The 44,706-nt window shown below is 67.2% G+C and carries 42 protein-coding genes and 2 pseudogenes; 31 read left to right on the top strand and 13 right to left on the bottom strand.

What is annotated here, in order from left to right; all coding sequences use genetic code 11:
• The 8 genes from KVT45_RS48255 to KVT45_RS48220 all read left to right on the top strand — a co-directional run.
• A partial coding sequence (locus KVT45_RS48255; protein ID WP_217558908.1) for a thioester reductase domain-containing protein occupies positions 1-1,928 on the top strand: 1,928 nt, incomplete at its 5' end.
• 83 nt (positions 1,929-2,011) lie between these two features.
• A complete protein-coding gene (locus KVT45_RS48250; RefSeq protein WP_217558900.1) occupies positions 2,012-2,233 on the top strand; it encodes an acyl carrier protein in 222 nt (73 codons plus the stop codon).
• 37 nt (positions 2,234-2,270) lie between these two features.
• Positions 2,271-3,548: an MFS transporter gene (locus KVT45_RS48245; protein ID WP_217558944.1), complete on the top strand. Its 1,278-nt coding sequence runs from the start codon at positions 2,271-2,273 to the stop codon at positions 3,546-3,548.
• 25 nt (positions 3,549-3,573) lie between these two features.
• Positions 3,574-4,935: a lysine N(6)-hydroxylase/L-ornithine N(5)-oxygenase family protein gene (locus KVT45_RS48240; RefSeq protein WP_217558885.1), complete on the top strand. Its 1,362-nt coding sequence runs from the start codon at positions 3,574-3,576 to the stop codon at positions 4,933-4,935.
• Positions 4,853-5,653, top strand: coding sequence for an FMN-binding negative transcriptional regulator (locus tag KVT45_RS48235; protein WP_308311100.1), 801 nt, complete (start codon positions 4,853-4,855; stop codon positions 5,651-5,653). Before KVT45_RS48240 ends, KVT45_RS48235 begins: the two co-directional genes overlap by 83 nt.
• Positions 5,654-5,696: 43 nt before the next feature.
• Positions 5,697-7,304: an AMP-binding protein gene (locus KVT45_RS48230; protein WP_217558869.1), complete on the top strand. Its 1,608-nt coding sequence runs from the start codon at positions 5,697-5,699 to the stop codon at positions 7,302-7,304.
• A 17-nt stretch (positions 7,305-7,321) separates the two neighbouring features.
• On the top strand, positions 7,322-8,641 hold the full coding sequence (gene ccrA / locus KVT45_RS48225; protein WP_217558942.1) for a crotonyl-CoA carboxylase/reductase: 1,320 nt from the start codon (positions 7,322-7,324) through the stop codon (positions 8,639-8,641).
• A gap of 43 nt (positions 8,642-8,684) precedes the next feature.
• Complete coding sequence (locus KVT45_RS48220; protein ID WP_217558861.1) at positions 8,685-10,112, top strand: methylmalonyl-CoA mutase family protein; 1,428 nt, start codon at positions 8,685-8,687, stop codon at positions 10,110-10,112.
• Positions 10,113-10,233: 121 nt separating this feature from the next.
• Here the strand turns inward: KVT45_RS48220 and KVT45_RS48215 are convergent, their stop codons facing one another.
• Positions 10,234-12,846 (bottom strand): condensation domain-containing protein, encoded by a 2,613-nt coding sequence (locus tag KVT45_RS48215; protein WP_217558859.1) that lies wholly within the window; start codon positions 12,844-12,846, stop codon positions 10,234-10,236.
• Between the two features lie 424 nt (positions 12,847-13,270).
• Positions 13,271-13,870 carry a helix-turn-helix transcriptional regulator gene (locus KVT45_RS48210; RefSeq protein WP_217558850.1) on the bottom strand — a complete coding sequence of 200 codons (600 nt, stop codon included), beginning with the start codon at positions 13,868-13,870 and terminating at the stop codon, positions 13,271-13,273.
• 147 nt (positions 13,871-14,017) lie between these two features.
• Here KVT45_RS48210 and def point away from each other — a divergent pair, with 147 nt between their 5' ends.
• The gene (def, locus tag KVT45_RS48205) at positions 14,018-14,632 is read left to right on the top strand and encodes a peptide deformylase (protein ID WP_217558933.1); all 615 of its coding nucleotides are present in this window, start codon (positions 14,018-14,020) and stop codon (positions 14,630-14,632) included.
• Between the two features lie 835 nt (positions 14,633-15,467).
• On the opposite strand, the gene KVT45_RS48200 is transcribed toward def, so the two are convergent.
• Positions 15,468-16,559, bottom strand: coding sequence for a site-specific integrase (locus KVT45_RS48200; RefSeq protein ID WP_308311099.1), 1,092 nt, complete (start codon positions 16,557-16,559; stop codon positions 15,468-15,470).
• A gap of 448 nt (positions 16,560-17,007) precedes the next feature.
• Between KVT45_RS48200 and KVT45_RS48195 the strand changes: the two genes are divergently transcribed.
• From KVT45_RS48195 to KVT45_RS48160, 8 genes are all read left to right on the top strand, one after another.
• Complete coding sequence (locus tag KVT45_RS48195) at positions 17,008-17,235, top strand: helix-turn-helix domain-containing protein (RefSeq protein ID WP_254648426.1); 228 nt, start codon at positions 17,008-17,010, stop codon at positions 17,233-17,235.
• A gap of 410 nt (positions 17,236-17,645) precedes the next feature.
• Positions 17,646-18,560, top strand: a complete 915-nt coding sequence (locus KVT45_RS48190; protein WP_217558848.1) for an ATP-dependent endonuclease — start codon at positions 17,646-17,648, stop codon at positions 18,558-18,560.
• The gene (locus KVT45_RS48185) at positions 18,506-19,525 is read left to right on the top strand and encodes an ATP-dependent endonuclease (RefSeq protein ID WP_217558838.1); all 1,020 of its coding nucleotides are present in this window, start codon (positions 18,506-18,508) and stop codon (positions 19,523-19,525) included. The genes KVT45_RS48190 and KVT45_RS48185 overlap by 55 nt, the downstream gene beginning before the upstream one ends.
• A gap of 3 nt (positions 19,526-19,528) precedes the next feature.
• Positions 19,529-19,912 (top strand): UvrD-helicase domain-containing protein, encoded by a 384-nt coding sequence (locus KVT45_RS48180; protein ID WP_217558829.1) that lies wholly within the window; start codon positions 19,529-19,531, stop codon positions 19,910-19,912.
• 136 nt (positions 19,913-20,048) lie between these two features.
• The gene (locus KVT45_RS48175) at positions 20,049-21,452 is read left to right on the top strand and encodes a UvrD-helicase domain-containing protein (RefSeq protein WP_217558820.1); all 1,404 of its coding nucleotides are present in this window, start codon (positions 20,049-20,051) and stop codon (positions 21,450-21,452) included.
• A gap of 448 nt (positions 21,453-21,900) precedes the next feature.
• Positions 21,901-22,338, top strand: a complete 438-nt coding sequence (locus KVT45_RS48170; protein ID WP_217558812.1) for a hypothetical protein — start codon at positions 21,901-21,903, stop codon at positions 22,336-22,338.
• 1 nt (position 22,339) lies between these two features.
• Positions 22,340-24,388 (top strand): hypothetical protein, encoded by a 2,049-nt coding sequence (locus KVT45_RS48165; protein ID WP_217558810.1) that lies wholly within the window; start codon positions 22,340-22,342, stop codon positions 24,386-24,388.
• Positions 24,389-24,453: 65 nt separating this feature from the next.
• Complete coding sequence (locus KVT45_RS48160; RefSeq protein WP_217558800.1) at positions 24,454-25,155, top strand: hypothetical protein; 702 nt, start codon at positions 24,454-24,456, stop codon at positions 25,153-25,155.
• A gap of 412 nt (positions 25,156-25,567) precedes the next feature.
• Here KVT45_RS48160 and KVT45_RS48155 read toward each other — a convergent pair whose 3' ends face one another.
• The 6 genes from KVT45_RS48155 to KVT45_RS48130 form a co-directional block, all read right to left on the bottom strand.
• On the bottom strand, positions 25,568-26,113 hold the full coding sequence (locus KVT45_RS48155) for a hypothetical protein (protein ID WP_308311098.1): 546 nt from the start codon (positions 26,111-26,113) through the stop codon (positions 25,568-25,570).
• A gap of 231 nt (positions 26,114-26,344) precedes the next feature.
• On the bottom strand, positions 26,345-26,656 hold the full coding sequence (locus KVT45_RS48150) for a hypothetical protein (protein ID WP_217558783.1): 312 nt from the start codon (positions 26,654-26,656) through the stop codon (positions 26,345-26,347).
• A 122-nt stretch (positions 26,657-26,778) separates the two neighbouring features.
• Positions 26,779-27,396 (bottom strand): hypothetical protein, encoded by a 618-nt coding sequence (locus tag KVT45_RS48145; RefSeq protein WP_217558774.1) that lies wholly within the window; start codon positions 27,394-27,396, stop codon positions 26,779-26,781.
• Positions 27,397-27,638: 242 nt separating this feature from the next.
• Positions 27,639-28,355 carry a ParA family protein gene (locus KVT45_RS48140; RefSeq protein ID WP_217558766.1) on the bottom strand — a complete coding sequence of 239 codons (717 nt, stop codon included), beginning with the start codon at positions 28,353-28,355 and terminating at the stop codon, positions 27,639-27,641.
• 167 nt (positions 28,356-28,522) lie between these two features.
• The gene (locus KVT45_RS48135; RefSeq protein WP_254648425.1) at positions 28,523-29,095 is read right to left on the bottom strand and encodes a helix-turn-helix domain containing protein; all 573 of its coding nucleotides are present in this window, start codon (positions 29,093-29,095) and stop codon (positions 28,523-28,525) included.
• Positions 29,092-30,423, bottom strand: a complete 1,332-nt coding sequence (locus KVT45_RS48130; protein WP_217558749.1) for a helix-turn-helix domain-containing protein — start codon at positions 30,421-30,423, stop codon at positions 29,092-29,094. Before KVT45_RS48130 ends, KVT45_RS48135 begins: the two co-directional genes overlap by 4 nt.
• Before the next feature lie 798 nt (positions 30,424-31,221).
• Between KVT45_RS48130 and KVT45_RS48125 the strand changes: the two genes are divergently transcribed.
• Positions 31,222-31,362, top strand: a complete 141-nt coding sequence (locus KVT45_RS48125; RefSeq protein ID WP_217558741.1) for a hypothetical protein — start codon at positions 31,222-31,224, stop codon at positions 31,360-31,362.
• 390 nt (positions 31,363-31,752) lie between these two features.
• Here KVT45_RS48125 and KVT45_RS48120 read toward each other — a convergent pair whose 3' ends face one another.
• Entirely contained in the window at positions 31,753-32,352 is a 600-nt protein-coding gene (locus tag KVT45_RS48120) for a flavodoxin family protein (RefSeq protein ID WP_217558914.1), read from the bottom strand.
• Positions 32,353-32,501: 149 nt separating this feature from the next.
• On the bottom strand, positions 32,502-32,909 hold the full coding sequence (locus KVT45_RS48115) for a carboxymuconolactone decarboxylase family protein (RefSeq protein ID WP_217558739.1): 408 nt from the start codon (positions 32,907-32,909) through the stop codon (positions 32,502-32,504).
• A gap of 206 nt (positions 32,910-33,115) precedes the next feature.
• On the opposite strand from KVT45_RS48115, the pseudogene KVT45_RS57110 reads away from it, so the two are divergent.
• From KVT45_RS57110 to KVT45_RS48100, 5 genes and pseudogenes are all read left to right on the top strand, one after another.
• Positions 33,116-33,217, top strand: a pseudogene (locus KVT45_RS57110) (LysR family transcriptional regulator); the annotation flags it as partial.
• Positions 33,218-33,272: 55 nt separating this feature from the next.
• Complete coding sequence (locus KVT45_RS57105; protein WP_254648424.1) at positions 33,273-33,512, top strand: hypothetical protein; 240 nt, start codon at positions 33,273-33,275, stop codon at positions 33,510-33,512.
• Between the two features lie 26 nt (positions 33,513-33,538).
• Positions 33,539-33,721, top strand: a complete 183-nt coding sequence (locus KVT45_RS57100; RefSeq protein ID WP_254648423.1) for a hypothetical protein — start codon at positions 33,539-33,541, stop codon at positions 33,719-33,721.
• A 453-nt stretch (positions 33,722-34,174) separates the two neighbouring features.
• Positions 34,175-35,086 carry an FAD-dependent oxidoreductase gene (locus tag KVT45_RS48105; protein ID WP_217558716.1) on the top strand — a complete coding sequence of 304 codons (912 nt, stop codon included), beginning with the start codon at positions 34,175-34,177 and terminating at the stop codon, positions 35,084-35,086.
• A gap of 39 nt (positions 35,087-35,125) precedes the next feature.
• Positions 35,126-36,094, top strand: coding sequence for a hypothetical protein (locus KVT45_RS48100; RefSeq protein ID WP_217558707.1), 969 nt, complete (start codon positions 35,126-35,128; stop codon positions 36,092-36,094).
• Positions 36,095-36,130: 36 nt separating this feature from the next.
• Here KVT45_RS48100 and KVT45_RS48095 read toward each other — a convergent pair whose 3' ends face one another.
• Positions 36,131-36,292, bottom strand: a complete 162-nt coding sequence (locus KVT45_RS48095; protein WP_217558698.1) for a hypothetical protein — start codon at positions 36,290-36,292, stop codon at positions 36,131-36,133.
• A gap of 32 nt (positions 36,293-36,324) precedes the next feature.
• On the opposite strand from KVT45_RS48095, the pseudogene KVT45_RS48090 reads away from it, so the two are divergent.
• Positions 36,325-36,750 (top strand): annotated as a pseudogene (locus tag KVT45_RS48090) (carboxylesterase/lipase family protein); the annotation flags it as partial.
• A 117-nt stretch (positions 36,751-36,867) separates the two neighbouring features.
• Here KVT45_RS48090 and KVT45_RS48085 read toward each other — a convergent pair.
• The gene (locus tag KVT45_RS48085) at positions 36,868-37,536 is read right to left on the bottom strand and encodes a TetR/AcrR family transcriptional regulator (protein WP_308311097.1); all 669 of its coding nucleotides are present in this window, start codon (positions 37,534-37,536) and stop codon (positions 36,868-36,870) included.
• A 249-nt stretch (positions 37,537-37,785) separates the two neighbouring features.
• Between KVT45_RS48085 and KVT45_RS48080 the strand changes: the two genes are divergently transcribed.
• The 7 genes from KVT45_RS48080 to KVT45_RS48050 all read left to right on the top strand — a co-directional run.
• Positions 37,786-39,327, top strand: coding sequence for an MFS transporter (locus KVT45_RS48080; protein WP_217558679.1), 1,542 nt, complete (start codon positions 37,786-37,788; stop codon positions 39,325-39,327).
• Positions 39,328-39,588 carry a hypothetical protein gene (locus KVT45_RS48075; protein ID WP_217558665.1) on the top strand — a complete coding sequence of 87 codons (261 nt, stop codon included), beginning with the start codon at positions 39,328-39,330 and terminating at the stop codon, positions 39,586-39,588. It abuts the gene before it with no gap.
• Positions 39,585-40,835 (top strand): flavin-dependent oxidoreductase, encoded by a 1,251-nt coding sequence (locus KVT45_RS48070; RefSeq protein WP_217558657.1) that lies wholly within the window; start codon positions 39,585-39,587, stop codon positions 40,833-40,835. Before KVT45_RS48075 ends, KVT45_RS48070 begins: the two co-directional genes overlap by 4 nt.
• On the top strand, positions 40,832-42,145 hold the full coding sequence (locus tag KVT45_RS57095; RefSeq protein WP_254648422.1) for a Rid family hydrolase: 1,314 nt from the start codon (positions 40,832-40,834) through the stop codon (positions 42,143-42,145). Before KVT45_RS48070 ends, KVT45_RS57095 begins: the two co-directional genes overlap by 4 nt.
• Complete coding sequence (locus KVT45_RS48060; protein WP_217558655.1) at positions 42,145-42,861, top strand: dimethylmenaquinone methyltransferase; 717 nt, start codon at positions 42,145-42,147, stop codon at positions 42,859-42,861. The genes KVT45_RS57095 and KVT45_RS48060 overlap by 1 nt, the downstream gene beginning before the upstream one ends.
• A 10-nt stretch (positions 42,862-42,871) precedes the next feature.
• Positions 42,872-43,282 carry a cupin domain-containing protein gene (locus KVT45_RS48055; RefSeq protein WP_217558652.1) on the top strand — a complete coding sequence of 137 codons (411 nt, stop codon included), beginning with the start codon at positions 42,872-42,874 and terminating at the stop codon, positions 43,280-43,282.
• 10 nt (positions 43,283-43,292) lie between these two features.
• Positions 43,293-44,706 (top strand): aldehyde dehydrogenase family protein (locus tag KVT45_RS48050; RefSeq protein ID WP_217558638.1); only part of this gene is annotated, 1,414 nt, incomplete at its 3' end.

Genomic DNA, 44,706 nt, shown 5'->3' with positions numbered 1-44,706 from the left:
TGGTGTTCGGGTCGTACTGGAACAACCCGGCCGCGACCGCCGAAGTGCTGCCGGACGACGGCTGGTTCGAGACCGGCAGCCTGGCGCGCTGGCTCCCGGACGGGAATCTGGAGATCGTTGGACGGACCGACGACCAGGTGAAGATCCGCGGTTTCCGTATCGAGCCCGCTGAGGTAGAGGCTGAGTTGCTCAGCCACGACGGCGTTACCCACGCGGCGGTGGTCACGCGGGAGAGTCGTCTCGGTGAGCTGTACCTGGTGGCCTACGTAGCCGGTGCAGGCATCGCCGCGCAGAGTGCCAAGGACGCGAGGGCACGTGAGATGCGGGCCTGGCTGGCACAGCGGCTACCCAGACATATGGTCCCGGACAAGCTGGTCGTATTGGACGCGCTCCCGCTCAACGAGAACGGCAAGGTGGCGCGCAATGCACTGCCTACGCCGGCGGAACCTCAGTCGTTGCGCGCCGCGGCTCCGCTCACCCCCCAGGAGCAGGTGCTGTGTGGGCTGTTCAGTGCTGCGCTTGGTCGGCCGGTCGGAGTCGAGGATGACTTCTTCGATCTGGGTGGTCATTCCCTTATGGTCATCCAACTCATCAGCCGTATCCGGGCGGAGCTTGGCATCGAAATTCCACCGCGCCAGTTCTTCCGCACTCCGACGGTTGCTGGCCTGGTCGAGGTCATGACGATCGGTCCGTCGTCCGTCCCGGCCGAGGCTGTTGACTTGCAGGCAGATGTGGTTCTGCCCCCGGACGTCGCGGCTCGCTCGGACCAGAACGTCAATCAACGGACAATCGCGGCCCCGTCCGCTGTTCTCCTCACCGGCGCGACCGGATTCCTGGGATCGTTCCTTCTGCACGAGCTGCTGGTCCGTACGGACGCGCAGATCCACTGCTTGGTGCGGGCGGCCAGCACGGCACAGGCAACCGATCGGCTGCGATCGGCGTTGACGCGCTTCGGGCTATGGGACTCCACTGTTTCTGACAGGGTAATCGCCATACCAGGCAACCTTGAGCAGCCACTCCTCGGGTGGGACATGGGGTTTTTCCGCAATCTCGCCGAGCAGGTCGATTTCATTATCCACAATGGGGCCCGAGTCAACCATCTCGATCCGTATGAGCGGCTGCGCGCCGCGAATGTCCATGGCACTCGGGAGATCTTGCGGTTTGCGGCGACTGGGAGGCTCAAGCCGGTCCATTACGTGTCGACCCTTGGCACGACGTACGCGCCCGGCGACAGTCCCGCGGTGATCACCGAGGAGCACGAGATCAGCGCAGGTCAGGTGGCACGTAACGGCTATATCGCCTCCAAGTGGGTTGCCGAACAGCTCATTCGGCTGGCTGCGGAACGAGGCATACCCGCCGCCGTGTATCGACCGAGCCGCGTCGTCGGGCACAGCGTCACCGGCGCGTGCGGTACCGACGACGCGCTATGGCATTTCGTACATGCGATGGTGACAACAGGTGCCTCACCCCGGCTGGGCGGCGAAAGCACCAGTCCCGTACTCGACCTTGTCCCCGTCGACTATGTGGCCTCGGCGATCACCCATATCGCACTCGACCCCGACTCGTGTGGACGCACCTATCATCTGAACCACGCCACCCCCATGCGGTTCGACCTACTTCCTCAGATGCTGCGCGAACTCGGTTTTGCCATGGAACCGATAAGCCTTTCAGAATGGCGGAAACGGCTGTCGGAAACGATAGAGAGAGCGGCTGCCGGCGGCGACAACTCGCTGTCCGCAGTCGGCTTGCTCAGCGATAGCCTTCCCGTCCGCTCGGCGGCCAGTATCCGCTACGACCAACAGCACACCAGGCTGGCCCTGGCCGATTCGGATATCGACTGCCCACCCCTCGACCGCCAGCTGATCAGGACTTGTATCGGTTACCTGACCGGGGTGCGGTTTCTACCTGCGCCGGCGGCAGCCGACTGAGCGACCAACGCCCCTCTATGAAAGACTCCGAAGGAAGGTAGATAATGCAGAGAAGTAATCAGACCGACTTGACTTCTAAGCCGGTGACGGACGTCGTAATCGAGGCCGTCAGGCGAGTGCTAGGGCAACCAGACATCACCCTCGACGATAATCTCCTCGAACTAGGCGTCGACTCACTCATCGGAACCCGAATCGTCGTGGCGATCGGCGAGAAACTCGATATAGAAGTTTCTCTGGAAACACTGCTCGAAAATCCAGTCATCAGCGATTTTTCTGATGCCGTGATCGAAATAATCGAAGATTAGCAACGCTGTGGGGGAGCGTAAGGACAGAGAACAAGGCATGCGCCCCGGAAGTCGCTGGGGCGTACTGGGACAGCGGAATTTTCGACTTCTGTGGACAGGCGAGACCGCAAGTGGCCTCGGTAACGGGCTTACCACCGTGGCTCTTCCACTGGTTGCGGTCTTGGTACTGCAGGCCAGTTCCTTCGCGGTGGGCCTGCTTGCCGCAGCGGTATGGCTGCCTTGGCTTGTCGTCGGATTGCCCGCAGGCGCCTGGGTGGACCGGCTACGCAAGCGCCCCGTCATGATCACGTGTAACTGTGTCTCGGCGGTGGCCTACACGAGCGTGCCCGTCGCCGCCTGGCTGGATCTCCTCACTCTCGCCCAACTCTTCGTGGTGGCGTTGGTCTGCGGTGTCGCAAGCGTGTTCTTCAACACTGCGATCCACGCCTATGTGCCAGTCGTGCTCAGCGGCCGCGACCTTGTGGACGGCAACGCGAAACTGCAGGTGAGTGAAGCTGGCACCCGTGTGCTCGGCCGCGGCGTGGCCGGCTTCGTGGCCCAGCTGTGCGGTGCGGTCACCGGCCTGCTCATCGACGCCGCCACCTTCGTCGTCTCCACAGTTTGTCTGCTCGGACTGCGGGTACGAGAAGCAACCCCCGTGGCCCCCGCGCAGCGGCCGAACCTGGCTAAGGAGATCGGGGTCGGACTGAGGTTCGTCGCCCATGATCCTTATATGCGGTCGATGGCGTCCTACGGTGCCACAGTGAACCTTGCGTTGATGGGCTACCAGGCGGTGCAGGTCGTCTTCCTGGTGCGCACCGTCGGTGTCAGCACCGGGGCGATCGGCGTCCTGGTGATGGCCGCGAGCCTCGGTGGCACGCTCGGCGCCCTGCTGGCCGCCCCGTTGTCCAGACGATGGGGCACGGCCCGGGCATTCTTGGTGATGCAGGTTCTGTCATGTCCCTTCGCCCTGCTCCTGCCTTTGGCCACACCTGGCGCAGGCCTTCTTCTCTTCGGAGGGGGAGCATTCATGCTGGGCGTGGGAATCGCGGTGGGCAACGTGATCGTGGGCAGCTTTCGGCAAGGGTATTGCCCGCCGGAGATTCTCGGGCGAGTCGCCTCCACCGTCATGGCCATCAATCAGGGCACGATTTCCATCGGCTCAGTACTGGGTGGTCTCCTTAGCGCAGAAATTGGAATTCGCCCCACGATGTGGGTTATGGCCAGCCTGCTGGCGCCGTGTTGGCTCATTCTTTATCTGGGCCCCATGCGCAGAGTTCGTGACCTTCCCCAGGCCTATGCTCCGGAACCTTCGATGGCCGCCTCGGCCGACTAGAACACGATTGTGAAAGGACTTGCGTATGACCGGCCGATCGGCGGACAACACCGACACAGTCGATATATTGGGAATTGGTTTCGGCCCCGCGAACCTAGCACTCGCGATCGCCATGCGGGAAGGCACTGCATCACCTGGTAGTGCCGCTCCGTTGTCGGCGCATTTCTATGAAAAAAAGCCTGAGTTCGGCTGGCATCGAGAGATGCTCATCGAGGACGCCACCATGCAAGTATCCTTTCTCAAGGATCTTGCTACAGTACGCAACCCCATGAGTCCGTTCACCTTCGTCTCCTACTTGCACACCAGGGGGCGCCTGCTGGACTTCATGAATAACAAGTCCTTCTTTCCACTGAGAGTGGAATTTCACGACTACCTCGAATGGGCTGCAGAGAAATTTGCCGACCAAGTCGACTACGGCAGTTCCGTAGTCGGAATGAGTCCGGTCGCGGACCCCGACGGAATCACCCGGTGCATTGATGTCGAGGTGCTGCGTAACGGTATGCGGCGCACGCACAGAGCTCGTCACGTGGTACTGGCCACCGGACTGGAACCGGTGCTTCCGCCCGGCGTCGGGCGCAGTCCACGGACGTGGCACAGCTCCGAACTGCTGAGGCGCATTGAGGGCATGCCGTCCGACAAGCCACAGCGTTTCGTCGTCGTGGGCGCCGGCCAGAGCGCAGCCGAGGTGGCCGGTCACCTTCACGAGCGCTTCGCGGACGCACAAGTCCACGCCGTGCTCTCCCGGTACGGCTACAGCGTCGCGGATGACAGCGCCTTCGCCAATCAGGTATTCGATCCGACTGCGGTGGACCACTATTTCGAAGCTACACCTGAGATAAAGCAGCTGTTTTTCGAGTACCACGCCAACACCAACTACTCGGTGGTGGACCTCGATCTGATCCAGGATCTGTACCGGCGCGTCTACCGCGAAGGCGTCATGGGGCGTCGCCGCCTGCACGTCCATAGCGTCTCTCGGCTGCGCGGTGTCCCCGAGGCGAACGCCGACGCCGTACAGGTGGAGATTGAGTTCCTGCCAACCAGCGAAGTCACCGCACTGACCGCCGACGCCGTGGTCTATGCGACTGGCTATCGGGCCGGCGACCCTCTGGCTCTGCTGGGGCCGCTCGGCAGCTCCTGCAAACGGGACGAGCAGGGCCGACTGCAGGTCGGCCGGGACTACCGGGTGGCGACAGAGGAGACCCTCAAGGCTGGCATCTATCTGCAAGGGCCGTCGACCGAGCACACACATGGCTTGTCGTCCGGTCTCCTCTCGAACATCGCGGTCCGGGCTGGTGAGATCGCCGATGCGCTCGAAGCGAGCCTCACAGCCGAAAGGCATCGGTCTACCGAAGAACTGCGTGCCCACGAATCCGCGATGCGCCGGTGAAGGAAGATCCAGAATGCTAGTCCCCGAGATATATCGATGCGGCAGTGAAATCCCGCATCGCCTCCTCATGCGAGAGAACCCGTTGGCCACGCTGGTCACGAACGGCGACCCCGTGCCGTACGCCACGCGGTTGGCCGCTCTGATCGACCCCGGGACACCCGAGACGACTCCACTGGTGGGTGCCCGGATCGTCTGCCATATGAACCAGGCCAATCCGCACTGGCGAGCGCTGGCCGACGGTATGCCAGCGAAGCTGATGTTCGACGGTCCGTCCAAGTATGTGACGCCGGCCCTGTATCAGACCGATCCGGCGGCGCCTACGTGGGACTTTGTCACCGCCCATGTCTCCGGTCGGCTGGAGTTGGTACGCGACGACGACGAAACGCTACGGATCGTGCATGAAACGGCTGATCGTCTTGAGTCGGCGTTCGGGGAGGGGTGGGACTCTACGTCCTCGGTCGGCTACTTCCGCGAGATCCTTCCCGGCGTCGGAGCGTTCCACCTCCAGATCGAGCGCGTCGAGGCGATGTACAAGCTCAGCCAGGAAAAGCCAGACGATGTCCAGGAGCGCGTGATCCGGCGCTTCGAGCAGGACCGGGACGGCAACGGCCGCCGGCTTGCCCGCCTCATGCGCACACTTGCCCTCGGTGAGGCATCTCTCGGCACGCCGCAGCTCGTACGGCGCGGTTCGCCGGAGCCAACGCCGCCTCCGCGGTGAGGCCGCTGTCCCGCTCAGCCCACCACCGACAGGAAAGCGACTCATGACGACGAACTCGCTGTGGGGCGGAGAGGCCTCTCCCAAATGCTTGATCTCCGGCCTGGTCGACATGGCCGCCGCCCAGCCGGACTCGGTCGCCGTGGTCGATGGCGAGAACGAGGTGACCTACGGCCAACTGATGGCATGGGCGCTACGGATAGCTGGCATCCTGCAGAAACGCTCCGTGCGCGAGGAGGAGCCGGTCGCGGTCATGGGGCGCCGCAGCGCCGAGGTCGTGGCCGCGATGCTCGGCATCACCCTGCTCGGCGGGGTCTATGTACCGCTCGACCAGGAATACCCGGTCAGTCGGCTCGCCTACATGCTCAAGGACAGCGGCGCAAGGATTCTGCTGTGCACTGATTCCGTGCCTTGCCTCGACGCCGACGCGGAACGGATCGTCATTCCGGGCCCGCACGACATCGTCCAGAACCCCCCAGCGGTCCCGCAGCCCGTCGCCTGCCGCCCGGACCTGCCCTTCTACATCATCTACACCTCGGGCTCGACTGGCTGGCCCAAGGGCGTGGCGATCCAGCACAGCTGCCTCGACAACATGGCCGAGTGGCAGGCCAGCCACTCGCCGCGGCCCGATCTGCGAACCGCCCAGTTCGCCCCGCTCAACTTCGACGTGTCCTTCCAGGAGATCCTCGGCACGCTGCGCGGCGGCGGGACGATCGTCGTGATGCCGGAGCGACTCCGTCGGGAACCAGCGCAACTTCTGCGTTGGCTGATCGACAACCGCGTCGAACGACTTTTCCTGCCCTACGTGGCGCTGCAGATGCTCGCCGTGGCGGCCACCGCAGTACCGGACCTCAGCAGGATGCGGCTGGTCGAGGTGAATACGGCAGGCGAGCAGTTGCTGATCACCCAGCAGATCCGGGGCCTCTTCCAACGCCTGCACGGCGCTCGACTGGTCAACCATTACGGACAGAGCGAGTCCGCGATGGTGTCCTCCCACATACTGCCGACGAACGTGGGGGACTGGCCCGACCTACCCCCCATCGGAGTCCCGCTTCCGGGCTGCGAACTTCTGCTCGACGAAGAGCGGGAAGACGAGCCTGATGTAGGCGAGCTGCTCGTGGCTGGGCTGCCGCTGTCCCTTGGCTACCTGCGGCAGCCCGAACTCAACAAGGAGCGCTACGTCTCCGTGGCTCCTACTGCCCACGGCCATACCAGGGCCTTCCGCACCGGCGACCTCGTGCGGTTCGAGAACGGCGTGGTGCACTATCTCTCCCGGCTCGACAGCGATGTCAAGATCCGCGGAATCAGGGTGAACCTGCTGGAGATCGAGGCCCAGCTCCTCACCCTCCCCGGTATCAAGGCCGCCACCTGCGTAGTCCTGGAGAGCGCATCAGGCGTGCGCACGCTGCGCGCGGCCGTTGTCGCCGCAGACGACGGGCCGCCTCTCGACCTGCCAGCCGTGCGTGATCATCTGCGGCAGGTCCTGCCCTCGGCTTCGGTGCCCCTCACGGTGAACGTCCTGGCCGATCTTCCCCGCACGCCCAGCGGCAAGACCGATCGTGATCAGGTGGCGCTGCTCATCTCCGAGGCGCTGCGGGCTCGGCACAGCGCCTCGGCCACCACTCGTACCCGGTTGATCTCGAACGACGAATGATGGGAGTTGGCATGATCATGGATTCCCTGGCAGAAGCTGCTCTGCAAGGCGCTCCGGCCGAGGAACTGGAGAAGTTGTCCGTCCCGTCCGACTACATGGCTTTGCATACAAGGGCCGAGGACGCCAGCATGTTCTCCGGCGAGACGGATAAGGACGTTCGCCGATCTCTGCGGCTCGGCCGGGTCCCCATGCCCGAGCTGGCACCCGACGAGGTGCTGATCGCGGTGATGGCCAGCTCGATCAACTACAACACCGTCTGGTCCGCCACCTTCGAACCGGTCTCCACCTTCCCCTTCCTGAAGCAGATGGCGCGCCGTGGCTATTGGGGCGCACGACACGACCTGCCGCACCACGTCCTTGGCTCTGACGCCGCCGGTGTCGTCGTACGGGTAGGCAGTGGAGTGAGTCGCTGGAAGGTCGGCGACCATGTCGTGGTCGCGACCACCCACGTGGACAACGAGGACCCGGCCACCCACGGCGACGGCATGATGGGGGCCGACCAGAGGGCCTGGGGCTTCGAGACCAACTTCGGTGGGCTCGCCCACTACAGCGTCGTTCCCACCAACCAACTGCTGCCCAAACCAGCCCACTTGACCTGGGAGGAGGCCGCAGCCAACCCGCTGTGCGCCGGCACCGCCTACCGGATGCTGGTCAGCGAGCGAGGCGCTCGGATGAAGCAGGGTGACGTTGTTCTCATCTGGGGTGCGGCCGGCGGACTCGGCGCGTACGCAGCGCAGTTCGTCCGTAACGGCGGGGGTATCGCCGTGGGCGTGGTCGGTTCGCCGGACAAGGCCAGACACGCCTTGGCGATGGGCTGCGACCACGTCATCGATCGCCAGGAGATCGGCCTCACGGGTGACGCGCCCTCCGACCCGGCCGCTGTCGGCAAACGGCTCGGCAAGGCGATCCGCAAGGCCACCGGCGAAGACCCTCACATCGTGTTCGAGCATGTTGGGCGTGCGACCTTCGGGCTCTCGGTGTTCGTCTGCCGACGCGGTGGGACGGTCGTGACCTGCGGCTCCAGTACTGGTTATCGCCATGAATTCGACAACCGCTATCTGTGGATGCGGCTGAAGCGAGTGATCGGCAGTCATGGCGCCAACCTGCAGGAACAGGCGGAGACTAACCGTCTGATTGGCCTCGGCAGGGTGAGCACGGCGCTGTCCACCACCTTTCCGTTGGCTCAGGCACCCGAGGCGGCGCGTCTGGTGCAGCGCAACGAACACATCGGCAAGGTAGGCGTCCTCGCGCTCGCGCCGAACGAGGGGCTGGGCGTCACCGATCCGGCCCTGCGTGAGCGCATCGGAGAGCAAGCCCTCGCGCCGCTGCGGAACTGACCGAACGGGACCCGGACGACCAGCACGGGAAGGACCATCACACATGGGTCTGCCAGGGAAGTACCCGTTTGACGCGGGGATCCATCCCACCGGCTACACCACCAAGGTGTGGACCATGCGCCAACTGGCCGGTCTTCGGACGGCTGCTTCGACCAACGAGCGTTTCCGCTACCTGCTTGGTCTGGGCGAGACGGGCTTGTCGCTCGCCTTCGACCTGCCGACTCAACTCGGACTGGATCCGGACGATCCACGGGCGGAGGGCGAGGTGGGCAGGACCGGCGTGTCGATCGCCACCGTCGACGACCTCGCCGAAGTCTTCCGGGAGATCCCGCTGGACAAGGTGTCGGTTTCGATGACGATCAACGCCACGGCTCCCATGCTGCTCGCGATGTGGCTGGTCGTGGCCGAGGAATCGGGCGTCGAGCCGGCGGCGCTGCGCGGCACCTTGCAGATCGAGATGCTCAAGGAGTTACTCGCCCGCAAGGCGTTCGTCTACGACCTCGACACCAGCATGCGCTACTCACTCGACGTCCTGGAGTACTGCGTGCATCACCTGCCCGGGGTCAACCCCGTCTCCCTGTCGGGAGGTCACGCCCGGGAGGCGGGATGCACCCGGGCCCTGGAAGTGGCGTGCGGCATCGCGGACGCCGAGACGTACCTGCAAGGGATGGTGGACCGCGGGCTAGACGTCGACACGGTGGCCCGGCGCTTCAGCTTCATCTTCGGTACGCATATGGAACTGCTCGCCGAGGCGGCCAAGTTCCGCGTCGCCCGATCGGTGTACGCCACACGGCTCAGGGAGCGTTGGGGCGCGGTCGACGAACGGGCCATGCGGATGCGCATCCAAGTCAACACGTTCGGCTCCGCGCTCGCACACCATGAGCCGTTGAACAACGTGATCAGAGCCACAGTACAGGCCATTGCCGCAGTGCTCGGCGGTGTGCAGTCCCTCCATGTGTGCAGCTTCGACGAGGCGCACCAAACGCCAGGAGCGCTCGGGGCCAGGATCGCCCTGCGGACCCAGCAGATCCTGGCTCATGAGACGGACCTTGCCCGCTACGTCGACCCGCTCGGAGGGTCTTCGGTGATCGACGCCGTGTGCGCCGAGATGACCGCCGAGGTCGAGGAGTGGCTGCGCCGAATCGACGAGCACGGCGGGATGTTCGGCAGCATTCGCAGTGGATGGTTGGAGGCTCAGATTGAGGACCAGGCTTACGAATCGGCGGGACCCAGTGTCGGGGTGACCGATGCGATGCGCTCCGAAGTAGAACAGCAGGTCCTTCGCCAGGAGCGGCACGAGCCGCTCGAGCCTGTCCAACGGAACGTCGAACGCCGTGCCTTTACGCCAGAGTTGAAGGCACTGCGCGAATCCGCGGCGAGCGGCGTCAACGTGCTGCCTTCGCTCATCGAAGCCGCACGAGCACGCGCCACCATCGGCCAGATGCGCACCGCGCTGGAACCACCCCAGTAATCCCGATAGAGCTGACGGGAAACACCGGCCGTGTGCAGCCCCTGGCACCCCACGGTCAGCAGTCGGGCTGAAAGCCTCTAACGAGCGTCCCAGCTTGAGCACCAGCCGGGTGGTGCCGCGCTTAGCAGCCATGCAGGAGCGCAACAGCCCGACGGTCCAGCTCGCCGGTCCAGTCGCGAGGTAGCCGTCCTACGAGGCTTACGCGCGCCGGAGGAGTCGTAGCGGCGGGCCAGACGCGCAGCACCCTTTTGCGCCACACGCGATCCGGAACGGAATCCGAGCCGTCGCGGACGAGAAAAACCACCGGTGCGCCTCGTTTCTCGTCATGACTGGGGACGACGGCGGCGTCCACTACACCCGGCAGAGTTGCCACGCGGCGCTCTGCCTCGGTCAGATCAAGTACTCGCCCCCCGAAGGCGAGGGCTTGGTCGGTCCGCCCGAGCAAGGAAACCTGCCCCTGCCCGCTGATCCGGGCGCGAAAATCCGTAACCATCGGTGCGCCACCGTCCTCCGGGCGCAGCGCCAGGCGCCCAGGTGTGCGAGGGGGAAGCGCCCTGCCGTCGGCAGCGAGCACTATCGGGTGCCATCCGTCGGCGATCTCGGAGAGTTGAGGTGGACGGTGCGGTGACTCCGGGTCAGGGTTCCAGTTGCCCCATGCCACAGGTCCGATGCGAGGGTCTTCGAGGCCGAGCACGACCCGTACCCCGCGGTGGACCAGGTCCGCGCGCATCGTGGTGGGAAGAAAACGGTCGGCCGGACACACCACGACTACCCGGCCCGGATCCTTCAGCGCCCCCTTCCGCCACACGGACACCAGTAGATCCAGCCATTCCGAGGGACCTTCCACAACACATTCCCGGCCGCTACGTACCAGGTCGCTGATCCATGGGATGAGAGGGCTTGCAGCCACAGTGTCAGCCAGATCCGGCACCTGTATCTCACTGCCGTCAGCCAGGGCTCTTACCAGCGTGCCGGTAAAGGCGGTGGACCCCGGGGAATGGCCTGCGATCACCAATCCTGCAGGACCGCGCTGCAGACCGATCCTGCCAGCTGCGGCCAGATGTCCCAGCACGAACCTCGGCCCCAGGTGTTCCGTTCCCGCCTCTTCTGGGTCAGCTATGCCGGGAGCTAGCCGGGCGAGGGCCTCCTCGGCCCTGCAGGGCCGAACCGGAATCCGCACCTTGGCTCCTTCGACGCCCTGCGGCCGACGCAGAGTCTGGGCCCCCTGGAGGATGCCAACCGCCTCCTCGTACGAAACGACGCCTCTGCTCGTGATCAGACACGGCGCCTGGGGCATAGCCTCGGCAAGGGAGGCGACTTGCTGATGGAAGCGGCTGGCACTCTTGTCGTCGCCTTCCGCAGCTGGCTGCGCACACTCTCCCGTGCGCACAACGCCGACGCTCTCCGGAACGATCGGCATGTCCGGATCACTCATGGCATCCGTCAGCAGCTTGTGCCACTGGCCCGCGAATGTGTCCGCGAGTTCGGCATCGAAGACAGATGTGTCGAAGTCCAGGCGTCCGAACGCACGGTCACCAGCCCTGCGTAGCTGGAAGGTGAGCTGGAAGGACCGGGTGGAATTCGGTGCGAAGAAGTCCCATACCAGGCCGAGCCCCGGCACATCACCGAGGTCCGTGATCGTGCGTGGGAAGGAGACACCGATCCGATCAAAGATGCCCGGCCCCAGATCGACGCCGCTCGTCCTGCGCAGTTCTCGCATGAGCAAGTGAAAGGGGAGCCGGCGGAACCGGTGCACGTGTGCCAGGGCTTGCGCCGTCTGGACCACCAGCTGACGGAACGTCATGCCTGGATGGGTCTCGATGACACAGGGAACCATGTTTACCTGCATGCCGATGCGCCGTCGGCTTGCCTCGGTGCTGGTGTCGGCCGGGATGCTCAGCACCATCCGGTCGTTGCCGTAGGCAGCTAGCAGAGCTGCCGTATTTGCGAGGAGGCCGGCAAAGAAGCTCGCGTTCTCTCCGCTGCTGACGCGGGCCAGTCGTTCACACACGTCGGCAGGGAGTTCGAAGCGCTCCGTCGCCGCCACGGTGCCTGCCTCTGACGCCTGGTCGGGTACGGGCAGTATCAGACCGGGAAAGCGCCGGAGATCGAAGTTGCTCCATATCTGCACGGCGGTGGCCAACTCCTCGGCGTCCACCCGCTCCGACGCACGGTCCTCTCGTATCGCGGAGAGCGCGAGCGTGGCTTCTTCGGTAGCCGTTGATCGCGGTGGAAGGCCGGTGGCTTCCCGGAGTTCCCGCAGGGCGCATGTGAACTGGCGGGCGAATTCGAATTTCGAGCGTCCGTCGAACGCGATGTGGTGCACGGCGATGAGCAAAGTGCATCGGTCGGAAGCATGCCACAGCAGGTGGAATCTGATGGGAGAGCGCCGGGTGAGGTCCCACCGAGGGGCGCGGTTCGCGAGGTACCAGGTGCGGGACACCTCTGCCTCTTCCCCCGCCGAGCAGGGGCGATGCAGTTCATCGAACTCGAAGACGCTGGCGTCGTCGTGGATCTGGATCTGGTACGTGCCGTCGCGGTCGACGATCATCCCACGCAATTCGGGGTGGGCGGCACAGACCGCCGCGCATGCTCCGGAGAGTTCTTGGTGAGTGACTTTGCCGCGGATGGTGACAAGGAAAAAGCCGGCGCTCACTCGGTCCGGATATCTTAATTGCTCCAGCCAGATGGGCTCCTGAGTTGCAGATAGCGGGATGAACTGGTCGTCGCGCACCCGTACGCCTCCTCCGTATCGGCAAAGCGATCATAGTCTCACCGACAGCATCTCAAGGGTTGCCAGACACGTGAACGTCACCGAAGCGGCTGCTGAGGTTGGGGTCTTGACGGCACCTCAAGTAGTCCACGAGAAGCTGATGCATCCTTCGGGGTCGTGTATCACGCTGCCGCAGCGGTAGATCACGGGTTCGTCGATCTCTCGCTGGCTGCCCTGTACGACTGCCTCAGCGTCTGGGGGACTGGGTGACGACGCTTACTCGACCTCGCGCGCGAGGTCGAGCCGAGGGGCATCCCCGGAAGGCTGATGAGGCAATCTGGCCGCCGCTGCGTCCGTACGGTCCCGGTGGGTCCTGCTGAAGATGGAGTGGTACTCGGGGACGTACGCACCCGGCTGTGGGCTTGTTCAGGAATCGGTCGACTCTTCACTGCCCGGATGGCGTGGACTGCGGCGGCACCTGATGTTCGGAGAGGAGCGGGAACAGCCGGGTGACCACGGCTACAGCCACGGCGGTCGGTGGGCGCTTGGCGGGGTGATCCTCCCGGTCTTGATAGCTGGCCAACAGCCGGCGGAGAGAGGTGGCGAGTTCGGCTGTCTCGGCCGGGGTGAGATGGAGGACGGCGCTGAAGGACTCGTCCTGCTGCCACTCCGCCGGCGCTTGATCCCGGTGAGCAAGCCAGTGTTGGTAGCTCTCGTCCTCCAGTCCGCGGGTGAGGGTGGTGAATCCTTCGGGCTCTTTCTCGCCGGTGTGGTGGGGAGCGTCCCATCGCAACCGCCACGGCCGGACCCGGCCCCCTTTGTGGGGCGCTTCTTCGATGAGGCCATGCCGGGCGAGCTGGCGCAGATGGAAGGAACACAGGCCGGAACTGTGTCCGAGGCGGGCGGCAGCCTCGGTGGAGGTGAGGGTGCCGGCTTCGGCGAGCAGGTCGAGCAGGGCAATCCGCACGGGATGGTCAGGCAGGAGCCGATGTGCCCGGTCCTGCAGGGCCTCCGCAGCTGCGATTTGGCGGTTTCCATCGCTCATTTTGCAAAGTCTGCTACTTTGCAAAGTACTTGGCAAGCTATCAGATCCCCAAGCAGCCGGGATCCAGTGGCTGAGGCACTGTGCTGAAAGGGTTGATGATTCGTGGCGGTTGGGTTCGGTGACACGACGCGGGATCGTCGGGTGCGTGTGCAGGGTGATCCTGTCGAATCCTATCCACGGCTCGCGCCGGAGGTGGAACGGGGAGCCGTGCGCAGAATCACCGTGGTCGGGGAGGAGATCCTGCACCGCCGGTGCCGGGAGGTGACCGAGTTCGGCACGGTGGAGTTGGCGAGGCTGATCGACGACATGTTCGCCACCAATCAGGTGGCGGAGGGCGCTGGGCTCGCCGCCAACCAGGTGGACGTGGACCTGCAGTTGTTCGTCTGGGACATCACGGACGAGTGGGGTGTGCGTCATGTGGGGCACATCGCTAATCCGGTGCTTGAAGATGTGCCCGCCGACGACCGCCGGCTGATGGAGGAACCGGAAGGCTGCCTGTCTGTCCCCGGCCCTCACCGCGTGGTGCCACGCCTCGACCGTGCTGTCGTCCGGGGCCGCGACATGGACGGCAATCCTCTGGTGATCGAGGGAAGAGGGTACTTCGCCCGCTGCCTGCAGCACGAAACCGATCACCTTCAGGGCCATTTGTATCTGGACCGGCTCGCACAGCGGGAACGGAAAGCTGCTCTCCGGGAGATGCGGGACTCCCAGGACAAGGTGTTCGCCCGGCGCGCAGCCGTGGCGAAGCGGCTCGGGAAGTGACTGCTGCTCTTCCACATGGGCTGACGGTTCCGGCAGCACAGTTCTCTGCGGGCAGGTATGGCCCTGTCGGCGACGGCTGAAAAGTGGACCAGTAGCGACGAACCCAAGCGTCGGAACTGGGTCACGATTCACCCGTCGCCGACATGGCCCGTGCCGGTAAGTAACTTTCGTGGCCGCTAGCCTTCCTGGCAGTACTTCAGACGACCCCAGTGCTCAGCCAGCCACGCCCGGCTCCCTGCCGGGACAACACAGCGGCACGCCCCAGAGTGTTGAGCGTGCAGCACGCCCCACGGAGTGAGCCGTGACTGACGGGCCGACATCGGTGGCCGGCAACGCCCTCAACCCTGGCTTCCTCCGGAGCGGTTCGCGCCCGTCCTCCCCGTCGTTCCTTGTCGTCCTTCGCGGTGGCATCGGCAACGGCCCCCGCCAACGCGCCGGTTGAGTCGATCTGCACACTCCATGCTGCCACCAGTTCCTTGAGTACCTGTGCTGCTTCTGTCACAGCTCCTCCCCCTGCGTCGCATCGGTGGTGTCACGACGAGATCGAGACGCTAGGTCGGATGCGACGGGCGCACACAAGGGGACATACCCGCGCACAGTCCGAAAACGGACGCCAGAGTTGCTGCCGTGCTGCTCGACGCGGCCAGGGTCTCGCCAGGAGCCGAACCCCGGTCGAAGGTTCGAACCGGGGCGAAACCTGGTACCGCTGCGAATTGGCTGAATCCGTGTGTGGGCTGCAGAGGGAGGGGTGGTCAATCTGCTGAGGCGGTCATCGAAGCAAGGTGCGGCTGAGGCCGCTCCTGGACGTGGAGTTGGAGGCAGGAGGGGCAGGCGCTCAGGACGCGGACGCCGCGCCGGCCACGTAGGCAGACCCGTTTCGCAACGACATCGTTGGAGCGTCGATGTGTGAGAACCCGGTTCCGAACACCGTGATCACGACCTCCTCCACGGCGAGGGGCGGGTGGGCGTAGGTGTCCCAGGTCTCGGAGAATTTGGCGTGCCGGGAGAGTGCTTGCACGGTCTTCGGGTCGTGCTTCCCGGAGCCGCCGAGCGTGGTGGTGTAAAAGTGCTTGAGGTCGTGGAAGCGGGTCCTTTCCGGAAGTCCGGCTTGCTTCACGGCCCTTCTCCACTTCTGATGGAAGTCGCTTATGAGTACGGGCCGGCCATAACGGTTCGTGACGATCAGTCCCTCGTCCGGCGGCTCGACGTAGCCGCGTGCCCGGCGGCGGCGCTCGGCGCCTGGCGAGACGGGCTCTGGCTCAGAGAACCGTGACACGTGGTGCAGCAGTCGCTCGATCAGGAAGTGATCCACCGGCAGGGTTGCGTAACTGGCCTTGGTCTTGAGGCGTACGGCCTTACCGCGCTGTCGTTGCTCTTCGATGTGAAGCAGGTCGTGGCTCCAGGCCACCTGACTTCGCTTCAGCCCGAAGGCCTCGCCCTGGCGCAGTCCGGCGCAGGCTCCGAGCCAGATCAGGACCTCGTAGCGCGGCGCGACCTTCCGCATAGCCCCCGCGACTGCGGCGACCTGCCCATGAGACAGCGCGACCTTGACGCGTGGTGTGACGTCCGGGAGTTCGATCCTCGCCACGATGTTGGGAGGGAGCGGGACGTCCTCGTCCAGCATGTAGTGCATGAGGATGCGCCAGGTCTTGAAGATCTGGACGACGGTGCAGGCCGAGTCGATACCTTGCTTGTCGAGGAGGTAGTCCACGAAGGCCATGGAATCGGGGCGGCGCAGGCTGCCTGCGGTGCGGTGGCCGGCGAAGGGCAGGATGTGGCTGCGGAGATGGCTTTCGTAGGTGTCGCAAGTATTGGCATTCTTCTTCCGCTTTCGCCTCCTGTTCATCATCTCGGTTGCGAAGTATTCAACTCGCAGGCTGCCCGGATTGCTGTTGCTCGACGTCGGCCTTTCGACTTCCGTGAGCACCTTGTCGAGGCAGTCGCGGGCCTCCTGCCAGGTGGCAAACGCCGGCCGTTTCTCTCTTCCTGAGGCGTCGGTGTACCGCGCCTGCCAGCGATGCCCTCGGCCGTGGTCTGCAGACGGGTACAGAGTCTGCTGTGGTGTCCCACATCGACACGGGGCGTCACCGCGCTCTGGTTTTGGATATCTCCTGTGCCAGCGGTCGAACGGCTCGATTGGCTTGCTCATGTGCCCTGCCCACGAAAACGGAGCTGCCTGCTGGACCTGTCGCCGCCCCTTTCGTGCGGGCTTGGCGACGTGCGCGACGACGTTGTTGCTGTCTGCCAGGGCGATGCTGTCCGCTACAACCAGTAGTTATGCACAGCTGTTCATGGTGCACGCAAAGGTGTGACGGTCGAGTCACCGTGTGCCAGCACGTGAACCATCACCGGACCCGCGACTCCTGTCCCTGGGCATGCAAATCCGTCGCCTCAGAGAGGAGCGGGGATACAGCCTGGAAGAACTCGCAGAGCGCAGCGGGCTGAGCTTCCGCGGCCTCATCTATATCGAGCACGGACAGCGCAGCCCCAGCGTGCTTACTCTCTTGGACATCGCTGCAGGGCTCGATGTGGAACCGGGGGAACTCGTCAATCACATCGCCCAGGAAGACTCCGGTAAATCTGCCCCCGATGGTTCGAGCTGACAATCCGAGGATCGTGAATGCGGTGGGCGTCCTGGGGTCGTGGGCTGTCCTCGCCGTCTGGCGGTCCGCCCTGAGGCCCGCGCGAGTGGTGTACAGGAACCCGTCGAGCGCCCAGCTCTTGCTGCACAGCCGTGTTCAGACGGCCGGTTGTCGTCCTGGCCGTGGGCGTTTCCCCTTCGATCCCCTTCCGGCCCGCGCCAGGGTGGCCTGACTGTCGTGCCCTGACCCTGGAGGCGGCCGATGTGATTTGACGTGCCCATTTCTGGCAGTGGGGATGTATTTCATTCGCGGGGCACGAGTGTTGCGATGAATCGTATGATGCGTCAGGTCCGCGTGCGGGTGGGGCACTTGAGGCGGTTGCATTCGCTTGGGCCAGCCAGTGCGCGGGCCTCATCGCTCGGGGGAAGTCGTTGTACCTTGTCTGCCTGTATGCAGAGAACTTCCGGATCTTCGGCGCGGCACCGCAGAAGGACGGCGACGAGGACGCCAGCCTGAGCCTGGACTTCGGTCCGGCCACGAACGTCCTCGTCGGGGAGAATGACAGCGGCAAGACGGCCATCATCGATGCGATCCGCCTATGCCTGCTGACGACCGCGGCTGACTTCTACCGCATCACGCGCGATGACTTCCACGTGGGACCGGACGGCCGCGCGGGCAGCTTCAAGATCACCTGCGGGTTCAAGGGCCTCACGACGGAGGAGCAAGCCGTCTTCCTTGAGTTGCTGACCACGGACGATGAGGGCAACGTCGCCCTCTACGTCACAGTCAAGGCGGAGTTGATGGACCCGCTGCGGCCCCACCGCGTTGCGGTGACCACGCGCACCGGCCGCGAGGGGCAGGGGCCGGCCCTGGACGGTGCCGCGCGTGAATTGCTGAAAGCCACCTACCTGCGTCCGTTGCGGGATGCCGAGGCGGAACTGCGCTCCGGCCGCGGATCACGGCTGTCGCAGATCCTGGCCGGCTACCCGGCCATGCGTGCACAAGGTGAGGACGACTTCGACGAGGAGGAGGACAGCGCCTCCACCCTGGTCGGGATCCTGCGCCGCGCGGAACGGCACATCAGCGACAACGAGGCCGTCAGGACGGCCCGGGACGACATCAATGCCGGTTACCTGCAGAAGTTTTCCATCGGCTCCGACGTCCTGCGCGGTGAGATCGGCGTTGCGGGTGATGCCACGCTCGCCCGTGCGCTGGAGCGGCTGGAGCTGACGCTGTTCGCGGGTACGGGGGAGGGACCCGGCACGGCCTGGGTTACAACAACGCCCTGTTCATGGCGGCCGAACTGCTCCTGCTCGGCAACAGCGCCTTCGCGCCCCTTTTGTTGATCGAGGAACCCGAAGCTCACCTCCACCCGCAGCTCCAGACCCGCATCATGGACCTCCTGCGGGATCGCGCCGAGACCGCGAACACAGAGGAGACGCCGCCGGTCCAGGTCATCCTCACTACCCACAGCCCCAACCTGGCCTCGGCCATCCCGGTCGAACACCTCACCCTCGTCGCCCGCGGTTCCACCTTCCGCTTGGCCCCGGGCCTGACCAAGCTCGACGAGGGCGACTACGCCTTCCTCACCCGCTTCCTCGACGTGACAAAGGCCAACCTGTTCTTCGCCCGCAGCGTGGCCATCATCGAGGGCGACGCCGAAGCCATCGTTTTGCCCGCCCTCGCACAGGCGGTCGGCCGGTCCTTCAGCGAATGCGGCGTCAGCGTCGTCAATGTCGGCGGCGTCGGTCTCTTCCGTTACAGCCGGATCTTCCAGCGCGAGGGGGAGCAGATACCGGTCGCCGTGACCTGCATCCGGGACCGGGACCTGGTTCCAGCCGGTACCTCCGCGGAGATGCGCAAGAAGCTGAAGTGCTCGGCGGAGATGACCAAGCAAGAGATCGACACACACGTCGCAGGGTTGAAAGAGGAGGACAGCGGCCATGTACGCACCTTCGTCTCCGACCACTGGACGTTGGAGTACGACCTGGCCGCCGGCTCCTGGACCATGGCGACCCTGATGCACCAGGCCGTTCGTGCCGCTGTCGCCTCCAAGACCACCTGGCCCACCGCGGACAGAGTCGCCGACTTGGACCGCTTGGCGCAGGAGGAGGTCAAGAAGTGGCGAGAGAGCAACGTTCCCCTGGAGAAGGCGGCCTTGGACATTTATGAGCCGCTGCGCATGGGCCGGGGCAGTAAGCCGATCGCCGCCCATCACGCGGCCCGGCTCCTGCAGACCACCGCCGTGACCGAGGAGGATCTGCCGCCCTATCTCGTAGCTGCCTTCGCGTACCTGTGCAGCGAGGTCTGAGCAATGACGAACCTGTACGCGCCCGACGTCTTCATCAAGGACAGGGTCGAGGCCCTTGCCCAGCAACTCGGCCTTGACCTGCCGCACCAGGAACAGTGGAACTTCATCCAGAGCGCGGAATCCCTGGACCTTCAGGCAGCTCCCGGCTCGGGAAAGACCAGCCTGATCGGCCTCAAGCTCGCCCTCCTGGGCCAGGCATGGGTTTCGCCCACACGCGGCATCTGCGTCCTGTCCCACACCAACACGGCCAAAGACGAGATCACCCACCGCCTCACCGCCACACCGGCGGGACGCCGCCTGCTGCAGTACCCGCACTTCATCGGCACGATCCAGGCCTTCACCAACACCTTTCCTCGCCCTGCCGGCCCTACGGTCCCGGGGCATTGAAGTCCAGACCGTCGACGACCAGGCCTACGCGGAGGAGGCCCTCCGGCTGCTCGAACGCCACCCCCGGTTCCGGAAACTCAACACCGCACTCGGGCACCGCACGAACGGCCCCGCACTCGTCGCCGAGGCCCGCTACGTGTGCGATGTCGGAGACCTGATCGCGACCGGGCCTGACGGCACCCCGCCCTTCAAAGCATCCAGCGACAGTGGCCAACAATTCGCCGCGCTCAAGGAAACGCTCACCGAGCGAGGCGTCTTCCGCTACCACGACATGTTCGCCCTCGCCGAGCACCACCTCTTTCATCACCCCCAGCTCGCACTGGCCGCCGCCCACCGCTTCCCCTTCGTCCTCCTGGACGAAATGCAGGACACCAGCGACCTCCAGCAACGCCTGCTCGACAAGGTCTTCGGCCCGCCGGGCACGGTCGTCCAGCGCGTGGGCGACATCAACCAGCGCATCTTCGCCGACGCACCGGATGCCACACAGCCCTCGTCGTTCCCGCTGCCGCACGCCGCCCAACTCCCCGTCAGCCGCCGCTTCGGCAGCAAGATCGCAGCACTCGCCAGCGACCTCACGGTCCACCGCCGCCAACGCATCGACGGCGCCGGCCACGACGGGACCGTCGCCCTCCTGCTCTTCGACGACGACACCGTCGCCGAGGTCGTACCGGCCTTCGAACGGATGGCAGCGGCCACGGTCCCCCGCCAGATGCTGCTGGACAACCCGCCCCGCGTCCTGGGCGCCCGCCTCACACCGAGGGGCGCCAAGGTCTTTCCACAATCCCTCTCCTGCTACGTACCCAGCTTCACCACCACGCCTGCCCAGGCAACCGGCAGTCTCATCACGGCGACACGCGCCGCCCAGGCCCACGGGCGATCCGGCGACAACCACGCAGCCGTCACACTTCTGTGGAACGCATTCCGTGACGTAGCCCGATTGGCCAGCGTCGGCGGACTGCCTCCGCTGAGGCGGTTGGACCGTGACCCGGCCACCGCCGGAGGCCGGGCACGCCTGCTTCTGCACGAGATGCTGACGAACCCACTCGACAGCCACGTCGAATGGGCAGTTCTCACTGGCCGGCTTCTGCGGCTCCTGCCCGATCTGACCCAGAGCCCCCTGAAAGGGGTCGCGCGCCTCACAGATCCCCTTGCCCACATGCCATACGTCGCCCAGCCAGCGCCCGTGCCCCATGCGTCGGCTGATGCAGATCAGGGTGTGGTGGCGTCGCTTGCGGGATCGATCCAAAGCGCCAAAGGCGAAACCCACGCGGCCACGCTCATCCTCGAATGCGTGGAACGCAGCGGCAAGAAGCACGACGTGCACCAGGTCCTTGGCCTGCTGAGTCGGCAGCAGGACGCCTCGAAGGCCATGGTCACGGTCCAGCGTGCGGCGCAGCTCATCTTCGTGGGCGCCACCCGGCCCACTCACCTGCTCGCCTTCGCCGCGCACCGCACGAGAGCTGAACCGTACGCTGAGGCGATGACGGCCCGCGGCTGGTCCGTCCATGACATCCGCCTGCTCAGGCCGATGCCCCTATAGCGCCACGGGCTCTGGCGCATTCGCAGGCGTGCGCGATGCCGGATCCTCCTCAGCGGTGCATAACGGCAGGATGCCACCCGAAAACCGGGATTCGGCTCACCAAGCGCCCGGCGGCTCCAGCAGTCGTGGCACCCAGGCACGTATAGAGGGATGAAAGAGCTCATATACGTGCACTTCACGCTGTTCTGTGTTCGCGCCATTTTTGTCGATGGCCGCGTGTCGGTGAGGCAATCCCGGTTGGCCTATGCATTTCGAACTGGTAAACGCTCACCGGATGAGACCTGGGGCTGCTGATGAGCTGGCCGGCAGTATCCGGCCATCACGCGTGACATGGTGTTTGACTGCGGTAAATCAGATTTCAGTCGCTTCCGCGAGCTTTGGTTGCTGTCGACCCGGTACGTCTCGCACGCTGTCCCAGGCCCACTGCAGGTGTGAAGATCGGGGGATCATGAGCCAGGAGTTGGACGTGATGGGGCTGGCTTCCCACGGGGCACAGGTGCTCATCACGGAGATGCTCACCGGCGGCTGGCAGCTTCTCCGTGAGAGGATTGCGCGCTTCCTGCGCAGGGACGGCGAGGAGACCTCGAACCGTCAACTGGAGATGCTGGACGAGATCGAGCGAGGCCTGCCCGAGGCGTCCGAAGCAGACCGGGCAGCGATCCACGATCGTCTGGTGCGGCAGATTGCCGCCTACCTCGACCGCTTCCCCGAGATGGCCGACGAACTGCGTGAGGTGTTGCCGGCCCGGGACGAAGCTCCTTCCGCTCCGTCCACAATGGCCGCGTACAACAACACGAACAGCCAGGTCCTGCAGTCCCTCGGCGACATCGACGCGGGAGACGGAGGCATCAACTACGGCGTTCCCTCAAGGAAGGGGGAGCGCTGAGGTGACCGTTGCCGCTGCGAGCACCGAGAGAAACGGCGGCGTGCCCGCCCACCAGCTCAGCGCCGCGGATATCTCGGACTCCGTTCTGTACATGGCCGGGCGGGACATCAACCTCCACACGCGTCAGACGCTGAGCACGGTCCCCGTCACGCGCGACGAACTGGCAGCGGTCAGGCGTGCCTGGGCGAAACGTGACCGGCAAGGGGGCCTCCTTGCGACGGCTCCTGCGGTGCTGGAGTTCCTGAAGCAGCAGGAACCGGTCGTGGTGATTGCCGGAGCACGCGGCATGGGCAAGACCGCTGCCGCGGTCAAGGCGCTCAGTGATTACGGCCGTGACCACGTTGGCGAACAGACAGGGGCGCCGTGGGTCCTGGAGCACGTCCTGCCGGACTGGGAACAGCCAGGTGAGGGGCTCTTGCCGGCTAAGCGCCGCCGCGGCTACATCCTCGACGTCTCCGAGGAGCTCGACGGGTGGGCCGACCCCGGCGCCGTGGCCAAGAAGATCGTCGGTCACGGCGACGCTCTGCTGAAAAAGGGCTCGCGCCTGATCGTCATCGCCAGCCAGGACGGCTGGCCCGCCAGCCAGACCCCGGGGCTTGGCCGCATCGTTGTTCATGCCACGGCCGCGCCGTCGGGCAGGGAGATCGTTCAGACCCATCTCGCCCGTCTGTACCCGTCGGTGGCTGAGCGGGCCTGGCTGACGGCAAACGCTGACGACCAGGGCCACGTTCTGACCGACCTGTTGGGCGTCGATATGTATCCAAGCGACGCCGCGGCCCTGGCCTTGGCACTGAGCAGAATCGACGACTCTCCCCAAGCGGTGGAGACGGCGCGTGCCGCCGCCACACACTGGCGGGACGTCGTCAAGAAGGTGTTCACCGCCACCCGCGAGAACGCAGATGACCGAGCGTTGCTACTGGCAGCCATCGCGCTCGAAGGCCTCGCGCCGCCCGACGTTCTCGCGGCGTCCCGCCTGCTGCTGAAGGAGAAGACCTCCAAGAGCGTCCGCCAGATCCTGACCGGACCCGACCTGGTGACACGTCTGGAGGAAGTCGAAGCGCGTGTCGCTTCCGGCAAGGTCTCCTTCGCGCACAAGCCCGGATACCCCAACGCAGTTCTCGGCTACGTCTGGCGTCAACTGAGCGACGTGCAGAAACCTCTGCTGGCCTGGGTGAAGCTCCTCACCAAACACGGTGCACTCGGGTTCAGCCGGCTCTCCCAGATCGCTGACCTCCTCGTGCAACTCGCGACCGACGAACAGGATCTCGGCCCACTCGACGTCGCCCGGGCCTGGGCGACCTCCGGAGACCAGGCCGGCCGCGAGGCGGCGGCGTCGATGCTCGCCACGGCCGCGGCCGACCCCACCTTGGGGACCGTGACCCGCGCCAGACTGCGGGACTGGGCCCAGCAGGATGTGGACCCGGCACGGGTTACGGCCGTGGTCTGCCAGGGCAGCTTCGCCGCCATCTATCCCCGTCAGGCGCTCACATGCCTCCGCCACATCATGGGACGCCCCATCGTGGATGAAGCCGTCGCCGACGGTGAGAAAGCCCTGCGGGCCATGGCCGAGGACGACTCCCTGCTGCCACAGGTATGGGAGGCGATCACCGGCTGGATCGAAGGCAAAGCGAAGCCAGCCGGATGCCGGGCCTTTCTCGCGCTCCTCGACCCAAAGGCCGCACCGTCCACCGTCACCCTCCTGCTGAACGACGCCTTGGCGCACCCTGAGACCGCCGACGAACTGGTCACCGGCTGGTGCGCCTGCCTGGCTGATCCCGCCCTGGCCGATCGCTGCGAACGGCTGCTTGAGAAATGGGCCGAAGCAGTGACCGACCACGATCTCGCCGATGACGCAGTCGTCCACGTTCTCGACCGAGTCGTCGATGAGCACATGGTCACCGGGCCGATGGCCGCATTCCTGCTCGGCAAGGAAGGCGTCGCCTACAACTCACCCGCCGTCATCGCCATGCGCGAACGACTCATGCTTCGCCGCCACGAACGCCGAAACCACACCCCTCATGCGGGAGACGAGGGGGCTGCCGCACTATGACGTACCGATCGGCACGATCGCGGCGGCGCGCTCTCAGGCGCGGCATCACCGAGTTCCCCGCCGTCTTGTCCAGCCTGCGCCCAGGCATTCGCTTCACCACGACCATCACCGCTTTCCCCGAGGCCGGCCCATCCGGTGCCTACGACCCCGATGCGCTCGCGGACCAAGTCCGCCTCGCCCTGCGGGCAGCGGCAGCGGACGCGGTACGGCACATGGACCCACGGGACCTGCCAGCAGCCCAGGATGCATGCGCGCGAAGCCTGCGGCGATCACGCCGCATCGACACAGAATCCGGTCTTGAGGTGAGAGCCGAGTGCCGTCTCACGCTCGCATCTGACGATGATGAGGCAGTCCGGGCACTGCTTGAGGCCAGCAGGAAGCAGGGCATTCAGGAAGCCCTGACACGCCAACGCAACCGGGCCCTTGTACGCGAACTCGCGCATCCAGCGGGGGTCTTTGCCTGGTGGCTGCAGCAGGCAGCGCAGCCGGCGGCCGGACTGAAGGATCCCCCGAGCGACGAGGTCCTGCGCCAGATAGCCGATCGCCTGCGGAACTACCCCCTTGACGATGAGGAGCCCTTCGAGGCCCAACTGCTCGAAGTTCTAAGGGACTTCCTCACCACCTTCTCCCGCAACGAGCAGAAACGCATGCTGCTCAGCCTCCTCGCCGACGGCATGCGGGCCGCTCGGCAACCCGAACACGCTGTGGCCATCGAAGTCATCGCCGCTCGGAACGGAACGGGATCACGCGGTCCCGGAAGCCCATGACCACGTTGCTGAGGTGGATCCTGGCGCCCCTCACCAGCTGCAGCGCCCTCCGCCTGATGTGGACCAGCCCTGACAAGCCGTCCTTCGACGTCGCTTGGCGGCAAGCACGTATCCGGCGGCACCCGGATGAGGCCCCCTTCCGGCAACACGGTCACGGCACCACTAATGCTCGGCGGCCCTCCGCGGCAGATGATCGGCGCACTCAGAGCAGGGACTGATGCCGTTCACGCAAGCGGCATTGAAGGGGGCCGCTGGCAGCCTCTCCGCGTCGAGGTGCCCGAGGAGGGCTGCTCGTCGTCAGATTGCCTGCTGGCGGCCAGCAAACTTCATCTTCCCCGCTCACGGCCACTGCAGCTCCACCGTGGCCACTCCCCTTCCCCACTGGCCGCCACTTCGAGTACGCAGCGTGAGGTCATCCGCGGCGGCGCTCGCCCCACCACGGCAGGATCGGGGGCAGATCGCTGAGCCCGCGGGCCGGCCGCTTCGGCATCGGCGACTCCCCGTCGTCCCCGTCCCAGCGGCGTGCGTACTGGTCTGGGAGGCTGCCCCAGCCCCAGTAGGGAACCGGGAGGTCGGGCACCTCGCCGAGTTCGTCGAGGGGATCGATGTGCTTGTCCGCCACCGTGCACAGGTGGGCCCAGTCATCGCCCATGTCGAAGACATAGGCGAACCGCTCGCCGGCCTGCAGCCTGCTCAACTTGGTCGCATGGCCGTCCACGGTGCCGTCCGGGGCCTCGTCGTCCCACCAGTCCAGGGGGCTGACCCGGGCGCCGTCGGACAACGTGAACAGGTGCAGATGGGCCAGATCCCAGCGGCCGAAAGCGAGATCGATGGCCGTGGCGAACTGGGCGAAGGAATGCGAAGGCGCGCCGGCAAAGACCCGGCCGGGGCGAGGCCACAGGTCCGCACCGTGCCCAGAGACCAACTCCACCCGGATGGACAGCCAGGTACATGCCACGATCACAACCCCTTCATGCGCCAGGTCCCCGAGCCAGCACCGAGGCTACTGAGTGTGACTGCCCAATGGGGAAACGCGCTGCACGTCGCGGGGAAATTCCGACAGTCAGCTGACAAGCTCGGCGTGGTCTGGCCGAAGGGGCACGCTGCAGTGTCGTCGCGTGGGAGGGCGAGCACCGAATCGGGACCTTGGCTAACGGCAGTCTCCCTGCGAGGTAAAGGGCGATGCCCGTCATGAAACTTCTGTCTCTCGCGGCTTGAGGTCGGGTGGGTAGCCCTTTGCGCGGAGCCAGGTGTCGAGGGCGAGGGCGACGATGTCTCCGTGCGGTACGCCGGTATCGGCGTTGTAGCGGCGGATCCGGCGCTGGAGCTGGAGGACTTCGGGGACGGAGTGGTTGAACTGTCCGCGTTTGGTGTGCCGGTTTCTGATGACGTCCAGGGTGTCCGGGTGCGGCGTGAGAACGTCATCGGTCGGCTGGGGCACGGCGTCGAGGGCGTCGGCGATTTCACGTAGTCGGCGGGCGTAGGGGGAGTGATCAGGCACGCGAGCTGCTCCGGTCGGTCCGGATAGGCGGATAGCTATCCGCCTATTGGGTTATTGGAATAGTCGGCACGGGGCGGCTGCCCCCTTGCGCGGGGGTGGCCGCCCCGTGCCTGGCGGTCGGGTCAGAACCCGCGGGTGGTGAGCCACTCGTCCAGGGCGACCGAGACGATGTCGCCGATGGGCAGGTGGTCGAGTTCGTTGTCCAGCGCGAAGCGCTTGAGCCGCTTCTTCAGCTTCAGCGCCGCAGGGACCGACGAGTCGAGACTCTCGCGCGCGATGATGCGTTGGTTGAGAACGACGGCGGTCTCAGGAATGTCCTTCGGGCGGCCGGATCCCTGAGCCCACGGTGCTCCTTCGCTGGGCGCTGCATGCGATTGCGCAGCCTGTTCCTGGTGAGCCCGTGGAACATCCGTCGTCACCGGGAACCCGTTGCCGCCTGCCGCCGGAGAATCTGCAGGGCGAAGCGCCACCTCGGCGCCCCAGGCTGCGCCAGCAGCCGCGGACGTGCCGTGCTGCACAACGGGTGCGGCTGGCTGCGTGGGCTGGATGGCCGGTGCTGCGGGCTCGGCAGCCGGGAGCACAGGCGATACCTGCCGCTCCACCGGCTGACCGGCGGATTCCGTCCCCGCCTCGGTGGCGGCGACGGCCGGGCGAACTGGCTGACTGACGGCAGGCTCTGGGGCGGGGCCGCTCGGTGCCTCGGCACTCGCCTGGGCGGAGGTCTCTGTCACTTCGGGCATCGCCCCAGCCCGGCCCTGTGCCGACCCCTCGGGGTCGGGAACGGTGGAAGGAGCGGGCTGAGCCTGCGGCTCGCCGACCGACGGACGGCCTTCGCCCGGGGCGGCGGCCTGTTCGGCAGCGTACCGCTCGGGGGTGAGCTCGGCGGCCGGGGGAGGGGGCGGAGGGGTCGTCTTCCTTGCTCCGCCCAAGGCACGACCGCCTGTACGTCGGGCTGGAGGCCTGATCCTTTCGTTCTTCTCGCTCACGCTGTGGTCAGCTCCTTCATCAGCTCGGCGTACTCGCTCAGCTCGGTGGGGATCTCGCCGAAGGCCTCCATGTAGTGCACCCAGGAGTGGATGGTGGTGTCGGCGAGTGGGAACGCCTCGTCGCGGTCCGGGCCGATGCCCTCGCCCTCGGCGGGGTCGAGGAGCTGGTTCTTGGCCCGGCCGGGCAGGCTGGTGCGGTCGTCGGCCTTGACCATGACGACATGGGCGGTGACGCCGTGTTCGTTGCGGGCGGCGGCGCGCTCGGCCTCGTCGAAGGTGGCCACGAGCTTGCGGCGCTCGATCTTGGTGGGGGCGACCGGGACGAGCAGCAGGTTCGCCTCGGTGACAGCCTCGTGGAAGATGCGGGCGCTGCCGCCGCCGGCGTCGACCACGATCGCGCCGAACTCGGCGCGCTTGGCACGGATGTACTCGGCGATGTCGTCGAACGGGTACCGCTCGACTACCAGGTTCTCGGGAATCTCGAAGCCGGCGGCCTGGGCGACCTTGAACCAGTCGTAGGCGGACTGACTGGTCGCGTCGGCGTCCAGCAGCAACGTGGGCAGGCCGAGGACGACGGCGTAGTAGAGGGCGATGAACCAGGCCGAGGTGGTCTTGCCGGTGCCGCCCTTGAGCATGCCGACGACGATCACGAACGCGTCCCAGACGTGTTCTGTGGCTGCGGCCAGGGTCTTGTGACGGGTGTTCTCGTTCACGTGTGCTTGATCTCCTGAAGGGGGAAGGGACGTTGTTTTGTGTGCACGGTTCGGCACGCGGGCCGACGACGGGGGTGCCCGTGCTGTCCTGTCGCGGCCGGAGTGGCGAGCGGTCGCCTTCTTGATCTGCCAGGCACCGCGGGGGACACCTGCGAGGGCGGCGGCGTTCATGAGCGCTTCGTGGTGTCGTGGGCCGGGCCGTGGTGGTGCTGGGGCCGCATGCGGGTGCCTGCTTGGTGCAGGAGCCGGTAGACGGTGGCGACGGAGTAGCTGTGCTCTCTGGCGAGGTCCGGGACCGTGGCTCCGGCCTCGTACCGGACCCGCAGGGACAGCGCGACCTTGTACCGTTCGGCGGCCCGCGCTGCGGCACGCACCCGCTGCGTCTGCTGGGTGGTGCGCACGGTGCCGCCGGCTTCGAGCAGGAGGCGCCGGGCACCGCGCCTCGTCTCTCCCGCCGCTGCGGCGAGTTCGGTGAGGGTTGCGCCGTGCTGCTCATACAGGGTGCGCAGGCGGGCGGCGAGGCGGCGGCGGGCTTGGGGGTTTTGCCGCAGCCGGCGGGTCTGCCAGGAGGTGCGCATCTCGGTCCCGGCGTCGTGCAGCCGGTTGAGGACCGTGCCGTACGACAGCCCACTGGTGGCGACGAGTTCTTCGACCGTGGCGCCGGACTCGTACTGCGTGCGCAGGGACTCGGGCGTCACCGCCTCGCTCGCTTCGGAGGTGACCGGGGGCTCTGGGTTCATGCGGCGGACTCCCATTCGCTGAGGGCTTCGGCATGGGCGGCGGCCAGCTCGTCGTAACTGCGCTGGTCGGATGGGGTGATGAGGATCAGTCGGCCGTCGGTGGCGACCCGCCAGTCGGCGGCCGGACGGCCGGTGAGCGGGTCGAGGACGCGCCCGTGCGGGGCGTGCCACGTGGGCGGGATCTCATCGGGGCGCGGCATGGGGACCAGGACTTGACGGCCGTCGCGGACGATCACCACGGCCCTGCGGCGGTGCTCCGCAAATCGGTCCAGTGCCTGCTGGTAGGCCGCTCGTTCCGCCGTGTGCTGGGCCTTGCGCCGGGCCGCGATGCCCCAGGCGCCGTGTTGCTCGGCGATGTCGGCCCAGCCCTGTGCCAGCGTGTGGCCGTTGCCAGCGTCGTCCGGGAGGTGGATACCGAAACCCTCCAGGGCACGCGGTGTGAGGACCCAGGTCTCCCCGGTGTGCTGGACGAGACCGTGGTCGGCGAGGCGTCGCAGGGACCGGTAGGTGGTGGCGCGGGAGACCGAAGAAGTACCTACGAGCTCGGCAACGGTCTGGTCGGGGCGCAGGTGCAGGGCACTGATGATCACGAGCGCGGCGCTGCCCAGGGCGTGGTGGGCGAAGGCGTCGTGGCCCATCAGACGGCCGAGGACGGTGGAGTCGATGTCGGCCGTCGTGGCCGTCTCAGAGGTGGTCCACTCCTCAAGTGCCGGGTCGGGGGGGAACTGAGTGGACCGGAAACGAGACAGAAGAGCCGGGTCACCGTGACCGGGGATGGTGCCGTCGCCCAGGTACCAGGTGGAGCCCTCCCGGCCATGGCCCACCCGCAGACGCCGCAGCCAGCCACGCGGCCGGAGGACCGTCTCGTAGACGACCCGCAGGGTCGTGCGGGAGACCCCGGCTTCCTCCGCGGTCTGCCGCTCACTGGCATGGTGCAGCGGGCCGCCCGCGATCTCGGCGAAGTTCAGGTGCGCCCGCAGCACCCGCAGCGCGGTCCGGCCACGCTCCCCGCGCCACGGTGTCGTTTCGATCCGGTCGCGCAGTGCGGCGAGGACCTCGTACGCCTCGTGCCGGGAGCCCAGCGCCCGGGTGCTGCTGATCGCGTCCGAGGCGCTGGCCCACACCCGGCGGATGTAGTCCAGGGCGCGCGACTGCCCGGAACGCAGCGCAATGTGCCGGGTGTGCCGTCCACCTTCGTGCTCGGAGTGCAGCAGGAGCTGCGTCAGCTGGTCGACGGTGCCGCCGGCGCGAGCCACGTGGCAGGCGATCGCCGCAGTGATCCGGTGGCCGTGCTCGGCCACGCCCTGGCGGTCCGCGCGCAGGACCACGCTCCGGCGGTCGGAGCCGAGCCTGCTGTAACTGCCCGCCGCGTAGCGGCCGGTGAGGTCTCCGAGCAGAACCAGGTCAGCCGCAGCCGGAGACAGCCTGTAAAGGCCCAGTCGCTCGCTCGGGTGAATTGGTCGTTGGGATGGGTCTGCCTGGTGGGTGTGGTGTGGCACTGTGGGGTCGTCTCGCAAGGACGTGGACGCCACCCAGGCCCGCTAAAACCACGGGTGGTGTCCGGAACCGACCTCCAATCGGTGCCAAGCGAAGCCTCCAGGATTGCCGTCCTGGAGGCCTTCGCATGCCTGGCCCCGCATCAGAGGCAGGCGTCCCCATCGCGGCTCGACCGAGAACGACTCGGGGTGCCGTCAGAGGAGTCCTGACCCGTTCGACACCGCCCCGACCTCGGCCGATTCGGGGCCAAACAGAGGGCGATTGCCTCTGACTGGCTCCGAGCAGCTCGGGTCGAACCCGGGTCGAATCAGAGCGGTTTCCTCTGACTGCCTCCGATCGCCTCTGCAACCCGTCCTAGCAGGTCACAACCGATACGGCTCGCAAAAGCGCAGGTCACAAGGGTGCTCAGGAATACCCGGCGTATAGCCCGACTCGTCTGCCGCTACCTGCGGCTTTGCCTCGGAAAGGGCCTCTGACCTGCGGTGGAGGCCCTTTCCGGGCTTTCAGGGGCTTGCTCCGTTAGGCGGAGAAAATCCCTCGGGAGCCTCTCGGGCAACACTGAAAGTCCCTGAAAAGTCCCAGGAGCGAAGGGGTGGGGTCGAGGCTTTGCAACTGCCGTTAGGTAGGGCGTGTGCGTCGACCGTATCTACACCGACCTCGCGGTCTTCGGCATCACCGCCCAGGGCGTCACCGTGCTGAAGACCTTCGGCATCACCTTCGACGACCTCGCGGATCGACTGGACGTACCGCTCTTCCCCGTTCACGCATGAGCATGTGCGGCCACGTCCACCACAACGAGCTGGATCGGCCCTGACCTTTGCCGGGACAGGAGTTGAGCAAACCGCTTCCGGACCGGGAGGTGCCGTACGGGTTTCGTGTACGTGTCGCACATCGGGATCCACCGGGAGCACCTGCTCCCGGCTGGGCTTCGGCTCAGGCGTGACGTGTCGGCGTTTCGCACGCTGCGGGACTGGAACGACACCATCATGCCTCGATCGTCAGCGGCCCCACCCACCGAGCGGACCAGTCTGTCCGAACTAGCCCTGATGAGCCGTCAGCCCGATACGCTCGAAACTATGCCTCTGACCAGCAGGAACAGTGAAGTCCCACTGTGGGCGGCTGCAGACCCGGCTGGCCTGCCCCCCCGGGGGGGCGGACGGTCAGGCGGAAGCCGCCTGGCCGGCACGGAAGATGGCGGAGGTTTCGGCTACTCGGCGGCCGAGGTGCTGGGCGGTGGCGATATCGGCTTTGTGCACTGCCTCGGCTCCCTGGTCGACATCGGTCTGGGCAGCGGCACCGAGATAGAAACCGAGCCGGTTCAGGTCGTTTTCTGACGCCTGTGAACTGTTCCAGCCTGGGTGCAGGCCAAGGTTCACCCAGTGCATGCCGAGTTGAGCGGCGAGCATCGTGAAGAACTGCAGGGTGTGCAGTTTGTCGCCGCTTTTGGCTCCGGAGTTGGTGAACCCGGCGGCGAGCTTGTTCCGCCATGTGGCCGGCACGAAACGCTTCGAGGTGGCTTCGGCGAAGGTGTGGAAGGCGCCGGATGCGGTGGCCATGTAGGTGGGCGACCCGAAGATGATCGCGTCCGACGAATCCAACATGGTCCACTGCTCCTCGGTGATCTCGTCAACCCTGACCAGGTGGACGGCCGCTCCGGCGTCGGCCGCGCCGGAGCGGACCGCCTCGGCGAGCACATCGGTGTGGCCGTAGCCGGAGTGGTAGGCGACGGAGACGGTGGGACGGTCCGAACGCGGTTGCATGGAGGAAGCCTTTTCGGTGAGTAACGGAAAGCCTGGTGGTACGGGCCTGGTCGGCAGCGGTGGGGCATGTACGGGGGCGGTGCGACGCCGCATGGCGCAGTTCGGTGGCCCGCTCCGGAGCGGGCCACCGGGAAAAGCATCAGGCTGGTTCAGCGGGAGGCGATGAGCTCGGCCACCGCCTGCGAGGCTTGGACGGCGCGGGCGAAACCGCCGGGAATCGTGGTGAGGTAGACGATCTCCTTCAGTTCCTCCTCGGTGACTCCTGCGTTGAGGGCGTAATCGCCGTGGACCTTGATGAAGTCGCCGAGGCCGAGTGCCGCGAACGCGGCGACGAGCGCGAGCTGGCGGGTGCGTACGTCGAGCACGGTGCGGGCGAGGACCTCCCCGACGGCGTAGGAGGTGAGGGCGTTGGCCAGAAAGGGGAAGTCCCGGTCGAGCGCGTCCAGGATGGCCGCGCGGCCTCCGTGCAGCTCTTCGGCGATCTTCTCGCCCCGCTGCCGCCGGGTGGCCGTGGTCTCGTTCGGGTCGACAGTGTTGGCGAAGGCGTTGGAAGACACAGTGTTCTCCTTGCAGTGGTACTGATCGAAGAGGGGCCGCGCGCTCGCGGCATGATGGGCGGTGACGATCGGTCCGTCGCGGACCCGAAGCCCGTACCGGGCGCCGACGGATGGCGGGAAGCTCCGTCAGGCCGGCGACTGCCAGTCAACCCCGCGTGGTGGCCGACCTGAAGGACCGATCCGGTCGCCGTTGATACCTCGAGGGTATGAGTGACTTGGAGGCCCGGCAGCTCCGGTGTTTCGTCGCAGTCGCGGAAGAACCGGACTCCGGGCGCGCTGCCGAGCAGCCCGGCGTGGCGCAGCCGCCGCGCCGGCGCTTCTTGAGCGCTCCGATGCGATCGTCCTCGGCTGCCCGAAGCTGATGTGACGGGCAGCGTGTCGGCGGTGCTCAAGGCGTTCATGGGGGCGGCGTTCACGCCGTTCACGACGCAGGCATGGAAGGACAAACCGGCCGGAGGGTTCACCATGTCCGCCTCGCAGAGCTGCGACAAGCAGGTGTTCCTGGGCGGCTGGTGGTCTTCGCTGCGCAGATGTGCATGCAGTGGATCGGCGTGGGGGACATGCCGGCCGGCAACCGGAGCGGTGGCGCCCGCGACGATGTGAACCGGTTGGGCTCGTGGCTGGGGCTGATGAGCCAGAGCAATGCCGACCCGGGGCCGGATCACGCCGGATCGCGCGGCGAGCGGATCACCGCGGAGCGGTACGGCGAGCGGATCGCCCGGCTGACGCGGCGTTGGGTCAACGCCGTGCCGTACGACACCTCCCGGGTGACCGAACACGAGGGCCGCGCACTGTCGGCCTCCCGCAGGTGAGACCGACGACGCATCGGCGGCGCTGACCGGTGCCTGACCCACCGATCGCCCCGCACCGGCGGCGGGACGGTGTCGGCGTCCTGGGCAGGCATGCCGTGAGGTGGACATCGACGCCGGAATGGCGCGGACCCCAGGCCGGAAACGGACGCCGGAGAGCTCTGGAAGGACCTGGACAGCCGGGTATGTCCCCTGCCCGACGCTCAACCGGTGCCTGAAGGCCGCCGTAGCGCTTCATGCGGCGGACCCGGCTGCTGCGCCCGATATGGCGGCGGCCGTCGGCGTGGTGGACGGGGAGTGAGCGGTGAATGGTCTGTCGGTTGAGCGCTCGTCGCTGGTCGGCTTGGGGCCGAGACCGGTGCCCGGTCGTGTTCCAGGTGTCCCGGTCCGTCCGCGGCACGGGGCAGCCGGGTGACAGCCGGTCCTCGCCTGTTCGACCTGAGGAGACTGCACGCCATGTTCGACGACGACCGGTCCGGGTTGCCGGTGCACGAGCTCGTGGGCCGGCTGGATGCCGCCGACCCGGTGGCCCTGCTGATCTGCACCGTCCACCTGACCGGAGACCTGGAGCTGCTGCGTCCGCGGTGGCGGCCGGAGCTGGTGATCGGGGTGCCGGAGGGAGGGTATACGGCCGAGGTGCGAGCGGAGATCCTGCGCGCGTGCCGGGCGGCACTGGAGCGGGTCGGCGACGGCTGGGAGCGGCGCCGGCCCGGCTACGACATGATGCGGCGCATCGTGGAGTGGGCGATGGGGCCGTCGTACGCCGCCTACGTGCCACTGCTGACCGACGGGCTCTGCTTCCGCCCGGAGGACGACCCGGGGCGGCCGCGCTGGCACCGCTCGGCCGTCGCCGCCGGCCGGGAGCTGCGGGTCGCGGTGATCGGTGCGGGTGCGAGCGGTCTGCTGCTGGCCCACCGGCTGCGGCAGGCAGGTGTCGCGGTCACCGTGCTGGAGCGTCGTCAGGACGTCGGCGGCACGTGGTACGCGAACGACTATCCGGGCTGCCGGGTCGACCTGGAGAGCCAGGTGTACCGCTTCAGCGGCTACCCGGGCCGCTGGACGGACCACTACAGCACCCAGCCCGCCGTCCTGGACTACCTGCGTGCCTTCGCCAAGGACAACGGCCTCTACGAGGACATCCGGTTCGGCTCCGAGGTGCTCTCCAGCCGGTGGGACACCGCGCGGGCGCAGTGGGTGCTCCAGGTGCGCACCGCCGACGGCGTGCACGAGGTCCTCGCGGACGTCCAGGTCAGCGCGGTGGGGCAGCTGAGCCGGCCGCGGCTGCCCCGCGTGCCGGGCCTCGGGACGTTCTCGGGGCCCTTCTTCCACTCCGCCGAGTGGGGTCACTCGGTGGATCTGGCCGGGTAGCGGGTCGGGGGGATCGGCACCGGCGCGTTCTCGGTCCAGGTGGTCCCCGAGATCGCCCGTACGGCGGCCGAGGTGACCGTGTTCGGCCGGACCATGCCGTGGCTGGCCCCGACGCCCAGGCTGCGCCAACCCGTCGGGGCAGACGAGCAGTGGCTGCTGGACCGTCTGCCCCACTACCGCACCTGGTACCGGGCCGTCACGTTCCTGACGTACGTGGAGGGCAATCTCGGGCTGGTCACCGTCGATCCGGCCCACCCGCCCACGGAGCACGCGGTGTCGGCCGGCAACGAGCAGCTGGGCGCCATGCTGCGCCAGTGGATCGACGTCCAGACCGAGGACGACCCCGAGTTGCGGGAGGCGCTGGCTCCCGACGGGCCGTTCGGCGCCAAGCGGTGGATCGCGGACGACGGCACCTGGATCGCCACCCTGAAGCAGCCGAACGTGCGTCTGGTGCGTACGCCCGTCGAGGAGGTCACGCCCACCGGCCTGCGTACCGGCGACGGCGACCACCACGAACTGGACGTGCTGATCTGCGCGACAGGGTTCCACGCCGCGGAGTTCCTGGCGCCGATGGAGGTGGTGGGACGCGAGGGCCGCGACCTGCGGGAGCGCTGGGGAGGCGACGACGCGAGCGCCTACCTCGGTGCCTGCGTCCCCGGGTTCCCCAACTTCTTCTCCCTGTACGGGCCGAACACCGGCATCGTGGTCCACGGTGTGTCGGTGCTCTTCATGTCCGAGTGCGCGGTCCGGTACGTGGTCGATGCCGTACGGCTGCTGCTGGAGAGCGGCAGTTCGTCGCTGGAGGTGCGCGAGGCGGCCCTGACGGCCTACGAGCGCCGGATCGACGAGGAGAGCGGCCGGCGGGCCTGGGGGTTCTCCACGGTGAACTCCTGGTATCGCAACAGCACCGGCCGTTCGACCCAGAACTGGCCGCTGACGACGCTGGAGTACTGGCAGCGTACGCACGAGGTGGATCCTGCCGAGTTCCTGGTCACCGCGCTGGAGTGATCCCGGTGGTGTGACTCCCTTTGGTGCCAGGGGGAGTCATTCGGCCGCCGCGCCGTACAGCTCCCGTTCCCACAGCCGGTCGCAGACCTGCCCGATCCCGCGGGCGAGGTGCCGGCGGTAGGTGCTCGGCGGCAGGTCGAGCCGTTCTGCGGCGGCCTCGCGGGTGGGCACGCCGTGGAAGAAGGTGGTGGCCAGCACCCGGTGCAGCCGGGCCGACCGGGCGTCCCGTGCTGTTCGCCATGCCGTCCCTGCACCTGACGGAGGCGCAGCCGGCGGGCGGCGGCCGGGCGCATCTGTACGAACTGACCTGGGGCGCCCCGGGCAGCGGCGGGCTGTTGGGTGCCTGCCACGGCCTGGACATCCCCCTCCTCTTCGGCACGTTCGAGGAGGACCTCGCCAACCTCCTCTGGGCGGGCACCGGCATCACTCCCGAGGCCGAGGCCCTGTCCACCTGCTTCCGCGAGTCGTGGACGGCGTTCGCGAGGACGGGCGACCCGGGCCGGCCGGCGTACGACCCCCAGGACCGCCGCACCCAGGTACTGGACACGACACCGACGGTGACGGCGTACCCGGAGGAGAGGATCAGACTGCTGTGGGAGGGATACGACTTCGTCCGCTCGCTGCTGCGCCGGTTGGTCGTGGCCGCGCTTCCGTGATCTTGGCAGGATCGGTACCCGCCCGGCCCCACGGACGTCCCGGTGCACCCGACGCGCCTGCAACCGCAGGCCGTTGACGGATGGACGGGGAACCACCAGTTGTGACGGCTCCGGCTGTCAGTGCCGGTCGGCCAGCCCGCGCAGGATCAGGTCGAGCAGGTCGTCGAGGTAGGTCGACAGGGCGAACGGTTCCGGCTCGCTGCCGATCCAGCGGAGCACGCCCGCGAAGTACCCGGCCGCCAGGACTGTTCCGGCCTGGGAAGCATCGGAGTCGGAGCGGAATTCGCCGCCGAGCTGGCCCTTTTCAATGATCTTCGTGAGCTCGACGTCGTGGATGGAGAAGCTGATCGCCCCGCCGACGCGGATGGCTGCGTCCATCAATGTGATGGTCGCCGTCCGCGAGTTGGTGTTCAACTCGGCCAGTGCGCTCAGGTAGCGGCGCAGCTGGTCGGCGGCAGGCAGGTCCTCGGTGTGCTCCGCGGCCATGATCTCGGTGACCCGGTCCCGGCGACGCCGTCCCCACTCCTGAAGGAAGAGTCCCTTCTGCGGGAAGTGGTTGAACACCGTCGTTCGGGCCGTATCGGCTCGTTCGGCGATGTCGTCCATGGTCGTGGCGTCGACCCCCTGCTCGAGGAACAGATCGAGCGCGCAGGTGTAGAGCCGGTCACGGATCTCCTGCCGCTTGCGCTCGCGTCGGCTCGGCGGCGGTGTCTGGGGTTCGGCGCTTTTCGTCATGACGGCCACCAGACTACGTCGCCTCTCAGACCTCTTGACCACCTGCTCCACCGCATTCTACATTCCAGTACGTCGATGTACTGGAGTTCATAAATGAACTTCAGTACATCCTGTAGAAGGCGGTAGACACATGACGTTCACCGCTGGTCACCACGCCATTGGCCTCCGCCGGCCCATCGGCGGCCAAGCCCCCTGCGCCTTGCCGACAGCGCTCGCATGACAGCCACACCCAGAACGCCTGAGCCCTCCGATCTTGCGACGGACCGGACCAGAGCCATGCCTTGAAAGGTGGGACCCCATATGACCTCCACTGCCGCCGAACGACCCGACATCGGCGCCGCCCGGCCCACGCTGCGCGCGGGCACCCTGGTGGCCGGCTGCTTCGCGGTCGGCGTGGCCCAGATCGGCATCGTGCTGCCCGCGGTGATCAACGGCCCGATCCAGCGCACCCTGCATGCCTCCGGGGCTGAACTCAGCTGGATCGGCGACGCGTTCCTCCTGCCCATCGCCGTGCTCAGCCTGACCTTCGGGGTGCTCGGGGACCTCCGCGGGCGCAAGAAGATCCTCGTCGGCGGCGGTCTGCTGATGGCGCTCGGCTACCTCGTCGCCGCCACGTCGTCGACCGTGCCGGTGCTGGCGGTCGGGCACGCACTCGCGGGGATCGGCGCGGCCGCGCTGTTCCAGTCCTCCCTCGCCGTGATCACCGCGGCCACTCCGGAACCCGCCCACCGTGCACGTGGACTCGCCGCCTGGGCGACCGCTCTCTCGATCGGGGCGGTGCTCGCGCCGCTGCTGTCCGGGATCATCACCCAGACCGCGTCGTTCTACTGGGTGTTCGGCGCATGCGCGCTGATCGCGGCCGTTTCGGCCGGGCTGAGCGCCGTACTGGTCGACGACTCGTCCGCACCGGAGGGCCGCGCCGCCGACTGGCCGGGACAGGCCACGATCGCGTTCTCCGTGCTGGCCCTGCTCTACGGAGTGATCCAGGGCCCGCTCGACGGCTGGACGGATCCGGGCGTGCTGGTCGCGTTCGCACTCGGCGTCATCGCGTTCGCCGGATTCCTGTGGGTCGAGTCGCGCAGCGCGTCGCCGATGCTGCGCCTGGAACTGTTCCGGATACCCGCGTTCGCGACCTCCGCGATCGTGGCGGTGATCGGCATGTTCTCCTTCCTCGGCTGCGGATACGTGTTGAGCATCCGGCTCGGCGTCATCCAGCACCAGACGCCGATGAAGACCGCGTGGCCCTTCGTGATCGTGCAGGGTGTCCCCCTGCTGTTCGGCCCGCTGCTGGCCCGGTTGCTCCGGCAGGTCGGACCTCGCTGGCTGCTGGTGACCGGTCTGGTGGCACAGGCGGCGTCCCACCTGTGGCTGGCCGCGATCCCGGTTTCCCAGACGGGGGTCATGCCGATCCTGGGCGTTCTCGTGCTCAACGGCGTCAGTTTCATTCTGCTGATCTCGGGACTCACCGCGGCGATGGTCAACGCGGTGCCGGTGGAGCTGGCCGGGATGGCGAGCGGCACCGCCGGCCTGGTGCGGGACCTCGGCCAGACGATGGGACCGGCTGTCATCGGCACCGTCGCGCTGAGTCAGGCCGCGCCGCTGCTGACCGGCGGGCTGGCGAGCGCGAACCTGCCGCCGGACCAACTGGCGCCGGCCGAGGCGATCCTGCACGAGGGCGGCCCGATCGCCGTCGCCACCGCGCAACTCGGCCCGCGGGTGCACGAGATCGCCACCGATGCGCTGGCCAACGGCTACGCGGACGGGCTGGTCGTCACGGCGAGCGCGGCCGCGGTGGCGGCGGTCGTGGCCGCACTGTTCCTGCGGACGAAGGGGGTGCGGTAGATGCGCCTCGCCACGTGCGCCCACAACGGAACCGAGGCCCCCGGTGTCGTCCAGGGCGAGTTGATCCGCCTGCTGCCGGACATGGGCCGGATCTTCACACCGATGACCGCCCCCACCACTCACGGCGCCCGCGTACAACGCGGCGACGCGCTCAGTTGCGGCACCCTCGGCTCGAGCTGCCTCGGCGGCGTTCCCGGTGCGGTGCCGGACCGACTCGCCTGGGCCCGGCGTCGGTCCACAGTGGACGGGAACGGGCGATGAAGGTGATCGTCGCGGGCGGCGGGATCGCCGGTATGTCAGTCGCCCTCAGTCTGCACGCGGCCGGGATCGACGCGACCGTGTTCGAGTCGGCGCCGCGTATCCAGGCCCTCGGACTCGGCATCCATCTGCAGCCCAACGCGGTTCGCGAACTCTTCGAACTCGGGCTCGCCGCCGAGCTGACGCGCAACGCGGTGCCCATCGAGGAACTCGGCTTCCACACCGCGCTCGGCCAGAGGGTCTGGGCCGAGCCACGCGGGCTGAAGGCGGGCTACCGCTGGCCCCAACTGGCCATCAATCGCGGCACCCTCCAGGTCCTCCTGCTGGAAGCGGTGCAACGGCGGCTCGGCGCGGGTCACGTCGTCGCCGGGCAGACCCTGGAAGCGTTCGAACAGGACCGCGACGGTGTCACCGCGCACTTCAGGGACCGGACCACCGGTGGGCGGCTGACCGTCCGCGGCGATGTCCTGATCGGTGCGGACGGCCTGCATTCAGTGGTGCGCAAGCACTTCTACCCGGTCCAGCCGCTGCGGTACGGCGGGCAGTTGATGTGGCGCAGCGCGGCGGAGACGGAACCGTTCCTCGGCGGGCGGACGTTCATCATCGCCGGCCACCGCGAGCAGAAGATCGTCGCCTATCCGATGTTTCAACGGCCGGACGGGCGGATGATCGTGAACTGGATCGTGGAACTCGGCACGCCCGGAGACGGCCCACCCCGCGAGGAGTGGAACCGTACCGTCGACACGTCTCTGTTCGCGGACGCGTTCGCGAACTGGCGGTTCGACTGGCTGGACGTGCCTTCGCTGATCGATGCCGGAACGGCCGTATTCGAGTTCCCGAAGGTCGATCGCGATCCGATTCCGCAGTGGACCTTCGGCCGGGTCACGCTGATCGGTGACGCGGCCCATCCGATGCACCCGACGGGCTCCCAGGCCGGGTCGCAGGCCGTCGTGGACGCGAGGGCGCTCGCCCACTGCCTGGCCACGCAGGGCGATCCGTACGCCGGGCTGGCCGCCTACCAGGAGCACCGGCTTCCGCCCATGCGGGAGCTCGCGCTGCACAACCGCACCCTCGGCCCGGAACGGGTGCTGGATCTGGCCACCGAGCGGGCACCGGGCGGGTTCACCCGTGTCGAGGACGTACTCGCGCCCGAGGAACTCCGGCGGTACGCCACCGAATTCAAGGAGCTGGCCGGATTCGCCGTGGACCAGCTGAACAATCGACCGTCCTACTCAGTGAGCGTGACATGAGCAAAGCCATCGATGTCGCCTATGTGCGGTACCAGGTCACCGATGTCGGCAAGGCCGAGAAGTTCCTGAACGACTTCGGCCTGACCACCGTCGAACGCAGTACCACCGAGTTGTTCCTGCGCGGCAGCGGACCGGCGCCGTTCCTCTATCAGGCAGTACTCGGCACCGAGCCCCGATTTCTCGGCGCCGGGCTCCGGGTCGAGTCCGCGGGTGACCTGGCCCACCTGTCCACTCTGGACGGCTCGGGCCCGGTGGAGCCCACCGGTGCTCCCGGCGGCGGGGAACGCGTTCGGATGCGCATGCCGGACGGCTTCGAGATCGACGCCGTCCACGGCGCCGACGTACGCCCGGAATGGACCGAGTCACCGCCGGGATTCAACGCGGCGAGCCGCAAGGAGCGCGTCGACCGCTCGGTCAGGGTCCGTACCGCCGTCGCCCCGGTGGTCAGGCTGGGACACTTCGTGCTGCACGTGACCGATCTCGACGCCGCGGTCGGGTGGCTCACCGAGCGATTCGCGCTGCTCGCCTCCGATCACCTCGCCGGACCGGACGGGGCTTCGATCGCCGGGAGTTTCCTGCGCGTCGACCGTGGTGAGACCGCGGTAGACCACCACTGCATGCTGGTACTGGGCACCGACGAGCCCGCTGTGCACCACTGCTCGTTCGAAGTCGCCGGCCTCGACGCGGTGATGACCGGGCACGACCACCTCCTCGAAGCGGGCTACCAGCTGGACTGCGGCGTCGGCAGACACCTGCTGGGCAGCCAGATCTTCGACTACTGGCGGCTTCCGTATCGAGCACTACACCGACGGCGACCTGGTCACCGCCAAGCACGGCCCGAGCGTGTTCGAGGGCAGCGCGGAGGACACCACGCAATGGGGCGCGAAGCCTCCCCAGGAGTTCTTCCAATGACCATCAGGCACATCATCAGTCCACGGGTCAGTGAGCCCCCGCCGCGGCTGTGGTCGAACTGCCTCCGTGCCGGCGACACCGTGTACGTCTCCGGGCTCACGGCCCGGGACCGGGAACTGGCCGCGACCGGCGGTGGCGAGTACGAGCAGGCACGGGTCATCTTCGAGCGGATGGCGGACCTGCTGGCCGCGGCCGGCGGATCCCTGGACGACGTCGTCAAGCTGACCTTGTACGTCACCGACATCACCCGGCGCGAAGAGGTCTGGCGGGCCCGCGCCGAGGTGTTCGACGGCGTGTTTCCGGCGGCCGCCCTGGTCGAGGTCAGCGCGCTCGCCGAGCCGGAGATCAAGGTCGAGATCGATGCGATCGCCGTGCTGGGCCAAGGCGGTCGGCCGTGATGCCGCCGCTCACCGCCGAAACCAGGGCGCAGCTGGCGGACGCAGGCACCGCCACGATCGCCAACGTGCTGCTGCGGCACGGGCTCCGCAACACCGTCCTGCTCGGATTGCGGCCGGTCGCGTCGGCGCAGCCGCGGCTGGTCGGCCCGGCCTACACACTGCGGTTCATCCCCGCACGCGAGGACATCGACTCGCTGACCGGCTATGCCGACGACGACCATCTGCACCGCCGCGCCATCGAGGAATGCCCGCCCGAGCACGTGCTCGTGATCGACGCCGGGAGGAACGCGACGGCCGCGTCGGCGGGCGACCTGATGATCGCCCGGCTCATGGCCCGTGGTGTGGCCGGTGTCGTCACCGACGGCGGATTCCGCGACGCGCCGGCGATCCGCAGGACCGGGATGCCCGCGTACCAGCAGCGTTCCGCGCCGCCCGCCACCCCGATCGCACTGCATCCGGTGGAGCTCAACGGGCCGGTCGGATGTGCCGGGGTCGCCGTCTACCCGCACGACGTCATCGTCGGCGACGGCGAAGGCGTCGTGGTCGTCCCCGCGCATCTCGCCGCCGAAGTCGCCGCCGAGGCCGCGGAAGCGACCGCGTACGAGGAGTTCGTCGAGCACGAGGTCGCCCGGGGACGCCCGCTTTTCGGCCTCTTCCCCGCCACCGAAGCCAGCCGCAGTGAGTACCGCACATGGCTCGCCGCCCAACGCCCTTGAAGGAGCGCACATGTCAGAGATTCTGATCGACACCTCCGGCCTCGACCCGGATGGCTGGCTGGACTTCCCGGACTTCGGGTTCCGGCAGTACTTCCTCTGGAAGAACCCGGAAACGGGCGCGAGCATCGCGCTGCTCGACTACGCCGCCGGCGGACGGATCCCCGAACGGCACACGCACGCGTCGAACCAGTTCATGTTCTGCATCAAGGGCGACTACGAGTACACCGACAGCGGCCTGCGGCTGCGGCCTGGTTCGTTCTACGCCAACCCCGCGGGTCACCCGCACGGGCCGACGCTCGCGCACGAGCCGAGTCTGCTCATCGAGATCTACGACGGCCCGCACTACCACGAGAAGCCCTCTTTCCACACCGACGAATCCATCGACGGCTTCCTCGCCGACTCCCCACTCGCCGACTCCTGAAAGGACCGCCATGTTCGAAACACACGAAGTCCTGGCACACCTGGGCATCAAGCCCGTCCATGCGGGTTCCTACAGCGACGCCACCGGTTGGCTGCCCACCGCGGGACGGCCCGTGTTCGCCGCGGTCAACCCCGCGGACGGAACCACGGTCTCCCAGGTCGCCGGCGCCACCGCGGCCGACTACGAGGAGATCGTCCGGTTCGCCGTCGAGGCCCAGCAGCGCTGGCGGGCCGTGCCCGCACCACGGCGGGGTGAGCTGGTCGGTGCGATCGGCGAGCTCGTCGCGGAGAACCGGCAAGCGCTCGCCCGGATCGTCACCTTGGACACCGGGAAGTCGTTGGCCGAGGCCGCCGCGGAGATCGGCGAGGTGATCGACATGGCCCGGCTGGCGGTCGGGCAGTCGCGCATGCTCTACGGCTTCACACAGCAGTCCCAGCGGGACCGGCACCGGATGTACGACCAGTGGCTGCCGCTGGGCGTCGCCGGGATCGTGAGCGCGTACAACTTCCCGGCCGCGGTGTGGGCACAGAACGGCTTCCTGTCCGCGATCGGCGGGAACACGGTGATCTGGAAGCCGAGCCCGAAGGTTCCGCTCACCGCGATCGCGCTGCAGCGACTGTGCAACGAAGCGGCGGCGGCCCTCGGGCAGGAAGGCGTGTTCTCGCTGTTCCTTCCCGAGGACAACGAAACCGCGGAACTGCTGGTCGCCGACCCGCGTGTCGCGCTGGTCTCGTTCACCGGGTCCAGCGCGGTGGGCCGGCGAGTGGCGAACATCGTCGGCGGCTCCCTCGGCCGGCGCTACCTTCTGGAGTGCTCCGGCAACAACGGCTGCATCGTGGACGCCACCGCCGACCTGGAACTCGCCGCCCGCTCGATCGCCTTCGGCGCCCTCGGCACGACCGGGCAACGCTGCACCAGCACCCGGCGCGTCATCGTCGAGCGCTCGGTCGCCGACGACCTGGTACGGCTGCTGGACGAGGCATTTGCGCAGATCACCGTCGGCGACCCGCGCGAACCGGGCTCGGTGATCGGCCCGCTGATCGACCCCGCCGCACTCGAGGCCTTCGACCACGCCGTGGCGCAGGCGACAAGCCTCGGCGGGTCCATCGCGTACGGCGGGCAGCGCCTGGACCGACCTGGTTTCTACGTTCAGCCGACCCTGATCACCGGGGCCAAGCCGGACTGGCCCTGCGTGCGGCACGAGACCTTCGCGCCGATCGTCTACGTCCTCGTCTACGACACCCTCGACGAGGCGATCCAGATCCACAACGACGTACCGCAGGGACTCGCGTCCGGGATCCACAGCACGAACCTGCACGCAATCGAGACGTTCCTGTCCGCCAACGGCAGCGACTGCGGCATCGCGAAGGTCAACCTGGGCACCACAGGGGCGGACGTCGGAGCGGCGTTCGGCGGCGAGAAGC

The sequence above is a fragment of the Streptomyces sp. GbtcB6 genome, from assembly GCF_019091475.1.
GTDB lineage: Bacteria > Actinomycetota > Actinomycetes > Streptomycetales > Streptomycetaceae > Streptomyces > Streptomyces hyaluromycini.
Note: the sequence above shows the minus strand (reverse complement) of the source record. Positions and strands in the feature narration are given on the sequence as shown.

Excerpts from the sequence above, each read along its gene's own strand:
- KVT45_RS48245 (WP_217558944.1), top strand. The coding sequence starts at position 2,271 with ATGCGCCCCGGAAGTCGCTGGGGCGTACTGGGACAGCGGAATTTTCGA.
- KVT45_RS48240 (WP_217558885.1), top strand. The coding sequence starts at position 3,574 with ATGACCGGCCGATCGGCGGACAACACCGACACAGTCGATATATTGGGA.
- KVT45_RS48235 (WP_308311100.1), top strand. The coding sequence starts at position 4,853 with ATGCGCTCGAAGCGAGCCTCACAGCCGAAAGGCATCGGTCTACCGAAG.
- KVT45_RS48230 (WP_217558869.1), top strand. The coding sequence starts at position 5,697 with ATGACGACGAACTCGCTGTGGGGCGGAGAGGCCTCTCCCAAATGCTTG.
- ccrA (WP_217558942.1), top strand. The coding sequence starts at position 7,322 with ATGGATTCCCTGGCAGAAGCTGCTCTGCAAGGCGCTCCGGCCGAGGAA.
- KVT45_RS48220 (WP_217558861.1), top strand. The coding sequence starts at position 8,685 with ATGGGTCTGCCAGGGAAGTACCCGTTTGACGCGGGGATCCATCCCACC.
- KVT45_RS48210 (WP_217558850.1), bottom strand. The coding sequence starts at position 13,870 with ATGAGCGATGGAAACCGCCAAATCGCAGCTGCGGAGGCCCTGCAGGAC.
- KVT45_RS48195 (WP_254648426.1), top strand. The coding sequence starts at position 17,008 with ATGCAAATCCGTCGCCTCAGAGAGGAGCGGGGATACAGCCTGGAAGAA.
- KVT45_RS48185 (WP_217558838.1), top strand. The coding sequence starts at position 18,506 with ATGGCGGCCGAACTGCTCCTGCTCGGCAACAGCGCCTTCGCGCCCCTT.
- KVT45_RS48180 (WP_217558829.1), top strand. The coding sequence starts at position 19,529 with ATGACGAACCTGTACGCGCCCGACGTCTTCATCAAGGACAGGGTCGAG.
- KVT45_RS48170 (WP_217558812.1), top strand. The coding sequence starts at position 21,901 with ATGAGCCAGGAGTTGGACGTGATGGGGCTGGCTTCCCACGGGGCACAG.
- KVT45_RS48145 (WP_217558774.1), bottom strand. The coding sequence starts at position 27,396 with ATGCCCGAAGTGACAGAGACCTCCGCCCAGGCGAGTGCCGAGGCACCG.
- KVT45_RS48135 (WP_254648425.1), bottom strand. The coding sequence starts at position 29,095 with ATGAACCCAGAGCCCCCGGTCACCTCCGAAGCGAGCGAGGCGGTGACG.
- KVT45_RS48120 (WP_217558914.1), bottom strand. The coding sequence starts at position 32,352 with ATGCAACCGCGTTCGGACCGTCCCACCGTCTCCGTCGCCTACCACTCC.
- KVT45_RS57100 (WP_254648423.1), top strand. The coding sequence starts at position 33,539 with ATGAGCCAGAGCAATGCCGACCCGGGGCCGGATCACGCCGGATCGCGC.
- KVT45_RS48105 (WP_217558716.1), top strand. The coding sequence starts at position 34,175 with ATGTTCGACGACGACCGGTCCGGGTTGCCGGTGCACGAGCTCGTGGGC.
- KVT45_RS48080 (WP_217558679.1), top strand. The coding sequence starts at position 37,786 with ATGACCTCCACTGCCGCCGAACGACCCGACATCGGCGCCGCCCGGCCC.
- KVT45_RS48075 (WP_217558665.1), top strand. The coding sequence starts at position 39,328 with ATGCGCCTCGCCACGTGCGCCCACAACGGAACCGAGGCCCCCGGTGTC.
- KVT45_RS48070 (WP_217558657.1), top strand. The coding sequence starts at position 39,585 with ATGAAGGTGATCGTCGCGGGCGGCGGGATCGCCGGTATGTCAGTCGCC.
- KVT45_RS57095 (WP_254648422.1), top strand. The coding sequence starts at position 40,832 with ATGAGCAAAGCCATCGATGTCGCCTATGTGCGGTACCAGGTCACCGAT.
- KVT45_RS48060 (WP_217558655.1), top strand. The coding sequence starts at position 42,145 with ATGCCGCCGCTCACCGCCGAAACCAGGGCGCAGCTGGCGGACGCAGGC.
- KVT45_RS48055 (WP_217558652.1), top strand. The coding sequence starts at position 42,872 with ATGTCAGAGATTCTGATCGACACCTCCGGCCTCGACCCGGATGGCTGG.